This window comes from uncultured Sulfuricurvum sp., assembly GCF_937936435.1.
Classification (GTDB): Bacteria; Campylobacterota; Campylobacteria; order Campylobacterales; family Sulfurimonadaceae; genus Sulfuricurvum.
Genome location: NZ_CALDDG010000034.1, coordinates 1 through 45694, shown reverse-complemented (window position 1 = coordinate 45694; position 45694 = coordinate 1). Strand labels below are relative to the sequence as shown.

At 46.3% G+C, this 45694-nt stretch carries 41 protein-coding genes; 35 read left to right on the top strand and 6 right to left on the bottom strand.

All coding sequences use genetic code 11. The features are described 5' to 3' along the window. Positions 1–961 precede the first annotated feature (961 nt). Complete coding sequence (locus Q0389_RS04300; protein WP_298691972.1) at positions 962–1429, top strand: peroxiredoxin; 468 nt, start codon at positions 962–964, stop codon at positions 1427–1429. A 24-nt stretch (positions 1430–1453) separates the two neighbouring features. Here the strand turns inward: Q0389_RS04300 and Q0389_RS04295 are convergent, their stop codons facing one another. Next, positions 1454–2986 (bottom strand): DUF3373 family protein, encoded by a 1533-nt coding sequence (locus Q0389_RS04295; protein WP_298691970.1) that lies wholly within the window; start codon positions 2984–2986, stop codon positions 1454–1456. 298 nt (positions 2987–3284) lie between these two features. Between Q0389_RS04295 and rpsB the strand changes: the two genes are divergently transcribed. The 4 genes from rpsB (at position 3285) to fliR (ending at position 6627) form a co-directional block, all read left to right on the top strand. After that, positions 3285–4061, top strand: a complete 777-nt coding sequence (gene rpsB, locus Q0389_RS04290; protein WP_298691968.1) for a 30S ribosomal protein S2 — start codon at positions 3285–3287, stop codon at positions 4059–4061. Between the two features lie 2 nt (positions 4062–4063). Next, the gene (gene tsf, locus Q0389_RS04285) at positions 4064–5131 is read left to right on the top strand and encodes a translation elongation factor Ts (protein WP_298691965.1); all 1068 of its coding nucleotides are present in this window, start codon (positions 4064–4066) and stop codon (positions 5129–5131) included. An 87-nt stretch (positions 5132–5218) separates the two neighbouring features. Next, complete coding sequence (locus Q0389_RS04280) at positions 5219–5860, top strand: ABC transporter ATP-binding protein (protein WP_298691963.1); 642 nt, start codon at positions 5219–5221, stop codon at positions 5858–5860. After that, a complete protein-coding gene (gene fliR / locus Q0389_RS04275; protein WP_298691961.1) occupies positions 5860–6627 on the top strand; it encodes a flagellar biosynthetic protein FliR in 768 nt (255 codons plus the stop codon). Before Q0389_RS04280 ends, fliR begins: the two co-directional genes overlap by 1 nt. On the opposite strand, the gene Q0389_RS04270 is transcribed toward fliR, so the two are convergent. Continuing rightward, entirely contained in the window at positions 6619–7101 is a 483-nt protein-coding gene (locus Q0389_RS04270; RefSeq protein ID WP_298691959.1) for a hypothetical protein, read from the bottom strand. The two genes, fliR and Q0389_RS04270, sit on opposite strands and share 9 nt — an antisense overlap. Before the next feature lie 28 nt (positions 7102–7129). On the opposite strand from Q0389_RS04270, the gene Q0389_RS04265 reads away from it, so the two are divergent. The 4 genes from Q0389_RS04265 to argS all read left to right on the top strand — a co-directional run bounded on the left by Q0389_RS04265 (position 7130) and on the right by argS (position 11219). Beyond that, positions 7130–8683: a hypothetical protein gene (locus Q0389_RS04265; protein ID WP_298691957.1), complete on the top strand. Its 1554-nt coding sequence runs from the start codon at positions 7130–7132 to the stop codon at positions 8681–8683. Continuing rightward, positions 8680–9303, top strand: coding sequence for a guanylate kinase (gmk, locus tag Q0389_RS04260; RefSeq protein WP_298691955.1), 624 nt, complete (start codon positions 8680–8682; stop codon positions 9301–9303). Before Q0389_RS04265 ends, gmk begins: the two co-directional genes overlap by 4 nt. A gap of 92 nt (positions 9304–9395) precedes the next feature. Continuing rightward, on the top strand, positions 9396–9635 hold the full coding sequence (locus tag Q0389_RS04255) for a twin-arginine translocase TatA/TatE family subunit (protein ID WP_298691954.1): 240 nt from the start codon (positions 9396–9398) through the stop codon (positions 9633–9635). A 3-nt stretch (positions 9636–9638) separates the two neighbouring features. Next, positions 9639–11219 carry an arginine--tRNA ligase gene (gene argS / locus Q0389_RS04250; RefSeq protein ID WP_298691952.1) on the top strand — a complete coding sequence of 527 codons (1581 nt, stop codon included), beginning with the start codon at positions 9639–9641 and terminating at the stop codon, positions 11217–11219. A gap of 79 nt (positions 11220–11298) precedes the next feature. Here argS and Q0389_RS04245 read toward each other — a convergent pair whose 3' ends face one another. Beyond that, complete coding sequence (locus tag Q0389_RS04245; RefSeq protein ID WP_298691950.1) at positions 11299–12045, bottom strand: flagellin; 747 nt, start codon at positions 12043–12045, stop codon at positions 11299–11301. A 109-nt stretch (positions 12046–12154) separates the two neighbouring features. Here Q0389_RS04245 and aguB point away from each other — a divergent pair, with 109 nt between their 5' ends. Both aguB and Q0389_RS04235 read left to right on the top strand, forming a co-directional pair. Continuing rightward, positions 12155–13003, top strand: coding sequence for an N-carbamoylputrescine amidase (gene aguB, locus Q0389_RS04240; RefSeq protein ID WP_298691949.1), 849 nt, complete (start codon positions 12155–12157; stop codon positions 13001–13003). A gap of 54 nt (positions 13004–13057) precedes the next feature. Next, positions 13058–13846: a J domain-containing protein gene (locus Q0389_RS04235; RefSeq protein WP_298691947.1), complete on the top strand. Its 789-nt coding sequence runs from the start codon at positions 13058–13060 to the stop codon at positions 13844–13846. Here Q0389_RS04235 and Q0389_RS04230 read toward each other — a convergent pair. The 3 genes from Q0389_RS04230 to Q0389_RS04220 form a co-directional block, all read right to left on the bottom strand. Beyond that, positions 13829–14734: a DUF234 domain-containing protein gene (locus tag Q0389_RS04230; protein ID WP_298691945.1), complete on the bottom strand. Its 906-nt coding sequence runs from the start codon at positions 14732–14734 to the stop codon at positions 13829–13831. The genes Q0389_RS04235 and Q0389_RS04230 overlap by 18 nt on opposite strands. A gap of 9 nt (positions 14735–14743) precedes the next feature. Next, on the bottom strand, positions 14744–16009 hold the full coding sequence (locus Q0389_RS04225) for a DNA polymerase IV (protein ID WP_298691943.1): 1266 nt from the start codon (positions 16007–16009) through the stop codon (positions 14744–14746). A 78-nt stretch (positions 16010–16087) separates the two neighbouring features. Further along, positions 16088–16417, bottom strand: coding sequence for a hypothetical protein (locus Q0389_RS04220; protein WP_298691941.1), 330 nt, complete (start codon positions 16415–16417; stop codon positions 16088–16090). Positions 16418–16511: 94 nt separating this feature from the next. On the opposite strand from Q0389_RS04220, the gene Q0389_RS04215 reads away from it, so the two are divergent. From Q0389_RS04215 to Q0389_RS04100, 24 genes are all read left to right on the top strand, one after another. Beyond that, positions 16512–17528 (top strand): aldo/keto reductase, encoded by a 1017-nt coding sequence (locus tag Q0389_RS04215; protein ID WP_298691939.1) that lies wholly within the window; start codon positions 16512–16514, stop codon positions 17526–17528. Next, positions 17500–18003: a hypothetical protein gene (locus Q0389_RS04210; protein ID WP_298691937.1), complete on the top strand. Its 504-nt coding sequence runs from the start codon at positions 17500–17502 to the stop codon at positions 18001–18003. Before Q0389_RS04215 ends, Q0389_RS04210 begins: the two co-directional genes overlap by 29 nt. Then, positions 17990–19138 carry a pyridoxal phosphate-dependent aminotransferase gene (locus tag Q0389_RS04205; RefSeq protein ID WP_298691935.1) on the top strand — a complete coding sequence of 383 codons (1149 nt, stop codon included), beginning with the start codon at positions 17990–17992 and terminating at the stop codon, positions 19136–19138. Before Q0389_RS04210 ends, Q0389_RS04205 begins: the two co-directional genes overlap by 14 nt. 30 nt (positions 19139–19168) lie before the next feature. Next, positions 19169–20014, top strand: a complete 846-nt coding sequence (gene nfo / locus Q0389_RS04200) for a deoxyribonuclease IV (RefSeq protein ID WP_298691933.1) — start codon at positions 19169–19171, stop codon at positions 20012–20014. Continuing rightward, the gene (locus Q0389_RS04195) at positions 20014–21204 is read left to right on the top strand and encodes an outer membrane protein transport protein (protein ID WP_298691931.1); all 1191 of its coding nucleotides are present in this window, start codon (positions 20014–20016) and stop codon (positions 21202–21204) included. The genes nfo and Q0389_RS04195 overlap by 1 nt, the downstream gene beginning before the upstream one ends. Next, the gene (locus tag Q0389_RS04190) at positions 21204–22748 is read left to right on the top strand and encodes a long-chain-fatty-acid--CoA ligase (RefSeq protein ID WP_298691979.1); all 1545 of its coding nucleotides are present in this window, start codon (positions 21204–21206) and stop codon (positions 22746–22748) included. The genes Q0389_RS04195 and Q0389_RS04190 overlap by 1 nt, the downstream gene beginning before the upstream one ends. Before the next feature lie 68 nt (positions 22749–22816). Further along, positions 22817–24553, top strand: coding sequence for an ATP-binding protein (locus Q0389_RS04185; protein WP_298691929.1), 1737 nt, complete (start codon positions 22817–22819; stop codon positions 24551–24553). Between the two features lie 112 nt (positions 24554–24665). Then, complete coding sequence (locus Q0389_RS04180; protein WP_298691927.1) at positions 24666–25760, top strand: methyl-accepting chemotaxis protein; 1095 nt, start codon at positions 24666–24668, stop codon at positions 25758–25760. A 356-nt stretch (positions 25761–26116) separates the two neighbouring features. After that, entirely contained in the window at positions 26117–26506 is a 390-nt protein-coding gene (locus tag Q0389_RS04175; RefSeq protein ID WP_298691977.1) for an NAD(P)H-quinone oxidoreductase subunit 3, read from the top strand. Continuing rightward, entirely contained in the window at positions 26488–26997 is a 510-nt protein-coding gene (locus Q0389_RS04170; RefSeq protein ID WP_298691925.1) for an NADH-quinone oxidoreductase subunit B family protein, read from the top strand. The genes Q0389_RS04175 and Q0389_RS04170 overlap by 19 nt, the downstream gene beginning before the upstream one ends. Then, positions 26997–27803, top strand: coding sequence for an NADH-quinone oxidoreductase subunit C (locus Q0389_RS04165; protein WP_298691923.1), 807 nt, complete (start codon positions 26997–26999; stop codon positions 27801–27803). The genes Q0389_RS04170 and Q0389_RS04165 overlap by 1 nt, the downstream gene beginning before the upstream one ends. A gap of 9 nt (positions 27804–27812) precedes the next feature. Beyond that, positions 27813–29039 (top strand): NADH dehydrogenase (quinone) subunit D, encoded by a 1227-nt coding sequence (gene nuoD, locus Q0389_RS04160; RefSeq protein ID WP_298691921.1) that lies wholly within the window; start codon positions 27813–27815, stop codon positions 29037–29039. A gap of 12 nt (positions 29040–29051) precedes the next feature. Continuing rightward, positions 29052–29276: an NADH-ubiquinone oxidoreductase subunit E family protein gene (locus tag Q0389_RS04155; protein WP_298691920.1), complete on the top strand. Its 225-nt coding sequence runs from the start codon at positions 29052–29054 to the stop codon at positions 29274–29276. 9 nt (positions 29277–29285) lie between these two features. Then, entirely contained in the window at positions 29286–31322 is a 2037-nt protein-coding gene (locus Q0389_RS04150; protein ID WP_298691918.1) for an FAD-dependent oxidoreductase, read from the top strand. 10 nt (positions 31323–31332) lie between these two features. Continuing rightward, on the top strand, positions 31333–33588 hold the full coding sequence (locus tag Q0389_RS04145; protein WP_298691916.1) for a 2Fe-2S iron-sulfur cluster-binding protein: 2256 nt from the start codon (positions 31333–31335) through the stop codon (positions 33586–33588). Beyond that, positions 33585–36071: an NADH-quinone oxidoreductase subunit G gene (locus tag Q0389_RS04140; protein ID WP_298691914.1), complete on the top strand. Its 2487-nt coding sequence runs from the start codon at positions 33585–33587 to the stop codon at positions 36069–36071. The genes Q0389_RS04145 and Q0389_RS04140 overlap by 4 nt, the downstream gene beginning before the upstream one ends. Before the next feature lie 3 nt (positions 36072–36074). Next, positions 36075–37064: an NADH-quinone oxidoreductase subunit NuoH gene (gene nuoH / locus Q0389_RS04135; protein WP_298691912.1), complete on the top strand. Its 990-nt coding sequence runs from the start codon at positions 36075–36077 to the stop codon at positions 37062–37064. Between the two features lie 12 nt (positions 37065–37076). Further along, complete coding sequence (nuoI, locus tag Q0389_RS04130) at positions 37077–37700, top strand: NADH-quinone oxidoreductase subunit NuoI (protein ID WP_298691976.1); 624 nt, start codon at positions 37077–37079, stop codon at positions 37698–37700. Positions 37701–37711: 11 nt separating this feature from the next. Beyond that, complete coding sequence (locus Q0389_RS04125) at positions 37712–38290, top strand: NADH-quinone oxidoreductase subunit J (protein ID WP_298691910.1); 579 nt, start codon at positions 37712–37714, stop codon at positions 38288–38290. Continuing rightward, positions 38290–38595, top strand: coding sequence for an NADH-quinone oxidoreductase subunit NuoK (nuoK, locus tag Q0389_RS04120; RefSeq protein ID WP_298691908.1), 306 nt, complete (start codon positions 38290–38292; stop codon positions 38593–38595). The genes Q0389_RS04125 and nuoK overlap by 1 nt, the downstream gene beginning before the upstream one ends. Before the next feature lie 3 nt (positions 38596–38598). Beyond that, positions 38599–40485 (top strand): NADH-quinone oxidoreductase subunit L, encoded by a 1887-nt coding sequence (gene nuoL / locus Q0389_RS04115; RefSeq protein WP_298691906.1) that lies wholly within the window; start codon positions 38599–38601, stop codon positions 40483–40485. Between the two features lie 9 nt (positions 40486–40494). Then, complete coding sequence (locus tag Q0389_RS04110) at positions 40495–42042, top strand: NADH-quinone oxidoreductase subunit M (RefSeq protein WP_298691904.1); 1548 nt, start codon at positions 40495–40497, stop codon at positions 42040–42042. Then, complete coding sequence (nuoN, locus tag Q0389_RS04105; protein WP_298691903.1) at positions 42042–43547, top strand: NADH-quinone oxidoreductase subunit NuoN; 1506 nt, start codon at positions 42042–42044, stop codon at positions 43545–43547. The genes Q0389_RS04110 and nuoN overlap by 1 nt, the downstream gene beginning before the upstream one ends. Positions 43548–43575: 28 nt before the next feature. Then, positions 43576–45694, top strand: a 2119-nt coding sequence (locus Q0389_RS04100) for a flagellar protein (RefSeq protein WP_298691901.1), incomplete at its 3' end; no start/stop codon positions are given.

Here is a 45694-nt window from a genome sequence, read left to right as displayed (position 1 = left end):
CCGAGATCTACACTCTTTCCCTACACGACGCTCTTCCGATCTTTGGTCGGCAGTGATATCCCCCGAGTAGTCAGTTTTACCGGATCGGTAGGGGTCGGGAATATCATAACCCGCAGCGCCGGAATCAAGAAAGTAAGTTTGGAACTCGGCGGAAATGCGGCCACCTTTATCGATGCGAGTGCCGATCTGGAGTATGCCGCATCGCGGTGTGCTGTCGGTGCGTTTGTAAACTCGGGACAGGTATGTATCTCCTTGCAACGTATTTATGTCGATGCTGCGGTATACGATGAATTTGCCCGTAAAATGGGAGAAGCCACCTCCAAACTCGTCGTCGGTTCTCCGTACGAGGAGGCGACTTTCTTGGGACCGCTTATCAATGACGAGGCGGCTGAACGCGCCATGAACTGGGTAGAGAGTGCTATAAACGAAGGGGCAAGAGCTTTGACCCCGCCGCGGCGGGACGGACGCATTTTTTATCCGTGTGTCATGGCCGATGTCACCGAGTCGATGAAAATCGTTTGCGAAGAGGTGTTTGCCCCGATTGTGAGTCTGGTCCGGGTCGATGGAATCGATGATGCAATAGAGCGGATGAATAATTCGCCGTATGGGTTGCAGTTTTCGGTTTTTACCAACAATCTTGCTCATACGACCAAAGCGATCGATGAACTCGACTGCGGCGGAGTCGTAATCAACGATATGCCGACGTTGCGTTTTGACATTCAGCCTTACGGCGGTGTCAAGTTCAGCGGTGTCGGGCGCGAAGGTCCCCGGTTTGCTATCGAAGAGATGACGGAAATCAAGTCCATAGTCATTCTATAAAATGTCCATGACCCAACACAAAGAGCCGTTTCGAAGGCAGTAGTGCCGAGAGGAACGTAGCATTCTTGGATCATGGTATGTTCTTTTGGTACTTTTCTTACTAAAAAGAAAAGTACATAAAATCAAAAAAAGGAATTAATCAATGTTAGAAGTAGGAAGCACAGCCCCAGATTTTTGTTTGAGTAACCAAGACGACGTAGAAATTTGCTCGCGCGATTTACGCGGCAAATGGATCGTCCTTTATTTTTATCCGAAAGACTCGACGCCGGGGTGTACAACCGAAGCGTGCGAATTCAGCGCATCGATGGATGCATATGACGATATGGGGGCGATTATCCTCGGCGTGAGTGCAGACAGTACTAAATCGCACCGCAATTTCATTGCCAAACAAAATCTCGGCATTACGCTGCTAAGCGATCCGACGACGCAAATGATGCAAGATTACGGCGTATGGGCGATGAAGAAAAATTACGGTAAAGAGTATATGGGTATCGTCCGATCAACCTATATCATTGATCCGAAAGGGATTGTACGCGCGGCATGGACAAATGTAAAAGTGAAAGATCATGTCGCAAAAGTAAAAGAAGAACTGGCAAAGCTGGTAGGGTAAATCTCGCGAAAAGCGAGATTTTGTTTAGAATTTATAGCGGATATATGCGCGGATATCTTGGGCTTTGTCTACAATACTGTCTCCATAACCTGCATTAAGCGCTTCTTCCATACTCATTGGAGTACCGGTTGAACTTCCGAAAAAGCCGTTGCTTCCACTGTATTTATAGTCGATATAGGTATAGCGAAGCTGGAAGGTTAAAATATCATCGACCAGCGGCTCGGTAAAATAGATTTCATACGCGTCTCCGCGGGCGGCCAGTTTGGAACCGATCATCGTATCTTCGCCGTAGGTGATCGGACGCCAGTATTTGGTGCCGTGGTTGTATTCGACTCCCCATCGTCCTTCATCGCTGATCAAAGATGGAAACTGCGTCCCGATCCAATAGCTGTAACCTGTTTTGCTGTCAGAAGAGCCAAGCATCGTCTCGCCATTGTAAGGATTGGTTTTAGTCATTGCACCGCTGACAAAGATCATTGAATCGTCCAAAAATTCGCTCCATCCGTCTCCGATGCCGTTAACCATAGCAAAGGCTGTTGCCGTATGAAGCCCGCCGACGGTTTTCATACTGAAGTCTGTCGGCACCATAGGGTTGGCAAGGTCAATCAGATTATTGGCATAGGTGTATTGCATTCCTGCACTGTACTGTTTGTCGTCATACGGAACAAGGATAATTCCATACATATCGACGTTATTGGTTGCCGTGGATTGACTGCTGTAGGGTGCGGAGCTGAATCGCGGTTCGGCATCGCTCATACCGCGTCCGGCACAGAGTTTGAAGTAAGAGCCGTTAAGCCCCGTCAACTCTTCGGTTCCGAATTTCGCACTGGCACCGTCGAATTCGACATTGACCGTGTGCGCCAACGGCGAAGAGGCTTTGACGTCATCGCGAAAATTGATCAGATGTCCTTCGGTCGAAGGACGGCGGCCGATACTGAAAGTCCATGGGATATCAAGACCTGCCAGTTCGTCGTCGGTGTAAAAAAAGTAAGCGGAACGGACACGCAGAGTATCATCGTATGCCGATTCGCCGCTGATCCAGTCAAATCCTTCCATTCCGGCAGTGGCCGGGTCTGTGAGAGAACGTTGTCCGAAGATTTTATTATAGGCGAGCTGTCCGACGAAACTCAAATTTTTCGTTGCGGCGTAACTCATATTGAGCCATAATCGGTTGCTGAAGACCGCATCGTTTTTCTGAGTAGAACCGTCCGCCATTTTGTAGTTGAGATTGTCTACGCTGGTGCGGAAATCGACATCCCATTTCAAAGCGTTGCCGTTGGTTTTTTTGTTGATACTGGAAATTTGATCTTGGAGATCTTCCAACGTTTCGTTGATTTTAGATGCGGAAGCGACCGGTGCGGAAGAATCACTTGATTTCGGAGTGGAAAGCTGTGTGGCAAGTTTGCTGTTTTCCGCTTTGATTGCGTTGAGTTCAGCCTTCAGTGCCGCCATCTCTTTTTCCATTTTTTCGAACCGTTGCATCAACGTATCATCGGCTACGGCGCCGGTGGTGATGATCGATGCAGCGATTACTGAACCTATAATCCGTTTTTTCATCATTTCTCCTTCTGCGGTAAATGCCAGTGCATTGCTGGAACTGATATTAACAAAAATTATATAAAAGTAATTTGAATAGGGGAAAAAGTGTGTGATAAAAACGTGACATGAGTGCCAATATTAAATACAGCTAAATTTAAGAGCTGTTTCAGTATAATCCGCCCGATTTTCTCTATAAATACGGAAAAAAATCGCAAGCGTCTGTGCCGTTCTCGTGCATCCGATGAATCATCGGCTCTGTCTGCACTCGCCCAAGCTAACGAAGAACACAACTATTTCTCTGATACAGGAGTCCCTTATGGTCACAATGAAAGACCTTCTCGAATGCGGTGTGCATTTCGGTCACCAAACACGTCGTTGGAATCCGAAAATGAAAAAATACATTTTCGGTGTTCGTAAAAACATCTATATTATCGACCTTCAAAAAACATTGCGTTATTTCCGCAATGCGTATCAACAAGTCGTTGATGCTGCGGCTGAAGGTAAAACCGTTCTTTTCGTAGGAACGAAAAAACAAGCACGCGTTGCAATCCGCGATGCGGCTGTTGCATGCGGTATGCCATACGTTGACAACCGATGGTTGGGTGGAATGTTGACAAACTTCCCGACAATCCAAAAATCAATCCGTAAACTCGACATCATCGAAGAGATGCAAGCAAACGGACAAATCAACCTTTTGACTAAAAAAGAAGCGTTGATGATGGACCGTCAAAAAGAAAAATTGATTGCATACCTCGGCGGTATCCGTAACATGAAAACTTTGCCGGACATGATGTTCGTTATCGATGCGGTAAAAGAACACATCGCGGTTCAAGAAGCGCGTAACCTTGGAATCCAAGTTGTTGCTCCGCTCGATACTAACTGTGATCCTGACGTTATCGATATTCCGATCCCTGGAAATGACGATGCGATCCGTTCTATCCAACTTTTCTGTAAAGAAATGGCGGAAGCGATCAACGAAGGTAAAGCACTTCGCAACGGCGGAAACGACGAAGCGGTAGCAGAAGAAGAAGTTGCATCTGAAGCGCCGGCGGTTGAAGCGGCTGCTGAAGAAGTTGTAGCAGAGGAAGCGTAATCATGGCAGAAATCACAGCAGCAATGGTAAAAGACCTTCGTACGGCGACAGATGCGCCTATGATGGATTGTAAAAAAGCCCTCACTGAGTGTGATGGTGACATGGAAAAAGCGAAAGATTGGTTACGTGACCGCGGTATGGCGCAAAGCGCTAAAAAAGCGGATCGCGTAGCGGCTGAAGGACTTTTGGGTCTTAAAGTATCCGATACTTTCACTTCTGCATCTTTGGTAGAGATCAATTCAGAAACCGATTTCGTTGCAAAAAACGACGGATTCATCGCTTTGGTCGGAAACACTGCGGCACACGTATTCAGTACGGGTGTAAGCACGGTTGAAGAACTCAATGAAACATCATACGAAACAGGTACGTTCTCTGAGTATTTTACAGCTCAAGTCGCACGTATCGGTGAAAAAATCGTAACTCGCCGTTTTGTAACCCTCAATGCGGGTGAAAACGGATGCGTAAACGGTTACGTTCACTCAAACGGTCGTGTAGGTGTTCTGGTTGCGGCAAAATGTTCGGATGCAAAAGTAGCCGAAGCTATGGCTGGAATGCTTAAAAACGTTGCAATGCACGCTGCGGCAATGAAACGGACAACTCTTACGTCAAAAGATTTCGATCCTGCGTTTGTAGAAGCGGAAACAATCGGTCGTATCGAAGCGATCAAAACCGAGAACGAAGAGTTGGCGCGTTTGAAAAAACCGTTGAAAAACGTTCCACAATACATCTCTGCGTCACAATTGACTCCGGCTGTTATGGCTGCGGCTGAAGAAGCGATCAAAGCGGAATTGGCTGCAGAAGGCAAACCGGAAAAAATCTGGGCAAACATCATCCCTGGTAAATTGGCTCGTTTCGTAGCGGACAATACAACTTTGGATAAAGAGCTTGCACTTTTGGATCAAAACTACGTTATGGATGACTCTATGACGGTTGCGGAAGCGATCACAAAAGAGGCGGCAAAACACGGCGGAACGGCTGAACTCGTAGAGTTCGTCAAGTACGAAGTGGGTGAAGGTATCGAAAAACAAGTCAACGATTTCGCTGCCGAAGTCGCTGCACAAATGGCGTAAGCCCCAGAATTTCACGATTCCCTCCCGCTTTGGCGGGAAACCTCTTTTTTTCCTCTTTATTAATCTAATTTCCTTTATAATTTCCCTATGACACTTTTAAAAGCTACCTCATTATCGCATGCCTTTGATTATCCCTTATTTGAAGATATTTCGCTGGATCTTAATGCGGGAGAATCGATTGCCATCGTCGGCGTCAGCGGAAGCGGAAAATCAACATTGATGCACATTCTCTCGTCATTGTTATACCCTCTGAAAGGGAACGTAGAACTGTTTGGCGAAGATATCTATCAACTTGATGATAAATCGTTGGTAAAGCTTCGCCGTAATGATTTGGGGATGATTTATCAAAGCCATTATCTTTTTAAAGGGTTCAGCGCCTATGAAAATCTTGAAGTGGCCGCGCTTCTTTCCGGTGAAGTGATTGATCCGTTTTTATTGAAACGATTGGGGATCGACCATGTGATCAACCAAAAAGTAACCGAGCTCTCCGGCGGTCAACAGCAACGTGTGTCGATAGCACGGGTAATGTCGAAAAAACCGCGTCTGATTTTTGCGGATGAGCCGACCGGAAATCTCGATCACGCAACCGCGCTGGAAGTCATGGAGATATTTGAAGATTATATAAAAGAGCATAATGCCGGCATGGTTTTGGTAACGCACGACGAAGCATTAGCTTCACGTTGCACTCATGTGTATCGTATGCAAAACGGTCGCTTAGAATTGATGTAATGATGGAATGGGCCGAAATTTTCAGCGAGGGACGAACGATAGCGTTTATCTTGCTGTTTACGCGCTTTACGGCCTTGTTCATGGCCGTTCCGATCTTTTCGCATGCGAATATACCTATATCGGTAAAAGCGGCGATGTCTTTTTTCTTTACCGTCTTTTTCTTCGGGGCACTTCCTCCTTTAAATATTCCTACGGATGCATTGAGTTTAACGGTAGCCATATTAGGTGAAATGCTTTTTGGCCTTGCGGTAGGAATTGTCTTGCAACTGGCGTATCATGTGATTACGTTTGCGGGTGGACAGATATCGTTTATGATGGGTTTTTCGCTCGCTTCGGCGATCGATCCGCAATCGGGGGTCTCGATGCCGATTGTCAGCCAGTTTTTATCTTTATTGGCGTTGATGATCTTGTTGGTCTTTGACCTTCACCATTGGATATTGCTGTATGCATCCGCATCGATCAGTTCCGTCCCTTTGGGCGGATTTATGATGACTGCGTCATTATTTAAATATATTATGCATGCCATGACCAATATGTTCGTCGTCGGATTTATGATTGCTTTTCCGATTACGGCATTATCGATGCTAGCGGATGTCATTTTCGGGATGTTGATGAAGACGATGCCGCAATTTAACTTGCTTGTTATCGGTATGCCGATCAAAATAGCTATTGCATTTGTTGTGTTAATGGCGACATTAGCCGGAACATTAATGATTGTTACTTCCCAAACTCAAGATGCTTACAATTTTTTAGAGAAATTATTCTAAGTACGAGACCGCATGGGAGAGAGTCGATTGTAAAGTGCGGCGAATCAGATCGATTTCACGGGGATCGTCACTGCACCGTACAAGCGAACGGTGCTCTGAAAAAATCTCTTGATCGATCGCTTCGGGGAATGTGCAAAGAAACGCTTTATCGATGACGAGAGTGCTTCCTTCAAACTTTCGTTCCCGATAATGCATTAGATCGATATTCGCATATTGCACCATATACACAGGATCGTTTTTGGGCTCATTTACGATTAGTTTGACGGTAGTCCCTTTTTTCGCCGCGGCTAAAATGCTTTTTTTGATTGCTGCGTGATGAAAAGCAGGGGTAAGGAGCAAAATATCCGAAGAAGCTGTTTTGACTTTTAGATTGATATCGTGTATCAAACGGCTCTGTTCATCGGGAAGAAGATAAACAACCGATTGAGCATGCAGCAGACTCAACGGTAAAAGTAAGAGAAGAAGTTTTATCATTTAATTTTTTTTTAGTTACAATGATACCATGAAGCTTTTGTCAGAACAAGGGCGGGTTAAAGGGGTCGAACAGATCATGAAAATATTGCTTTTTAACGATAATCCGGTTGTCCGAAAATTGGTGGCTCTCAGTGCGCAAAAAACAAAGGACGACTTGAGCGTTATCTGGTCGGTAGATGAGATTGAAGAGAGCGGATATGATTTGCTGATTGTGGATGATGCTCTATACAGCAACGAGATATTCGAATCCCTGAAAGAGCACATCACCTATAAAAGTACCCTTTTGATGGCAACCCGGGGAAATGCGGTACCGGCAGGCTTTGATAATGTGATTAACAAACCGTTTTTACCGACGGATCTGGTCGATATGTTCATCCAAATCGAGAAAAAAATAGCAGGAGCGGCTTCGCAACCTTCGTTTGAACCGACCGATATCCCCTCTGTCGAACCGATGGAGGAAGAGGAGCCTTTGTATGCAATCAATCTGGAGGAGTCGCTGCCGGATTTAAACACTGAAATAACCGATACGTTTGATGCAATCGATTTAGACGGCTTGGATGAAAACGACTCTTTAGTCGTCGGTGATCTGGATGATGAGATCGATTTAACAGGCGAGTTGAATATGGATGATCTGGACGATTTTGACGATCATCTCCCTGAATCTGCAATTTTAGATAAAGAAGAGTTACAAGAGGTTCAAGGTTTGTTGGAAGAGACGGAAAGTGACGAATGGAGTCCCGAAGAAGAGATATCTATTCCTGAGGTAACTGAAGAAGCCGCACCGGAAAGTTTTGACGAAGAAATCGCTATTCCGGATGATTTTTCCGATCTTCTTGACGTGGAAGAAGAAACGCCGAGGGTTGAAGCAAGCTCTCCGGTAGAAGAGGAAGATGAATTCGGTGATTTGGAATTGCCGGAGATGATCGAGGAAACGGAAAATACGGATGATTCGGAAGAGATGGAGCTGAATGATGCTGATCTGGACGAAGCACTGGCATTAATGGATGAAGACGCACCTCTTGCCGAAGAGGAAGAGAGTTTACCGTCAGTCGAAGAAGAGGAAGAAGAATTACGTATGGATGACGATGCACTCGACAATCTGGAACTTCAAATTCAAGATGCGGTAAACGGGTTGGAACCGGATGTTTTGGAGAGCGAGTTAGACCTTGATGCGGGGATGGAACTCGATGAAGCTATTTTGGATGATATCGCTCTCCCCGATATGTCGACAGACGACGAAACATTGGCAGGGTTTGATGAGTTGGATATGTTAGATGAGCGTGAGTTAAAACTTGCCGTCGGCGAAGAGGTGGAAGAAGAGGAGGAGATTGATATACATGCCGGAATAAGTGATCATACCTCTCTCAGTGTAGAAGCATTAGACGAAGCTATGGACGAGTCGAGCGGAATTGATGATTTTATCGACGAGTTTGGTTCAGATACAGAGGTTAAAACCGGAAATTCGGCGGAAGGAGTAGAGGCGATTCAGGCTTTGTTGAAAGCTTTATCGAACGAAGAAGTTGCCAAATCTCTTAAAGGGCTCAATATCAGTATCAATATCAATTTTGGAAACGGCGCATGAATCACACGAGTGGAGCGATTTTAGTCCTCTCAGGGCCAAGCGGAGCGGGTAAAAGTTCCCTAATCTCTAAAATAGTCGATCATATCGGACCGACCTATTTTTCAATCTCTACGACGACTCGAGCGATGCGTGAAGGGGAAGTCAACGGCATTCATTATCACTTCGTGACTCATGAAGAGTTCAAACGCGAAATCGAAGAAGAGATGTTTTTGGAATACGCTGTAGTGCATGGGAATTATTACGGAACCTCGTTGTACCCTGTGAAAAAGGCATTAAAAGAGGGAAAACTGGTAATTTTCGATATCGATGTACAGGGACATGATGCCGTACAGAATCGTTTGGGAGATATTACTACTTCGGTTTTTATCACGACGCCGACCTTGGAAGAGTTGAAACGGCGTTTGCACAAACGCTCCACCGACAGTGAAGAGGTGATTAGTAAACGTGTCGAGATGGCAAAAAGGGAAGTTCAACGGATCAGCGAATATGATTTTTTAGTGATCAATGACGATTTGAACAGTGCTTCGGAAACCCTTATCTCGATTGCCAAAGCGGCACGGATGAAAATACCGACATTGCAAATCAACGAATTCGTCCAGCAGTGGGAAGCAAACAGCTAAACGCTCTATAAGCCTTCTTAATTTCATAAGGACGATTACAGCAATGAGCAGTTATACTGCCTTACCTAATTTTAACATAAGGAACTCGACCTATGAGTATGCCAAGCGGAACCGAATTATTATTGATTTTCGGGATTGTTATTTTGTTGTTCGGTGCGAAAAAAATTCCTGACCTTGCAAAAGGGATCGGACAGGGGATTCGTAATTTCAAAAAAGAGATGAAAGAAGAAGAACCTACACCGACGACATCTGCAACGCCAGAAGCACCGAAACAAATGGAAACGACAACCACTGCAAACGTCGAAGCTCCAAAAACTACGACACAAGCGTAACCGTTGAAACAGCGAGTCAATGCGCTGTTGCGCGATAAGTTTAATTGTGACGTTATCCTCGAAAAACCGAAAGACCGTTCTTTCGGCCACTTCGCTACCCCTATAGCTTTTTCCCTAGCCAAAGAACTTCGTAAATCACCGATGGCAATCGCCGAAGAGATTGCCGGTTCGTTTGAAAACGAGTCAATGTTCAGTGCGGTAGAATCGGTAAAAGGGTATATCAATTTTCGCCTTTCCGAGTCTTTTTTGGATGAGTATGCTTCATGGGCGTTGAGCCACGGCGATGAATTCGGGTGCAGCGATAAAAAAGGGACGATCCTTTTGGAATTCGTCAGTGCCAATCCTACGGGACCGCTCCATATCGGACATGCGCGCGGTGCGGTTTACGGTGACACGATGCTCCGTCTCGGACGCCATTTGGGCTATGACATTACGGCAGAATATTACGTCAATGATGCAGGGAATCAGATCGATTTACTGGGTGTCTCTTTGCAACTCGAAGGGCGTAGCTCTTTATTGGGCGAGAATGTTGAATGGCCTGAAAAATATTATCGCGGGGAGTATCTCAGCGATCTTGCCAAAGAAGTGGCAGCGCTTTTCGGAGAAGATGCGCTTCGGGATGAAAGCCGTCAAAAAGAGCTTGCCCTGTGGGCAAAAGATAAGATTTTAGCTCTTATTGTTGAGGACTTAAAAGCGATTAACGTTCATTTTGATACCTTCGTCAGCGAAGCATCGCTTTATGATGAATGGGATCGTGTCATGGCTAAGATGAATGGCGGTGTTTATGTGAACGAAGGTAAAACCTTCATCCGTTCTTCCGATCTCGGCGATGACCATGACCGGGTCGTCGTCCGTGAAGATGGCCGCCCGACCTATCTTGCGGGAGATATCATCTATCATAACCAGAAGTTCGAGCGTGGATATGACGATTATATCAATATCTGGGGAGCGGACCATCACGGTTACATTGCCCGTGTCAAAGCGGCTATTACTTTTTTAGGCTACGACTCGTCAAAGCTCGAAGTGCTTCTTTCGCAAATGGTAAGTCTTCTCAAAGACGGTGAACCGTTTAAGATGTCCAAACGTGCCGGTACGGTTATCTTGATGAGCGATGTCGTCGAAGAGATCGGTGCGGAAGCGTTGCGCTTTATGTTCGCATCTAAAAAGTGCGATACGGCACTTGAGTTCGATATCGAAGAGCTAAAAAGACAAGACAGCTCCAACCCGATCTACTATATCCAGTATGCGCATGCCCGTATTCAGACATTGATCTCTAAAAGCGATAAGAGCATGGAAGAGATCATGTCGGCTCATTTGCACGATTTGAGCGCGGATGCCGACGGATTGTTGTTTGAAGCGTTGTTATTGCCGGAGATTATCGAAGATGCGTTTGAATCGCGTCAAGCACAAAAACTGCCGGACTATCTAAAAGTATTGGCGGGGCGATTGCATAAATTTTATTATGATACCCGAATTATCGGGACAGCAGATGAAGCTAAACTGCTTAAATTGCTTCTGGTCGTTGCCCTCTCTATTAAAACGGGGCTTTCTCTTTTGGGAATCGAAGCCAAAGACCGGATGTAAACCCTACTCTTTTAAAAACCAAAAAACTTCTTCCTACGCTATGCCGCCGGGCATAGCATCTTTTCTCTAATCGTTTATTTTATCCCAATAATCGCCCGATAGTTTGCCGTAATGCGTCTTGTTGATGAACCATTGCAATTTGCGCAGTATTCAGCTTCGAATTGCTTTGTTGGAAATCGGTGATCGCTTTGGCCAAATCGGTATCTGCAATCTGACTTTTTGCGGCAGAAGCGGCACTGATCTGGTCAAGCAGTGCGTTTGATGAGCTGACGAGAGCATTGGTTGTCGAGCCGACATCCGAACGGGCTTGAGTCAAAGTATCACTGAAAGACTGAATACTCTCTTGAGAATCGATAGAGAGCGATCCTGTCGAAATTCCGCTTAATGATGTCGATACGGTTGAATTGCCTAGGGAAAATGAGAGATTGCTTCCGAATAGTGCCTGACCGTTAAAAGTTGTACTGTCGATGCTTTGCTGCATTGATTCTGTTGTTCGATTAAATTCGCTTTGCAATGCCTGTTTTTGAGTGTCATTTAACGATGCGCTGTTATAACGGACGCTTAAATCGTTAAGTGTCTGCGTTTGATCGCTGAGACTGTTGAGCGTCCCGCTGCTGATTTGCATCATCGAGATACCGTCATTCGCATTCATAACCCCTTGAGAAATAGTCGAAATCTCATTTTGGAGCATATCTGCAATCGTTCTCGACGCGCTGTCTTGCATGCTAAGTTCGGTAGCGGCAGCAATTTTTTCGAGCGTTTTATCCCGTTTTGAGGATTCGGCGTTCATCTGAGGGAGCGTGTTGTACTGGGTATCAATTTTCATAGTAGACTCCTTACTAGAGACGTTTATTACAATAGGATAACACTGTAATGTTTAAGATTTAATAAGCACTCCGTTATAATTTAGAAAAGTATTTTATGAGGTTGGAATCATGGTAAAAGTCGCGGCGATACAGATGCAGATGAGTGAAGATAAAGCTTCCAATGTTGCAAAAGCGGAATCGATGGTACGTGACGCGGCAGAGTTCGGTGCCAATATTATTTTGATCCCTGAACTGTTTGAGGGGTATTATTTTTGCAAAGATATGGACGAGAAATATTTTGCTTGGGCACAGCCACTTCAAAACAATCCGTTGATTGCTCACTTCAGTGCTTTGGCCAAAGAACTCGGTGTCGTGTTGCCGATCAGCTATTTCGAGCGGGACGGGGAGCGTTATTTCAACTCACTCGTGATGATCGATGCGGACGGCACCGTAATGGAAAATTACCGTAAAACCCATATTCCCGATGGTCCCGGATACGAAGAGAAATTTTATTTTGAGCCGGGTGATACCGGATTCAAAGTATGGGAAACCAAATTCGGGAATGTCGGTGTCGGTATCTGTTGGGATCAGTGGTTCCCGGAGACGGCACGATCTCTTACCCTTTTGGGCGCCGATATGATTTTCTATCCGACGGCTATCGGAAGCGAACCGGAGATCGGTGTCGATTCTGCGTCGCACTGGCAACGGGTACAAATGGGGCACTCTGCAGCGAACATCATCCCTGTTATCGCCGCTAATCGCATCGGCGAAGAGGTGGGAGAGAGTTGTACTCTCACGTTTTACGGCTCATCCTTTATCACCGATCATACGGGTGCGAAAGTCGCCGAAGCTTCTCGGGATAAAGAGGAGATTCTCTACAGCGAATTTGATCCCGCGTTGATTCGTGAACACCGCCATTATTGGGGATTAATACGCGATCGCCGTCCAGAGTGTTACGGAGAGATTGTAAAAAAATAACTTTTGGAACTTCTTTTGCTTTAGTGAAGGTAAGAATCACTAACGGGGGTTGCCGTGAAAGTTGTTTTACGTAATAACGCTATCTTTGTGCAAGGGAGCTCCAATACGCTCGAAGAGGAGTGGATGGAGGAGTTTTTCGATCACCATATCCAAAATACCCTTTTTCTCGATAACGGTGTTTTGGTCTTGAACAACGAAAACTCGCTTGATAAAAAAGAGGAGTTTTTGGAAGAGTTAAGTGGCCGTTTCACTAAAATGCATGAGCTTTCCGACTCGTTTTATCGCCGATCTCTCAAACGATGTAAAACGGCTGCCGTACGGATCGAAGTACCTTATCGTCAAAGTGAAAAAGTGGATGTCGAGCTGTACGCGTACGGTCCTGATCGTGTCGAGTTTACCTTTAGTGCTCAAAATCGATGGGTTATGCGCTACCTTCGTCAGCAGCTTTCCAACCTTGTTTTAAGTTCCACACCGAAGACGCTTTTGATTAATGTCGGTACCCCCTCGGCAAAAATGCGTTTAGAAAAGACGCTGAACCGACGTGAAGTTCTCCATTTTACAATCAACTACCGATATGACGATGAGTTTATGAGCCGATTGTACGGCAATTTCCGCGGGTGGGGATTCGGCAGCGATGCAATCGATAAAATGATCCGCTATCATGCGATTTTTGAGATTCCGGTCGGTACGAAATCCGAAGATTTGAAAAAACGGTATCGTCAGCTGGCTAAACGCTATCATCCCGACCGTGTCCAAAAACAAAGTCCTGAGATTATCAACAAGTACACCGAAAAATTTCAATTAATCCAAGAAGCTTACGGCGCATTACGGGCGGTCAGTTAAGAGAGTGAGCTCTTCTGCTGTAAAACAAAATATCCGTTTATCCCGCAAATCGAGCAGTTCGTTCGAAAATCCCCGCTTGGTAAAGAGAAATATTTTATCGGGGACGATATCGGTTTTCACACATTTGTCTTCAAGCTTACGGAGCTCTTTTTTATTCACTTTGTGATTGGTCCACTTGCATTCTCCGACCCATATTTCCCCTTCCATCGTTTCACTTAGCAAGTCGATCTCAACTTCCCTGTCCCAGTAACTTCCCGAATCGAGGATGTCGGCATGAAATTTTGGGGCTAAAATATCGCGTATATAAAGATCGCAGAGCTCTTCGAATACAAATCCGACAAAAGCGTTGCCGTGAATATGAAAATTATCCATGAACGGGATGAAGTTTCCTTCGCGTATAGAGGAGGTGAAAGGTTCTACGAAGGCAAACCAAAACCGTAAAAACGGGGTTGTAAAACGGAGCTTATGCGAAATCCGGTGATGTTCGATCTCTTTTTTAAACCGTTGTTTCGGATGTGCCCGTACCAGAGGAGTTTCTCGGGAACGTTCTAGAGAAAGAAAACCGTTGTAACGGAGGAAATCGAAAGCTTCTCCCCCTTTTTCTTTGCCGATTCGGGCACGACGATAAGCTGATTGTTGCCGCCGGTCGCCGACTGCTATCGCATGCAGCAGTTTGAGATAGAGAGGGTCGTCATGAAGCGGGGCGAGAAGCTGTTCGCGATGGGACTCGAAAGGGATAAGAATATGGCGGATAATGAGTGCCTCGATCGGCTCGTCGCAGTCGATCGGTTCGGTATATCCTCCGAAGATTGAGAACAGTTCGATACACTGTTCCATGTCTCGCGGCAGGTTGAGGTGAAAAAAATCGCTTAGTAACACTCTATCCATTGAGAGATATTATAGCTCATTTCCCCATCGCAGACTATCCAGACCGTATTTATCCCTGATTTTGCGTGTTGCATCGTCGAATGCATGTGCTTCCGCATCCGTTTCATAATCGAGCAGCGAAAAAGCACGGCGCGTGTGGGCACTAAACGCCGAAGCACTCAGCCCTAAATGGTTAATCGGACTATGGGGATGAAGATCCGCAGAGGCAAACGATTCCAACGACAAAGCTCGGAAGCGCCGTTCGTTAAACAGACGCGTTTCGGTTATAGAGTGGTGCGCACGGGGGTGGTGGAGATAGTGGATACTCAGAGTAAACGTCGTCGGGTAGACTTCGAGACGTTTGATTGCATAGGCCAGATGACGGGCGAGGATAGCAATGCGGCGTCGGGCTTCGTCACGGTTGTCGATAGGATCAAAGGTTCTCGATATGCCGATCGATTTACGCGGCGGATGAAGAATAAGCTCCCCTAAATCATTTCCTCTAACGCGTTCGTAGATCGCCTGTGCATACGGCCCCCATGAATATACCAGCGGTTTTGCACGGAGTAGATCGCCCAGGGTTTTGATGCGATAGGTATTGCACAATCGGGTCATCGTTTTACCGAGTCCCGGGAATTTGGAGACGGAGAGTGTTTGGATAAAGGGGTAGACATCGCTTGGATAGAGGGTGCGGCATCCGAACGGTTTGGCCGTATCGGTAGCGAGTTTAGCGATGTATTTGGAGTGGGCGGCACCGATAGAGACGGGGAGATTGAGATGGCGCTTGATCGCATGGCGGAGAGAATCGATGTATTCGGGGATCTCCTCATCCTCGATCCATCCGTCCAAATCTCCGTAAAACTCATCGATACTGGCTTGTTCGATAAACGGAATTCTCTCCTGTAAAAAAAGGTAAAGCTGATGGGATAATCGGTGGTATAAACCCATGTTCGGCCCTTTGATGATGAGATGCGGGCACCGTATCAGTGCTTCGCGGATACTCATACCGGTATGGATACCGTAGGCACGCCCTTCATAACTGGCGGTTGTCAAAATCCCGCGCACCCGTCCGTCGGGATCGACGAATTGAGCAAGATCATCTCCCTGATAACGGTGAAAAAAACTGCCGACAAAAGCACCGCCGTTATCCAATAAAAGCTCCTGATTGGAACGGTTTCGTGAAAAAATATAAGGATCGCCTCTCCCTCCGATCGCTACGGGTTTGCCGAGTAGGGAAGGGTCGAGAGTACGTTCCGCCGAAACAAAAAAACAATCGAGGTCAATATGTATTTTCATAACGGCAGTATAGAGAAGGTAACGTATAGGAGGCTAAAATATGGCAATACGCTACACTGAGATGGAAAATGGGGATATTTAGGAAGCGAGAACGGCTCCTATATTTTTCAGGATTTTAGCAACCCGTTCGGAATAGTGTGCCAATGTCTTTGCGTGGGCATCGGCAGAAGTGCTATCGGTTTCGAGAATACTTAACACGTCCAATAATGAACGGATGAAATCACGGTGTTCGGCACATTCGCTGCACACGGAAGTATTTGCGCACATCCCTTCGTTCATAAGTACATAAGCCTCTTCGGTAGCAATGCTGAGTTGTGTAAAATAGGCGGCATCCCGGAGCCCGTTTATATTAAGGAGGTTATGAATCTCTTGAAAACGGCTTTGTGCGTCACGAAGAACATTTTCCATAGTTTTATCCTGTGTTAATTTTGTGAAATTAATTGTAGCTCAAATAACGGTAGAATACAATTACAAAATTATTACCTTATAAAAAGAGCATATTATGGAATACCGTTATATCGGGCGCAGCGGTCTGCGCGTATCGCCGATTTGTCTGGGGACAATGACGTTCGGGAGTCAATGTGATGAAAAAAACGCGTTTGCAATTATGGACAAAGCCTACGAAGCGGGAATCAATTTTTTCGACACGGCAGAACTCTATCCCGTCCCGCCCGAAGAAAAGCTGGCAGGTTTGACTGAGGAGATGGTGGGACGATGGCTCAAAACCAAGCCGCGCGAAAGTCTTATCTTGGCGACCAAAGTGGCCGGTGCGGCATCGGGTTGGTTCGTTCCACCGATTCGTCACGGTTATACGGCAATTGACCGGTTTCATATCGAACGGGCGGTAGAAGGATCGCTCAAACGGCTCGGTACCGATTATATCGACCTGTATCAGATGCACTGGCCCGATACGGTCGTCCCGATCGAAGAGTCGATGCGGGCATTTGACGCACTGGTACAAAGCGGAAAAGTACGTTATATCGGAACTTCCAATGATAGCGCTCGGGGAACAATGAAATCACTGATGGTCTCCAAATATGAAAAATTGGCCCGCTTCGAGTCGATCCAAAACAATTTTTCACTGCTCAACCGCCGCGATTTAACCGAGATCGGAGCATTATGCCGTGAAGAGAAGATTTCGCTTCTTCCGTATTCGCCTTTGGCGGGGGGGGTGCTGAGCGGTAAATACAATCAGGACGCGGAGACCTACGGCCGTTTCAGCGATTATGTCAAATCACCGAACAAACGGCAGCGTTTGATGGCGGCACGGTTTCTAAACGATAAAACGCTTGCGTCTACTCAGGAATATCTCCGTATCGCTCATGAAGCCGGATTGCATCCGGTAACGATGGCAATCGCGTGGAGTAAGCAGTTTGATTTTGTCGCTTCGACGATTATCGGTGCGACGACACCCGAACAATTAGATGCGTCGCTATCGGCGATGAATGTGATATTGAGCAATGAAATTTTACAAAAGCTGGACGAAGTACATGCCAAAATTCTTTATCCTATGGGTTAGTGCAGTTGCGGCTTTGTTGCTGGGAGGATGTGCAGCTAAGCATTACAGCGTCAGCGAGCCCAAAATGATTGTAATCAAAAGCCCGAAACTAAAATTTGCGGATACGGGATATATCCGGCATGAAGGGGATGCAGTCGAAGTGGAACTTTTCACGGCAGGGGTAGCAGTCGAGAAAATTACCATCGATAAAGAGGTATGCGTCAGTGCCGGATGCATGAGCGAAGCAAAATTTGTTAAAGAGTACCTCTACCCCGATTATCCGGCGGATACGATGCGCCGTATTCTTCAGGGATCGGATATTTTCGGAGGCGACCACAAAGAAGAACTCTGCAAAGGAGCTGTGTATCAGACGATCCGTAACGACGATATGGATATCATTTATCGCCGCAAAGGGGGTGAAATTTATTTCAAAGACCGGCTCAACGCTTTGATGATAAAAATTACCGATCTAAAGGAGAATAATGCGACTGAGTGAACGTTCCGGTTCGATTGCCCAATCGGAGATCCGATCGATGACCCGTGCTTGCAATGCGGTAGGCGGAATCAATATGGCACAGGGTGTCTGCGATCTGGAGATTCCGAAAGAGGTGATAGACGGTGCCAAACGGGCGATGGATGAGGGGATTAATACTTATACCCCGACGGAAGGGCTGCCCCGTCTGCGCCAGGCGATCACCGATAAGATGAAACGATTTTATGACGTTGCTATCGAGTCGAATCAGGTTTTGGTGAGTGACGGAGCGACGGGGGCATTTTACACGGCGTGCATGGCGCTGCTTAACCCGCTCGATGAGGTGATTTTGTTCGAACCTTATTACGGCTATCACCGTTCGACTCTCCTTTCGATCGGAGCGGTACCGACGTATGTCCGTCTCGAAGCGCCGCAATGGAATCTCGATATCACGGCGCTTGAAGCTGCGGTTACCTCCAAAACCCGCGCGATAGTGATCTGTAACCCTGCCAACCCCAGCGGAAAAGTTTTTACACGAGAAGAATTGGAGCGGATAGGAACTTTTGCCGAGTCACATGATCTGATCGTGTTTGCCAATGAGATGTATGAACATTTTCTCTATGACGGTGCGGTGCATGTAACGGCGCTTAGTGTTCCGAGTCTGAAAAACCGATGTGTGGTACTCTCCGGCTTTTCCAAGGTCTTCAGCATCACGGGCTGGCGGTTGGGATACGCGATAGCTCCCGCGAATGTCATCGAGGCGATGGCACAGCTCAACGATCTGATCTACGTCTGTGCTCCCGCACCGTTGCAGATTGGCGCGGCGGAAGGGCTGGAAAAACTGGGAGACGGCTATTATGCCGAACTCTCCCGCATTCATCAGCATAAACGGGACATTTTTTGTGATGCGCTGCGCGATGCGAGATTGAACCCGAGCGTTCCGAACGGTGCGTATTATGTTATGACTGATGTTAGTAACGTTAGCGGTAATGATGATTTTGAAAAAGCGATGGAAATTTTAGAGAGAACAGGGATTGCATCGGTTCCGGGACGGGCGTTTTACCACGACGATTCGGGGAAAAATATGGTCCGCTTTTGCTACTCTAAACCGCTCGATGTACTCGAAGAGGCGGCGGAGAAGATTCGGAAACTTCGGTAGAATGCCGAGATAAAACTATCAGGAATATTCATGTCAAAATATGTAGGTGCTCACGTCTCGGCGTCAGGCGGTGTCTTTAACGCCCCTCTCAATGCGATGGCGATCGGGGCAAAAGCGTTTGCCCTTTTTACCAAAAACCAAAAACAGTGGGCGGCAAAGCCTCTGGATGAGGAGACGATAGCGCTGTTCAAAGAGAACCTCACCAAAAGCGGAATCCTCCCCAAACATATCCTCCCGCACGATTCGTACCTGATCAATCTCGGTCATCCCGAAGAGGACAAACGGCAAAAATCGCTCGAAGCGTTTATCGACGAGACGCGCCGTTGTATGCAGTTGGGATTGGATCGTTTGAACTTTCATCCGGGGAGCCATCTCAAACAGATCAGTGAGGAAGAGTGCATCGAGCGTATTGCAAGCTCGATGAACGAGACACTAAGTGTTACCGAAGGTGTCACTCTCGTGATTGAAAATACGGCGGGTCAGGGGAGTAATCTGGGCTGGAAATTTGAACATTTAAACGCCATTATAGAGCGTATAGCGGACAAATCCCGCGTCGGTGTCTGTATCGATACGTGTCATATGTTTACCGCTGGTTACGATATACGAACGCGCGAGGCCTATGATGCAACATGGGCAGAGTTTGATAGAATAGTGGGATTCAACTATCTCAGAGGGATGCATATCAACGATTCGAAACCCGATCTTGGGAGTCATGTCGACCGGCACGATTCTCTCGGCAAAGGAAAAATAGGGCTCGATGCATTCGGATTTATCATGAACGATCCTCGGATGGATGATATTCCGTTGGTATTGGAGACCATCGATGAAACGATATGGGCCGAGGAGATTAAACTTCTGTATTCCATGGAGACATAATGAGAGTTGCGACATTATCGATCATCGCTTCGGCAACTTTGGTGGCTGGAGGGTATAAAATACCCGAGAACTCCGTGAATGCGACGGCACTGTGTGCCGCATATGTGGCTAATGCCCACGGAGCCGATGCGGCTTATTATAATCCTGCGGCGATGGTGTATAACGATGATGTCGGATTTTTCGAAGCAGATGCAACCTATATCGGGCTTCCTCCGATCGATTTTTCCGGAGTGAGCGGGGAATACAGTTCAAAAAGAGAAAATTATCTGATTCCGACGCTTCACTATGCGTCCGGAAAGTTGGGAAACAGTAGTGCTCGCGTCGGTTTAAGCGTCGTGATTCCGGCAGGATTGTCGAAACGGTGGGACGATATCGTACCGCGATCGACGGCACAAGAGTTTACGCTGCGCACGATCGAGATCAACCCTAGCGTTGCGTTTGCGTTGAGTGATACCGTGAGCTTCGGAGTGGGATTTCGTGTACTTTCGAGCGAAGGTGTCGTCAAAAGTACGGCAGCCGTTTCGAGGGATATGGAGGGGAGTTCCGTTGATTACGGCTACAATCTCGCGCTCATGTATAAGCCTTCATCTGCATGGAAATTGGCTGCAACCTACCGTTCCAATATCGATCTGACACTGGAAGGAGACGCCAAACTTTATGTCGGCGCTCCGATAGGGACTCCCGTATATAACGGCGATGTCAGCGTAACGATTCCCCTTCCCGCGGCGTTAAATCTTGCGGCAGCGTATACGTTTGGTTCCGGAACGACGGTAGAAGCGGTTTACGAACGGACGTTTTGGTCGAAATACAAACAGCTCGATTTTAATTATCCCGTATCGATTGCCCCTTTAACACCGTATTTTGATGACCCGAAAGCAAAAAACTGGGAAAACTCCAACAGTTATCGTTTCGGTGTGACCCACACGATGGATGCATGGACATGGATGGGCGGGCTTGAGTACGATGAAACGCCGGTTCCTGCCGACACATTGGGATATGAACTTCCCGACTCGGATGCATGGGTAGTATCGTTGGGCGGAAGATATCAAATCGATTCGCAATGGAATGTCGGTTTGTCCGGATTGTTCGATGTCAAAAAGAGCCGCGATGTAGCCAATAGCTCCATTAACGGCGAATTTTCAAATGCGCGTGTCTATCTGGTCACCGCAGGAGTCGAGTACCGATTTTGATCACGTATCCGTACGACAATTTTTATGGGATGTTGTCGGAGGCTGTCGAGACCTATCCGAGAAAAACAGTTATTTTTATCGAAACGAAAAAGTATACCTATCGCGAATTTTTGGAGCGTGTGGATCGTACGGCACGGGCTTTGGAACTATTGGGGGTAACAAAAAACGATACTATCGCCCTGATCTGTCCCAATAGCGTCGAATTCGTCCAAAGTGTTTTTGCGATCAACAAACTGGGTGCGATTTCGGTTCCGATCAATACGATGCTCAAAAATGAAGAGTACCGTTATATCTTGAATGATTGCGGTGCAAAAGTATTGATCACAGGTTCAAAATTGGCAAAAGAGACAGCCGACTTATGCGATAGTGTCGAGTCGCTTCGGCATACGATTTGGATCGATCGGGCACCGAGGGAAGATCATAAGCATACGGTGTTTGATGAAATGGTGAATGCAGCTTTACATACGCATCTCTCTGCATCCTCACATCTGGATGATACTGCGGTTATTTTTTATACCTCGGGAACGACGGGCCATCCTAAAGGGGCGATGATCAGTAACCGAAATCTGATGTCGAATTTGATAGCGGCGCAGGAACGATTCAATCTGACTCCGAGAGACCGTTTTATTGTGTATCTGCCGATGTTTCACTCTTTTACCTTTGCGATCATGGTGATACTCCCTTTTTTTATGCGCGGTTCGTTTGTCATCATCCCCTCGATTCTTCCGTTCAGCACGATTATAAAGCAGACGTTTTTGAAGAGGGTCACGATTTTCATGGGGGTTCCGGATATCTATAATGCACTGATCCGGGCTAAATTGCCGTGGTACTTTTTGTGGTTTAACTCTATTCGTTGTTTTATATCCGGCGGTTCGGCATTAAACCGGGATACACTGGATAAATTCGAATCGACTTTCCGCCGTGCGGTTATGCTGGAAGGGTATGGATTGAGCGAATGTTCCCCTGCCGTTGCGATCAATCCGATCGGAAGACAAAAAACTCTTTCCGTCGGACCGCCGTTGTACGGATATGAAGTTAAAGTCGTCGACGATGAGATGCTCGAGCTTCCTATCGGAGAAGTGGGAGAATTGATCGTGCGGGGAGATTGCGTTATGCAGGGGTATTTGAACAATCTTGCTGCGACCGAGGAAGCGATTCATAACGGGTGGCTTCGAACCGGAGATATGGCGAAAATCGACGAAGACGGTTATATCTATATCGTTGATCGTATCAAAGATTTGATCATTTCCAAAGGGATCAATATTTATCCTCGTCAAATCGAAGAGCAAATGATGCTTTTGCCGTCGGTAAAACTAGCGGCGGTGATCGGTATCAGCGATCCGCACAGCGGCGAGGTTCCGATCGCTTACATCGAGCTGGAAGAGGGGTATGAAAAGACATCCTCTTCACAAATTAAAAGTGAATTAAAAGAACATCTTGCGGCATTTAAAATTCCTAAAACCATTACCGTGGTAGAATCATTACCAAAGACGGCTACCGGCAAAGTACTCAAAAGAATTTTAAAAGATAAATCTGCTTCGTAAACGAGGCAAGCGTAGCCATGCGGAACTTTGTTCCAAAGGCATTTTAAACAGCAGCAACAAGGAAACCATTGAAATATTTGATCGATTTTTTAGAAAATACCGCTATTGAACAGACGCATGTCTTTTCACAGCTCAAATGTACGGTGGAAGAGGCAAAGATATTGCAGCTTTTGACCCGGAAATTTTTACAGTCACAAGAAGACGTGATCGTCGCCGAACTGCTGCAAGAACTCTACGGTGCGGACGATTATTCGTATCTGGAGCATTTCGGAGAGGTCAAGACACTGTTGGAACTGGGATGGATCACCCATCACTCTTTTACCCCGATAAAAATCAGCGATATGTCACACCTCGAATTGTATAACACTCCGGTCGCTCTGACATCGGTTTTTATGAAACTTCTCGAAGACGGTTCGCTGGAGATGACGCTGCCGGATATCAAACCCTATGCCGATCATCTCGAATACCTCCAAGACCAGTTTTTCCGTATCGAGCTGTATCAGAAAATGTCGATTATCCGTCACAACGGCAACGAACATTCGTTAGGGATCAACCGTATCCAAAACAAGCTCGATCTCCTTGAGAAACGGATCGATGAGCGGATCGCGCAAACATCGTTGGATGTCGTTTTGGATCGATTCTTCAAACAAAAGAAACTTGAACCGAAAGAACAGGTCATTTTCTTGGCTTTGCTCAAAGAAGAATACAGCGCGACCGAGGGGAATCTTCGGGAGATGAACACTCTGATCGATTTGATCAGTTTTGACGATTATGAGCGGATCAAAAACCGCGCTCTTCTCGAAGACGGCGCCCGTCTGATTAATGAAGAGGTGATTGACTACGAGGAGATGCTAAACCCGTTCGGCGGAATCAGCCGTGCTTTTTACATTGTCGATGAGGTGCTTCAGTCGATCATGCACCCGCAGAAAAAGAAAAAAGTACGTAAGCTCAAACTTGACATGCTGATCAAAGAGCAGGAGATTTTTGAGTTGATCGAACCGACGACGTCGCTTGAAAACGTAGTTCTCAACCCGACGACGGAACAGACCCTGCAAAATCTCATGCGCCAGCTTGATCGTGAAGTGATCGCACGGCTTCATGAATGGGGGATTAAAGACAAAAAAGCGGGGATCGATGCGCGGATCATCTTCTACGGCCCTCCGGGGACGGGTAAAACGTTGACGGCACATTCACTTGCCCGTTCGCTTAAACGGCAGGTGCTTAGTTTTGATTGTTCGAAAATCTTGTCGATGTATGTCGGAGAATCGGAGAAGAATGTCCGGAAAATTTTTGATACCTATGCCGATCTGACCAAACAAACCAAAACGGAGCCGATACTGTTACTAAATGAAGCAGACCAATTTCTCTCCGCACGTTCGGCCGGTATCGGTTCGTCTGCCGATCAGATGCATAACCAGATGCAGAATATTTTTCTGGAGCAGATCGAGAAATTTCAGGGTATTTTGATTGCGACAACCAATCTTTTAGAAAACATCGATCAGGCATTTTCACGCCGTTTCAACTATAAAATCGAGTTTAAAAAACCGGATCAGAAACAGCGCCTGACACTCTGGAAGATGATGCTTCCTCCCAACGCTCCGTATGAAGAGGGGTTTGATGTCGAAAAACTGGCTTCTTATCCGTTGACCGGAGGACAAATCAATCTGATTGTCAAAAATACGGCCTATCACGTCGCTGCCAGAGCCGAAGGGACATTTAGACTTGAAGATTTTACGGCTGAAATACATAAAGAGCGTTCCGGCAGTTTCGAAGGGGAAAAATCGGTCGGTTTCATCAACCATTAAATCACATAAGTATCACATTATTCGATAAATTAAACTTGCCCGATTGTATATTGTTAAGAGGCAGGGTATAATCGAAAATCGGTAAAAAAAATGTGATAAATAGGGATGGGCTATGGGTTGGTTTAATGATGATTCAGTTTTAAGAGAAGAGTTGGAAACCGCTAAAAAAGAGGTTGAAAATCTTCGGGACGAAAACCGAAGATTAAATGAGCGTCTCCGCGAACAAGAGCAAGTGATTGAAAAACAATCAGATCACAGCAAATGCGACAACGCATCGATAATGATGACGTATCAAAACGAGCAGCTTAAAAAGAATCTCATTGATATTCAGGGGAATATGGCTGCATCGGTCTCCGCTTCCAAAGAAAACATTGCACAGTCCACTTCTTTATTGGAAAATATTGTTGAGCTTGGGCAAAAAGCTTCCGGAATCTCCGCGACTTTGGACGGACTTAACCATCTGGCCGCCGATTCGATGGAAACGGTACATGCCTTATCGGAACGGGCGCAAGACGTGGCGAATATTTTGGTATTGATCAAAGATATCTCCGACCAGACAAATCTTTTGGCGTTGAATGCGGCGATTGAAGCAGCGCGTGCGGGTGAACACGGAAGAGGCTTCGCGGTCGTAGCAGACGAGGTCCGTAAACTGGCTGATCGCACCGATAAAGCAATTAGCGAAATTAATATCTCCTTGCAATCGATGAAACAAGACGTTACGACGATCGGAGAAAAATTTGACGAAGTTCAGGAAAATATCCAAGAATCAAACGAATCGATTTTGACCTTTAATGCCAATATGGAAGAAAACGCACAGTTGATGCGAAAGACATTCATTAATACCGAACATACGGCAGAGCGGGTATTTATGAGTCTGGCGAAACTCGATCATATCGTATGGAAGGTTAATACTTATCTCTCCGCCATAACCGGTAAAGAGCAGTTTGCGTTTGTCGATCATCATAACTGCCGTCTGGGCAAATGGTATTATGAGGGGGAAGGGGCAGAGTTTTTCAAAAAAACTTCCAGTTACACATCGCTTGAAACACCGCACTCTATCGTCCATAATTCGACCCACAAAATTTTTGATCTGATGAAAACCGAAAGTATCGGTTCTGAGCGTCTTGTCAAAGTATTTGAAGAGATGGAGCTTGCGAGCAACGGCGTATTTGCGACGCTGGATCAAATGCTGCAGGAAAAACAATAAGACGTTCCGATATTTCCAGGTCGAAAGAACGCTCTTTTGACCCTGACTTTCCGATAATCCCCACTTTTTGATATTTTTCTCCAGAATTTAGTCAAAATGACTATCACAATGTGTAGGAAATAGTGACATCTGTAAAACTTGAAGTAAAATATGTTACTAAATTGGACACTAATGCATAAAACGTACAATTTATTTGTTTATAATAGTAACACGAATAAAAAAAGATAAACCCTTAAAGGGTTGCTTTAATTCTCTTTTTGTTATAGTGCAATAACTGTTTTTACGTAAAACCGTATCCTATGGGGAAAGTTTCTATCGAACCGGGATATGCCATCAACCACAAAAAGGTCGGAATTATGGAGCATTACCAAGTAGCAAATCCTTATTTTGGGGTATTTGTACTGTTCGTGTTGACGTTTGGTGCATTCTACACTACCACCGTCATCGCACGTTTAGCCAGCCGCGCATTAGCGGCTAAAGACACTGAAAAGCTTAAGCTGACAGTTTACGAATGCGGACCGGAAGTGACAAAACAACCGAACCGTATCTCGACGCAGTTTTATCTGTTCGCATTATTGTTTTTGCTCTTTGACGTAGAGATTGTTTTTATGTTTCCGTGGGCAATTGACTTTAAGCTTTTGGGATGGTTCGGATTCGTTGAGATGATGATGTTCATCTTGCTTTTAGCAATCGGTTTCGTTTATGCGTGGAAGAAAGGGGCACTCGAATGGCACAACATCAAGTAAATTATCTCAAAGACGGCGGACTTCCCGTCGCTTTGACAACGATCGACAAAGTAGTCAACTGGGGTCGGTCAAACTCGATTTGGGCATTGACGTACGGTTTGGCGTGCTGCGGTATCGAAATGATGGCATCCGGGGCATCGCGTTACGACTTCGACCGTTTCGGTACGATTTTCCGTGCTTCTCCGCGTCAAGCGGAACTCATGGTCGTTGCGGGAACTTTGACAAAAAAACATGCGGAGTTTATCCGCCGTTTGTACGATCAGATGACGGAACCTAAATGGGTTATTTCGATGGGATCATGCGCAAATACCGGCGGTATGTTCAATACCTATGCAACGGTTCAAGGGGTAGACCGTGTTATCCCTGTCGATTTGTATTTGCCGGGATGTGCACCGCGTCCTGAAACCTTGCAATATGCAGTATTGCTGTTGCAGCAAAAAATTCGTAAAGAGAGTGCATCACGTGCTCAAAAACCAAAAAGGCTGATGTAATGAGAGCTTACACCCCTAAAGACGATGTACAAAAAAAGCCCTATTATACTGATCGCTATTGGGTTGCTCCGCAAGTAGCGAAAAGTGATGTGAATGAAGATGCCGTTTTTGCTGCGGATCTCGAAGCGATCAGAGCAAAATTCGATGTTTTGGATGCGTATATCCAAGTCGGGCAGATGGTTGTCGTGATCAACGCCGCAGACAATTTCGATGTGATTAAACTGATGAAAGATGAGCTTGATTACAATCAACTCTCTGAAATGTCTGCGATCGATTGGTTGGCTACGGAAGGAAAATTTGAGATTTTCTACCAAATGCTCAGTATGAGCAAACGCAAACGTGTCCGCGTAAAATGCAAAATCGATGAAAAAGAGTCGATTGAAAGCGTTGAAAAACTGTTCCGTTCTGCGGATTGGAGCGAGCGAGAAATGTACGATATGTTCGGTGTGGTTGTCAATAACCATCCGTACATGAAACGTATTTTGATGCCGGATGATTGGGAAGGATTCCCGCTTCGAAAAACCTATCCGCTTCAAGGGGACGAATTCGCCCAATGGTATGAAGTCGATAAGTTGTTCGGTAAAGAAGCCCGCGACATTATCGGACCGGAAAACCGCGATCCTGCACGTGTCGAGCGGTACGACACCGAACGTTTTGCCCGTTTGGGACACGAAGTGCCGCGCGGTGCCGATATCAGCCAAGGCGAACCGGATACTCCGCTATGTTACCAAGAGAGCGACGGTGTGTTCCTCATCGAAAAATTTGACGCAGAGAAGAGTGTCGTGATCTCTGATCGCGACCGTTAAGGATCATGTATGCAACAATCCAATAGATTAAGACCTTTTTTCGAAAACATTACCTTTGATCGGCACGATAATGAGTTAATCCTCAATTTCGGGCCTCAGCATCCATCGGCTCACGGCCAATTGCGTTTGATGCTTCATTTGCAGCAAGAGCAGATCACCAAAGCCCATCCGGATATCGGATATCTTCACCGCGGTATGGAGAAGATGGCGGAGAACATGATCTACAACGAGTTTATGCCGACAACGGATCGTATGGACTATATCGCATCGAGTTCGAACAACTACGGGTTTGCATTGGCGGTAGAACGTCTAATCGGACTTGAAGTACCGCGCCGTGCGAAAGTAATCCGCATGATGCTTTTAGAAACCAACCGTTTGATGTCGCATCTTTTCTGGTTGGCGACAACGGCGCTCGACATCGGAGCGATGACAATTTTCCTTTTTGCATTCCGCGAACGCGAATATCTAATGGATTTGATCGAAGACTACTGCGGTGCCCGTTTGACCCATGCGGCAGTTCGTATCGGCGGTGTTCCTCTTGATTTACCGGATAACTTTATCGCCGATCTTCGCAAGTTCTTAGATAAATTGCCGGAGAATATGAAAGATTACGAAGATTTGTTAGATACTAACCGTATTTGGAAAATGCGTATGGAAAACGTCGGTGTAATCTCTAAAGAGATGGCCCTAAGCTGGGGTTGTTCGGGAGTTATGCTCCGCGCGTCGGGCGTTGAGTGGGATATCCGTAAAGAAGAGCCGTATGAGCTTTATGACGAAGTCGATTTCAACGTTCCGGTTTCCGATAAAGGGGACAACTACGCCCGTTATAAACTTTATATGGCAGAGATGCGCGAATCGGCGAAAATCTTGTACCAAGTACTCGATATGTATGAGGGGACAGGCCCTGAATTGATGGCGCATGCACCGCAATACATCTCGGCTCCGAAAATCGATATCATGACCCAAAACTACTCGTTGATGCAGCATTTTGTCCTTGTGACACAAGGGATGCGCCCTCCGGTAGGAGAAGTGTATGTTGCGACCGAATCTCCGAAGGGAGAACTTGGCTATTTCATTAACAGTCAGGGGGGAGCATATCCGTATCGTCTAAAACTCCGTGCGCCGTCATTCTGGCACACAGGGATTTTGACCGACTTATTGCCGGGTCACTACATTCCGGACGTTGTATCTATCATCGGGACGACCAATATCGTCTTCGGTGAAGTAGACCGCTAAAAGGAGCATGCAGTGAAACGTTACGATTTACGTCATTTGAAAGAAAATTTTACAGGCCGCATGTCCGAGATTATCAAAAATGAAACTGCTAGCGGTGAAGTTGCGATTTTCTTATTTGAGATCGGTGATTTTACGTCGGTACAACAATCAGCTGATTTGGTTAAAGAGCTTGGGTGCTCCCTCATGAACTCGTTGAAATTCAACGAAGCCGACTGGACCATTGTGGTCAAGAAATAAGGAAACGTTGTGAGTAAAGTCTATTTCTCCACGTGGCGGGGTGAGCAAATCAACAACATCGGCAAAGCTGACGATGCTTGGGAAAATTCTGCTTATAACCTTCCGTTGGAATACAATGAACACGCCCATTCCAAAGCGTTTATCGGTTGGGACGGCGTAGCGCTTTTTAATCCTGATGTCGACGTAGTCCGTCTGGCAACAGAATACGCGGCGCAGTATCAGGTCTATTCCGAAGCGTGCGGGCGCTGTGCACCGGGACGATGGGGTGGACGTATCTTATACGACTTACTCGATAAAATCGCCAGAGGAGAAGGGACAGTAGCGGATATGGATCATCTCAAAGAGGTTTCCAAAACGATGCAGGAGACCTCTAAATGTGAAATCGGCAAAACGGTTCCGAATCCGCTTTTGGATTTGATGAGCCATTTTGAGTCAGATTTTATGGCGTGTATCGAGAACCAAAAACCCTCAAAACATTACCATTTGGAAGATACCAGTTACATTGCTAAAATCACCGCACCGTGTATGGATGCCTGTCCGGCGCATGTCGACATTCCGGCCTATATCGAGGGTGTTCGCGATTTACGATTTGATGATTCGTTAATGGCGACCCGCCAAACGATGCCGTTAGCACATACCTGTGGACGTGTTTGCCCGCATCCGTGTGAGACGGAGTGCCGCCGTACGAATCTGGACGAGCCGATTTCGATCATGGAACTCAAACGTTTGGGTGCCGATTACGAAACGGATCACGGTTTCGGTTTCTTTCATCCGAGCGAGAAAAAGCCTTCAATCGGTAAAAAAGTGGCGGTTATCGGTGCGGGTCCTGCGGGGCTTACAGGTGCCTATTATTTGGCACTGGACGGAATCGATGTCGATGTCTACGAAGAGCTCCCGGTTCTCGGCGGTGAGGTAGCGGTCGGGGTTCCGGAATATCGTATGCCGGTTGACAAATATAATCAAGATATTGAAGCGGTACGAAGTCTTGGGGTGAATTTTATCACCAATACGAAAGTAAACGCCGATATGATGCGTCAATTCGAAAACGACTATGATGCGACGTTGGTAGCGACGGGGACCCGTATTTCGAAAAAAGTCTATTGTGATAACGAACGTCCTGAAATTCAGGGATATTGGGGAGCAATCGACTTTTTGGATAAAGTCAATCTCCAAGTCAAATACGACATCATGGTTCCTGAAGCGGATCAAAAACGGCATATGCTTCCGGCAAATTTTGTCGATTTGACCGGAAAAACATTGGTTTGCGTCGGAGGAGGATTTACCTCGATGGACGTTGTCCGCTGCGCTATCCGTGCCAATGCGAAAAAAGTCGTCATGCTCTATCGCCGTGATGAAGCGACGATCATTAAAAACACGACGTACGAAGAGTATCACGAAGCGGTCGAAGAGGGAGTAGAGTTTATTTTTCATTCGGCGGTTGCCAAAATGAACGATGAAAACGATATCCTCAAATCGCTTACGATTGACCGTTTCGAACTTGTGCCGGATCCGAACGGCGGACGTCCGACATTAGAGAAAATCGAAGGGGCGTCGTTTGATATGGAGTGTGATTATCTGATCCCTGCCGTATCCCAAAGTGCCGATTTGAAACTGCTCCCTGAAGAGTGGGAAATCGAACGCACGTCGTGGGCGACGATCAAAACGAACGGGAAAGATTACATGACGTCACGCAAAGGGATCTTTGCAGCGGGAGACTGTGAATACGGTCCGATGACGATCGTGAATGCGGTCGGTCAGGCAAAACGTGCCGCATCGGTGATATCGCGCTATGTCACCAGTGGAGAAATTACTCTGACGAACGATGAGATCATGGAAGATCATTTGCGCCGTCTCAAAGTCTATAACAAAAAAGAGAAAATTCAAGGTTGGCTTCCGGGATTGCCGCGCCAACACAGTGAAGTTCTCACAGTCGATGAACGCAAAGACAACAACCGTGAAGTGAAATACGGATTTACTCAAGAAGAAGCACTCGCAGAAGCAGAACGCTGTATGCGCTGTTATTACATCGCGATGGTAGCACACTAAGGAGGGATGGATGATCAATTTTACGATTAACGGCCAGCCCGTCATAGCAAACAAAGGGGAGACGATTCTCCAAGCGGCACGGAAAGCGGGATTTTATATCCCGACGATGTGTTATTTGGAAAAAACGACTCCGTGTGCGTCATGCCGATTATGCGTGGTAGAGACCGATAAAACGGACGGCTTGATTTTAAGCTGTCAAACTCCGCCGACCGAAGGGCTCTCTGTCGTGATCGATTCGGATCGTCTCAAGACTGAGCGAACGAATATTATGCGTCTTTACGATGTCAATCACCCGTTAGAGTGCGGCGTGTGCGATAAATCGGGTGCATGCGATCTCCAAAACAAGACGTTGGAATTCGGTGTATCGGCTCAGCATTTTACGGCAAAAGACCAACATCGCACAATCGAACACTGGGGATTGATCAATTACGATCCTTCTTTGTGTATTTTGTGTGAAAAATGTGTTCATGTCTGCAATGAAATCATCGGAGATGATGCAATTACATTGCAGTTCGGCGGATACAAATCGGCAGTCATTCCGAAAAACAGCGATAAACTCGATTGTACGTTCTGCGGTGAGTGTATTGCGGTGTGTCCTGTCGGAGCATTGGTAAGTTCCGATTTTCAATATTCGGCCAATGCCTGGGAACTCTCTCAGATACCGGCTGTTTGTGCGCATTGCAGTGCCGGGTGTTCTTTGGTATATGAAGTGAAACATACATCGATTGCCAAAGGGGATGAATCCAAAATTTACCGTGTGACCAATGATTTCGAACACGCAACGCTCTGCGGAGCCGGACGTTTCGGATTTGATTTTAACCGCCAAGGGCAAAAAGAGGAGCAAGAGTTTGCCAAAGCACTCGAATCGATCCGAAATGCCGGCGCAATCCGTTTTAGTTCGATGGTAACCAATGAAGAGGCGATGATCCTCCAAAAAATCAAAGAATGTACGGGACTTAAACTGTACAATGAAGAGGCACGAGCCTATCAATCGTTTATGAATGCGTACGGCTCGATTAGCGGAAAATCAGGATTCGGCGGAACTCTAGATGCGATTGCCCAAAGCGACGGCGTGATCGTTTTCGGCGGGCGGATGACAACGGATAATCCGGCTGTCCGTTACGCAGTAACAACGGCTGCGCGCCACAACGGAGCGAAAGTCGTTTATATGCATCCGTTGGAAGACGAGCTGCTTCAAAACGTAGTTACCCAATATGTCAAATACGAAGTGGGAACGGAAGAAGGGGTAATCGCCATGTTGGCAAAAACCCTTTTGAACGGCACGGATATGAGCGATGAGGATCGTGCGTATTTTGAAGAACTCGACGATGGATATTTGTGTGCCGAGAGCAATGTCGGAGACGAAGAATACACGCGGATCGACAAATCGTTTGGGCGTGCGAAACGAAAAACATTGGTAGTGGGCAGTGATGTGTTGCATCACAACCGCGCACAGAACATTGCAAAATTATGTGCAATGATCGAGATATATACCGATTTCTCTGTCGTTGTGATTGCTCCGAGTGTGAATACCGTCGGGGTATCGTTGATTTGCGATTTGGATGTCGAGTCTGAGAGCGGATCGGTTGTTGGCTATAATGCGTCCGGCGATTATGTGATCGGCTCAGTCCAAGAAGCATCCTTGGTGCTTCCGGCATTGAATCAGCAAGAGGGTACGTTTGTCACTCTCAATTATCAGCTTCTTCCGACGAATGTGGCTGTCGGATTTGATGGATATACGTTGAACGATTTGGCAAATGCGCTGGGGATAGAAGCCCGATATACCATTGACTATACTGCACAGCTGCCGGTTGACAAAGGATTTAAGGCTGTCGCATTCGATGATTTGGGGAATTTTTACGGATCTCTGGGCGAGGATATTCGAGGATACAGACTCGATAATGTCGACGTTGAAACAAACGGCGAACTCGAATCGGTTGAAGATCTTCCTGAGTTCAACGGAACGGTTGTGTACCGCTGTAATCCGGTTAACCAGTTTAATGCGTATACGGCAATGTCGCAACAGCTCGAACACGATCATGCACTGCGGGGATCGGCACAATTCGCTGCTGCCGCTAAAATCGGAGACGGCGATAAAGTACAAATCGAGTTTTTAGGGAAGAGAGAAGAACGAACCTTTAAACTGGATTCGGCTTTAAAAGGGACCATTGCGCTGGTTCCGGCGTATGACAACGCATTCGGTGCGATGAATGATAAATATCGATTTGAAAAGGTGAAAATTATGAGGATGGGGAGTGAATCATGAATGAAGTCACAATTACCATAGACGGCCGCTCTATTCAAACCCAAGAGGGTGAATATATATTAAATGCGGCCCGTGCTAACGGGATTTTCATTCCGGCTATATGTTATCTGACGCGATGTTCGCCGACGCTGGCATGCCGTATTTGTTTAGTCGAAGCAGACGGAAAACAGGTATATGCCTGTAACGCCAAAGCAAAAGAGGGGATGAATATCTCAACGACAACGCCGAATATCGAGTCGGAACGTCGTGCGATTATGGAAGTTTACGATGTGAACCATCCTCTCGAATGCGGTGTCTGCGATCAGTCCGGAGAGTGCGAACTTCAAAACTATACGCTCGAAATGGGAGTCGATTCACAAACCTATTCGATTAAAGATACTCATAAACCGGCACAAAACTGGGGATTGATCCATTACGATCCCGCATTATGTATCATGTGCGAACGATGTATCACCGTATGTAAAGATATGATCGGTGACGCTGCATTGAAAACGACGGCACGCGGCAGCGATGCGATCGAAGCCGAATTTAAAGAGACGATGCCCAAAGATGCCTATTCAATGTGGAATAAGCTCAATAAATCGTTGATCGCTCCTAACGGCGGAGATACGCTCGATTGTACCAACTGCGGAGAGTGCAGCGCTGTTTGCCCGGTCGGTGCATTGGTCAGTACCGACTATCAATATACGTCGAATGCATGGGAACATATACAAATTCCGGCTACCTGTGCCCATTGTTCGGCGGGATGTCAGCTCAGCTACGACATCAAACACACCTCCATCGAAAATCCGGAGAATAAAATCTACCGTGTCAAAAATGAATGGAACTATGTCTCTTTGTGCGGTGCCGGACGCTATGGATACGATTTTGAAAACCGCGATGTAAGCAAAAACCCTGCGGCTTTCGATGCGGCGATCACGGCGTTTAAACAAGCCGATACGATTGCGTTTACGTCGACGATTACCAATGAAGAAGCGTTAATCCTCCAAAAGCTCAAAGAAAAATACGGCTACCGCCTTATCAATGAAGAAGCGCGTGCGTTTAAAAATTTCCTTGGTGCGTACAGCGAGATAAGCGGACAATCGCTTTACGGCGGCGATGTTGGCATCGTGCATGCGTCAGACTTCGTTGTATCTATCGGAAGTGCTCTTAAAACTGACAATCCAAACGCCCGTTTTGCGATGAATAACGCATTGTCAATGAACAAAGGGGCGGGACTTTATTTCCACCCGATCAACGACCCGGTTATCGCCGATATGTCGAAAAGTATCACGCAGTTCAACCATGCCCCGATGATGGAAGAGACGGCTCTTTATCTGATGTTGGATCTTTTCGGCGACAAAGAGGCGATGCCTGCCGCTCTAAAAGAGTATTTGGCAACGTTTCACTCTACAAAAACGGTCACCGTAGAAGAGACCGTTGATGAAAAAGTGACGGAAACAGTTGTCAAAAAAGTGTTGAATGAAGAGACGGGCATTGAAGAAGAGGTGAGTGAAGAGGTCACGAAGACCGTCAAGAAAAAAGTCTCCAAAGAGGTTGAAGTAGATGAAAATGCCCTTTTTGATCTTTTGAACGCTCCGGCAAAATTTGCAGAAACGCTGGAAAAATATCTTGCTAAAAAAGAGACGTTTGCCCTTATGGTCGGGCCGGATCTTTATACCCATCCGAATGCGCGCAATTGTGCACGTCTTGTGGCATTGATCGAAAAATACACACCGTTCAGCGTGACGATGATCCCGAATCTTTCGAATACTCTCGGGGCTGCGATGATCTGTGATCTGGATGACAAAGCGGGAAGCTACACTATCGGCTATAACACTGCGGGGAACTTTACGATCAGTGCATTGGGTAACGGGGATCTCGATATGCCGGCATTGAATCAACAGGAAGGGACGCTTTGCGGTATCGACAAACGGGTTAATCCGACGAATGCGGCACTCGGTTACGGCGGATACGTCCTTAACGACATAGCAAACGCTTTGGGACTGGATGCGCCGTTGACCGTTTCCTACACGAAACAGCTTCCGGTGAGTGCAGGGTTCAAAGCGATCGATTTCGATGCTTTGCCGAATCACTATACCAATGCGGGTGAAGAGGTTCGCGGATACCGGATTGAAAACATCTCTGTCGGTGTAAACGGGGATGAGAGTGTTGCTCCGTTTAATGCTTCCGCCGCTATCAACGATTCGGTCGTGTATCTTGCCAATCCGGTTCTTCAGTTTTCGCCGTTTACGGCTCGGGCACACCAGCTTGCAAGCAATGGAGGGCTTTATCTCTCCAAAACGTACATGGAAGCAAACGGCTTGGACGAAGGGGCGAATGTACGTGTTAAAACTCCGCGCGGCGAGCTTACGCTCAGCGTGATCATGGACGGGAAAATCGAGGGGGATATCGGGTATCTTCCGACGTTCGATACGGCCATTAATTCCGAAGCATTGTTTGACGGCTACCGTTTTGCAAGCGTATCAATTCAAAAGGTGTAAAGCATGGATATAGCATTTATCATCGAAACGATTGTTAAAATCGTCGTTATCTTGTTAATCTTTTCAGCATTAGCGGGTCTGGGTACCTATTTCGAGCGTAAAGTACTGGCATTTATGCAACGCCGTCTCGGGCCGATGCACGTTGGACCGTTTGGATTGCTCCAAGTCGCGGCTGATGGTATCAAACTCTTCACCAAAGAGGACATCATCCCGCAAAACGTTGTCAAACCGATTTTTAAAATCGCTCCGGTCATTACCGCGGCAACGGCGTTTATGGCAGCAGCAGCTATTCCGTTTTGGCCACAGTTTACCGCATTTGGATATACCGTCCATCCGATCGTTGCGGATATCAACGTCGGTATTCTTTATGTACTGGGTGTGATGGCAGTCGGTTTATACGGTCCCCTTTTAGGGGGGATGGCATCGGCGAATAAATGGTCGTTGATCTCTGCGGCGCGTAGTGCGGCTGTTTTTATTTCGTATGAAGTGATTACCGGACTTGCTTTGCTTGCACCGCTGATGATGGTAGGATCCCTTTCACTTATCGATATCAATAATTATCAAGCCGGAGGGATTACCCACTGGATCGTATGGTCTCAACCGGTTGCATTCATCCTTTTCTGGATTGCGGCGTTTGCGGAAACAGGCCGTACTCCGTTTCACCTCGTAGCGAACGACCATGAAATTATCGACGGTTTCGGTACGGAGTATTCAGGGATGAGATGGGGACTCTTTTTCATCGGTGAATATGCCAACATGTTCTTTATTTCGTTCGTTATCGCGATCGTTTTCTTGGGCGGCTTCGGTGACGGTACATTCGCAGGGGCATTTCAGTTGATCCTTAAAGTAGCGTTTTTCTTTTTCTTTTTCCTCTGGACGCGTGCTGCATGGCCGGATGTCCGACCTGACCAGTTGATGTGGTTGTGTTGGAAAGTTTTAATGCCGATCGCGGTGCTCAACGTTGTTGCCACCGGTATCGTGATGATGTTTTAAGGGGGTAGTGTGATGCATCATGAAGAAACATTTACGGATCGTAATGTGAGCGTCGACAGTGCTTATTTTTACGTCGATATCGAAGAGTATCCGACGACGGGATGGGATAAATTCAAACAAGTTGTCAAACGTGCCTTCAAAGGGGAATTGTTTGTCGGTTTATGGGTCGTTATGAGAGAGATGATCAAATTCGACATTCATACCGTTCAATACCCTAAAGAGAAATTGCCGATCGGACCGCGTTACCGTGCGGTTCATAAATTGCTGCGTCTATGGGAATCGGGGTATGAGCGTTGTATCGGCTGCGGATTGTGTGAAAAGATCTGTATTTCCGATTGTATCCGTATGGACACGCGTATCGATGAAAACAGCCGCAAGGAAGTGACCGAGTACAGTATCAACCTCGGTCGTTGTATCTTTTGCGGATATTGTGCGGAAGTGTGTCCGGAACTTGCGATCGTTCACGGGCCGCGCTATGAGAACGCATCGGAACAACGGGCCCATTTCGTAATCAAAGATGACATGCTTACCCCGCTTGATCTATTAAAAGCGGGCGAACAAGCCGAATATCCGGGCTTTGGTGCCATTATCCCAGGAAGCGACGCGTCGGTCAAAAAGACCCCGTTGGCGTATTAAGGAGTTAGAGAATGTTTGAAGCAATCGCTTTTTATTTGTTCGCAGCGTTGACGATCGTGATGTTTACCATCACGGTAATGACGTCGCAAGCGCTTTATGCGATCACCGCTATGGCGGCCGGAATGATTTTTATTTCGGCATTTTTCTTTATTCTCGGAGCCGACTTTCTCGGAGCGATTCAAATCATCGTTTATACGGGAGCCGTAATGGCACTTTATGCGTTTGGGATGATGTTCTTTGATACGACGCGTAATGTGGTCGAAAAAAAGGTTAATCCGCAGATCGTTTTTGTACTCGGTGTGTTGGCGGCTGTAATGGTCGTTGCTATTGTTGTTGCGCCGATTGTATCGAATAACATTCAGGCGCTTTACCCAATTCAGGCCAATGTCGGAAACTCGCAGGCTGTGGGTATGGTATTGTTTACGAAATATCTTGTTCCGTTTGAAGTGGCAGCGGTTATGCTGTTGGTTGCGATGATCGGCGGAATCGTCCTGGCCGGTAAGAAAATGGATAAATCATTAACCTTGATGGCTGAAGAAGAGATCGGAATGGTTCGCGATAGCTACGAAGTACAAGGAGGGGGACACTGATGGAAATTACACTAACCCATTATCTTGTTTTATCAAGCGTATTGTTCGCGATCGGATTGATCGGGGTTATGCGACGTAAAAACTTGTTGATGCTTTTTTTCGCGACAGAGATTTTGTTGAACGCGACCAATATCGCATTTGCGGCGATTTCTCACTATATGGGCGATCTTAGCGGCCAGATGTTCGCATTCTTCATTATTGCGATTGCGGCTTCCGAAGTGGCAATCGGACTGGGCCTATTGATCGTATGGTACAAACGTACCGGTAAGATCGACCTAGATCAAATGACATCGATGCGAGGATAAGCTATGGAACTCTATTTATATATTGCATTATTCGCTCCATTGGTCGGGTCACTGTTCTCATCGCTTTTCAGTGCATCGCCTAAAACATATCTCACGGGGTATGTTGCTTCAGGATTGTTGTTTACGTCGTTTATAAGCAGTGCAATCTTGCTCAGTTACGTCATGGGCGGGCATACTGTACACGTCGAGTTGATGACGTGGATGGCGACAGGGGATTTGTATATCCCTTTCGGATTTGTCGTCGATCAAGTGAGTGTGGTCATGATGATGGTCGTAACGGTTGTTTCCACGGTCGTTCACGTCTATTCAATCGGCTATATGGACCATGATAAAGGCTTTAACCGCTTTTTTGCATGGCTCTCGGCATTCGTTTTCTCGATGCTGGTCTTGGTTATGAGCGATAACTTCGCCGGTCTTTTCATCGGATGGGAAGGGGTCGGTTTATGTTCATGGGGACTCATCGGGTTCTGGTATCACAAAGAATCGGCTACCTGGGCGGCTAACGAAGCGTTCATCATGAACCGTATCGCCGACTTGGGGATGTTGATCGGCTTGTTTATGATCTATTGGAATATCGGGTCATTACAGTACGATGTCGTTTTTGCCGAGATTAAAAACCTTCCGTTGGCAGTTGTTACATGGATCGGTATTTTTCTCTTTATCGGTGCGATGGGTAAATCGGCTCAATTTCCACTTCATACATGGCTAGCCGATGCGATGGAAGGTCCGACTCCGGTTTCGGCGCTGATCCATGCGGCCACCATGGTTACGGCCGGGGTTTATTTGGTCGTACGTTCCAATCCTATTTACGATTTAATCCCGAATGTAGGGTATTTTATCGCTTCGTTGGGAGCATTCGTTGCGATGTTTGCTGCGACGATGGCACTGGTTAACCGGGATATGAAACGGATCATTGCATACTCAACCCTCTCACAGCTGGGATACATGTTCGTAGCAGCCGGTTTGGGTGCGTATTGGGTCGCATTGTTCCATCTTATGGCACACGCATTTTTCAAAGCGCTCCTTTTCCTCGGTGCGGGGAATGTTATGCACGCAATGCACGATGAACTCGATCCGTTCAAGATGGGGGGGCTTCGCAAAGTGATGAAAGGGACCTTTGTCATGATGACACTGGCATCGGTTGCCCTTGCCGGTATCTATCCGTTTGCCGGATTCTTTTCAAAAGACTTGATCTTGGAAGTTGCGTTTGTAGAACATCATTATGTCCTCTATACGGTCTTGCTGCTTACGGCAGGATTGACGGCGTTTTACTCTTTCCGTTTGGTCGCTTTGATTTTCCACGGAGAGGATCGCTATAAATTGTTCGGTATCCATCCGCATGAGGCATATAAATTCATGTTGGTCGCTATGTCACCGCTTCTCGTATTAGCGGTGATCGCGGGATCGTTTAAAATGACCTATTACCAACTGGTGATCAACCTGCTTCCGGCGGGAATGTATCATGTTCACAGCCAAGCGGCATATTGGATCATGACAATCGGGACACAGTTGTTTGTTATTTTGGCGATTGTCTATGCCTATAAAAAGTATTCAAACTGGAACAGTGTTCCGGACGGTTCGTCGGCGATGGAAAAAAGCTTTTTCTACAACCTTCTGTACAATCAGTATTACATCCCGAAAATGTATGATGAAGTATTTGCAAAACCGTATCGGGAATTGTCTAAAATCGCATGGAAAGAGATCGACCTGAAAATCGTAGATGCAACAGTTGACATGATTGCCAACACGATTTACAAAACGGGTGAAAATACACGTGATATTCAAAACGGAAACCTCTCGACAATGCTTCGTTGGATGGTTTTCGGTTTGGTTGTTTTATTGGCGCTTGCCGTTGCCTTTACCGTCGGATACAACGCGGTTGGCGCTTAAGGAGTAATGATGTTGGATCATATTTTAACGATTTTAATTTTCTTCCCGGCATTGGCGGCAATGTTCGGGTTTGTTGTTTCGAAAGGGAGTATCAGAGCATACGGTGTAACCGTTGCACTGATTGAATTCGTCCTCTCGTTGTGGCTGTGGTATGCTTATGATCCGATGGTTTCGGGCATGCAGTTCATGGAGTCGGCACCACTCATTAAAGCGTTCGGGATTAACTACCTTTTAGGGGTTGACGGGATTTCGCTCTTTATCATCATTTTGTCGACGTTTTTTACTTTGATCGGTATCGGTTCATTGACAGAGACGCGAAGAATCAAAGACTTGATCATTACGTTGCTTTTCTTGGAAATGACGATGGTCGGTGTATTCGCGGCATTGGATGCGATTATATTCTATGTGTTTTGGGAGCTTTCTCTTGTACCGATGTTGTATATTATCGGTGCGTGGGGCGGACCGTTGCGGATTTACGCATCGGTTAAGTTTTTCCTTTATACCTTCACCGGTTCATTGATTATGTTGGTCGGTATGCTGTTTATGGCGTACTTTTATTTTCAGGCGACAGGAACATGGAGCTTCTCGATTTTGGAATGGTATCGCCTAATCCTGCCTGAGAATTTCCAAATGTGGCTCTTTATCGCATTCTTTTTCGGCTTTGCCATCAAAGTTCCGATGTTTCCGTTTCATACATGGCTTCCGTATGCCCACGGTCAGGCGCCGACTATCGGTTCGGTCATCCTTGCGGCTATTTTGCTGAAAATGGGTACGTATGCGTTTGTCCGATTCTCATTGCCGCTTTTCCCGGATGCATCGGTGTTATTCATGTTCCCGATAGCAGCCATTGCAATCATTATGATTATTTATACGGCGATGGTCGCATATGCACAAGAAGACGTTAAACAAGTTGTCGCGTACAGTTCGATTTCACACATGGGGGTCATTATCCTCGGTACGTTTGCCCTGAATGTTGAAGGGGTTAGCGGTTCGGTCTTCCTGATGTTGGCGCACGGGGTTGTATCGGGCGCACTGTTCTTGCTTGTCGGAGTCATTTATGATAGACGTCATACGAAATTGATGAGCGAATTCGGCGGATTGGCATCGGTGATGCCGCGATATGCGACCATTTTCGGAATCATGATGATGGCTTCCGTCGGTTTGCCGTTGACAATCAATTTCGTCGGAGAGTTTTTAAGTTTACTAGGGTTTTACAAACAATCGCATATGGTCACGTTAACGGCCGGAACGGCGATCATCGTCGGGGCGATTTACATGCTATCGGCATACAAAAAAGCCTTCTTCGGACCGGTGACGAATGAAGAGAATAAAAATCTTAAAGACGTCAATAAAACAGAACTGTTTGGACTTATCCCATTGGTTATCGTCGCTATCTGGCTTGGGGTATATCCTAAACCGGTATTAGAACCTATTAACAACAGCGTCGAATCTTTGATTCAATTGATGCACGACAAAGCTCAAAGCCCGGAGGCGAAAGAGCGCATCCCTAACCTCGCTGATGCGAACGGGATTATTTCAATGCAGGAGGCGCACTAATGTTGGAGCCGATTAACGTTTCATTAGCGTCGCTTAACTTAGCGACTTTGGCTCCGATGCTCATTGCAGTTATCGGCGCTTTGGCAATTTTAGTGATCGATATGGTCAAAGGGGGACTGCACAAGTCGCTTTACGTCATGATCAGTCTGCTGTTCTTACTTCTTGATTTCGGCGCATTGATCGACTTCGGAGGTGTTTTTCTTAAAAACGGAACCGTACTCGGATTTTTTGATGTTATGTTGATGGATGGGATCGCGATTATTTCTCAGCTTATCATCGTCGGCGCTTCGATGTTATTTATCCCGTTGGCATTGACCTCTAAACGGTTCCATGAGTACAACTATCCGGAGTATTTTGCCCTTTTCTTGTTTATGATCGCAGGCTTTCAATTCATGGTCGCGACTGACAATCTTATCTTGATTTTTGTCGGATTGGAAACGGCGTCGTTGGCTCTGTATACGCTGATCGCTTTGCACAACCGTTCGAAATCGTTTGAAGCAGCGGTCAAATACTTTACAATGGGTGCTTTGGCTGCAGGCTTTTTTGCTTTCGGTTCGATGATTTTGTATGCTATCAGCGGTTCAGTAGAGATTAATCAGATTGCAACGGTATTGGCGGAAGATCACTACAGCAATATCGGGTATGTACTTGCTGCGGTAGCATTTATGATTGCGGCTTTCGGATTCAAACTCTCGATGGTGCCGTTTCATACCTGGACGCCGGACGTTTATGAAGGATCATCTGCCGCATTGGCCGGATATATGTCGATCGTTCCTAAAATCGCCGGCTTTGTCGTAGCGATGCGTTTGTTTGAATTTCTCGTTCACAGCGGCGTCGTATGGTTACAGGTAATCTTGTACATCGGTGTGGTTGTGACAATGACGGCTGCTAATATTTGGGCTTTGGTCCAAAGTGACGTCAAACGTATGTTGGCCTACAGCTCGATCTCGCATGCAGGATTCGTCATGGCGGCGATTTTGATCGGGACGACTCAATCGAATACCGGCTTGTTTTTGTATTGGACGCTTTTTAGCGTAACCAATCTCGGCGCCTTTACGATGTTGTGGGTAAACCGTCAAAAAAATCTTCTCCCGGGACAAAGTTCGGATCACCCGTACGAAAAATTTTCCGGGATGATCAAGACAATGCCGATGGGTGCTGTGATGATGGGATTATTCATGCTTTCATTGGCCGGTATCCCGCCTTTCGGTCTCTTCTGGGGTAAACTCTATATGATCGGTTCGGCTGTCAGCGGCGGCTATACCGTATTGGCATTGGTTATGGCGCTCAACTCCGCAATTGCAGGATACTATTATCTTAAATTGATCGTCTTTATGTTTATGAAAGAGCCTATGGTCGGATATGACAAGTTTTATTTTATGAATGCTTCTACGGCTCTCAAAACGATTATCGGGATCGCCGTCATCGGAACGATTTTCTCGGTTTTCGCCGTTAACCCGCTCTTGGAAGTTATTACTGTATTCGTGTATAATAGCGGCTACTAAGCCAAAAGGACAATAAAAGGGGGAAGCATTGAGACTTTGGATCGCTCTGTGCCTCTGCTTGCCTCTATATGCATTAGAACTGTCGATTCAGAGCGGTAAAGAAGAAGGAGAAAAATTTTCGATTCTTCATTTACGGGATATTTCCCCCTTTAGCTGCAAAGCGACGAACGACGAATTCGGCGAAGCACGCCGGATCGAATGCTATCTTCCGGCATCTCTCAAACAAACCTTTTCTCCGATTGATAACACCTATTTGAAAGTTTCCGCCGTCTCTTCCTCCAATGGATATATCATTACGGTCCTGCCCAAGGCTAAAATGAAATTGATCCCGATACCGTTTAATCTCTCAAAAGACGTTCAGACTTATCAAGCGGATGTTACGACGACCGACCATTGGACGGTAGTGGGCTATAAGAAAACGTTTCCGCTTCTAAAACCTTCCGTACCTCCTGAGAGCGCGATCAATTTTCCGGTGAAATTAAGCAAAGATTCCGTCCCCTACGTCGGCGGGCTCGACCTGAAAGGCAACCCTATCAAGATAACTCGGGTTCAGGATGTGACCGATTATATGGAGATGAAAAAAGCGTATGTGGCAAAAGATTACGATAAAGTTTTGGATTTAGCCGATAATACCCTCAAAAGCTACCCGAAAACCGTCTTTAAAAATGAATTGATGCTGTATCAGATTCGTGCTTTACACGAAAAAGAAGAACCGGAAAAACTATTGGAAATCGCAAAACGTTTTTTACGGGATTATTCAGCCGATCCGAATGTGGCGGAGGTACTGGCGTATACCGCTCGTGCATACGGAAAAATAGGTCAATCGATCGATGCGGATTACTTTTTTGACCGTTTGTTTGACGAACAAAGCGATTCGGTCTTTGCTTCACTGGGGATGGTGTACAAAGCAGAACAGCTTGAAGCCTCCGGAGAACCTAAAAAAGCGCTTTCCTTTTATCAAAAAGCACTCGCCAGCAGCAGCGATGTCGCTATTGCGTCAAAGGCGGCATTTCGACTTGCACAGATGGAGTTAGACGGAGGGAACGCACAAAAAGCGGCTCAATACATTGACAAAATAGCTTCTGCAAATCCGAACTATTTTGACGAAGTACGTGAAAACGCAACACAAATGGCCGATACGTTTGTTAATAGAAACGATCCGAAAACGGCGACCAAGATTACAGAAGGATTGTTAAACAAAACGGATAAAAAATCGCCGGATCATCAAGTCTTGTTAAAAAATTTAGGATTGCAGCTTGCCAAAGCGGGGAAACGTTCTGAAGCTCTTAAACGGTTTAATGAGTATCTTTCGACGTATAAATACGGTGATTATGTCGAAGAGGTCCGCCGTGCCAAAGACGGGCTGTTTTTTGATGAAGGGGATCAAAAGAGTACGAGCGAAATCAAAAAGTACAATGACCTTATCGAGCGATACGGAGATGATAGCGTAGGGCAAAAAGCACTCTATAAAAAAGCGCAGCTTCTGGTGAAAGAGAAAAAGTACAAAGAAGTCTTAGATATGGAAAGTGATTTGTACCGTTTAGAGAGCACGGAATATCCCGAAACGGACGGAATGATTACGAAAAGTGCCATAGGTTTGGAAAAAGAGTATCTGAAGGCCGGGAAATGTACGGAAGCAATGAAGCTGCAAACTATGTACAGAATCAAGCTGTTGCCTCAATGGGATTCATTGATTTTTGACTGTGCGATTAAGACGACTCAATACGATGTCGCTAAAAAGATAGTGCAGCCGCATTTAAAATCCAAATCGGTTTCAGAACGCCAAAACTGGCTCTACCGGATGGTTAAAACGGAATTCGAACTCGGTGAATACAAGCAGGCAGTGAAAGGAGGAGAGGAACTTATAACGCTTTTAGGAGTAGAAAAAAATCCTCCCCTCAATGACATCTATCGGATAATGTTTGATTCGGCACAGCGCACTGGGGACGCAAATGCAATGATCCGCCAGGCCAAAGCGATTGAAACGGCATTCGGCACGGATTTTAAAGACATCGAACGTTATACGCAAATGGTTAGCTTAGGTTTAACCCGCAAAGACGAGGCAATGGTGCAAACATATGGACGTAAAGTAGTTGCTTTGCAGGAGCGGACGAAAACCTTTACTCAAAGTCCTTATATCGAGTTTA

Bases quoted from the DNA above. Each gene is read 5' to 3' on its own strand.
- Q0389_RS04300 (WP_298691972.1), top strand. From the start codon at position 962: ATGTTAGAAGTAGGAAGCACAGCCCCAGATTTTTGTTTGAGTAACCAA.
- Q0389_RS04295 (WP_298691970.1), bottom strand. From the start codon at position 2,986: ATGAAAAAACGGATTATAGGTTCAGTAATCGCTGCATCGATCATCACC.
- rpsB (WP_298691968.1), top strand. From the start codon at position 3,285: ATGGTCACAATGAAAGACCTTCTCGAATGCGGTGTGCATTTCGGTCAC.
- tsf (WP_298691965.1), top strand. From the start codon at position 4,064: ATGGCAGAAATCACAGCAGCAATGGTAAAAGACCTTCGTACGGCGACA.
- Q0389_RS04280 (WP_298691963.1), top strand. From the start codon at position 5,219: ATGACACTTTTAAAAGCTACCTCATTATCGCATGCCTTTGATTATCCC.
- fliR (WP_298691961.1), top strand. From the start codon at position 5,860: ATGATGGAATGGGCCGAAATTTTCAGCGAGGGACGAACGATAGCGTTT.
- Q0389_RS04270 (WP_298691959.1), bottom strand. From the start codon at position 7,101: ATGATAAAACTTCTTCTCTTACTTTTACCGTTGAGTCTGCTGCATGCT.
- Q0389_RS04265 (WP_298691957.1), top strand. From the start codon at position 7,130: ATGAAGCTTTTGTCAGAACAAGGGCGGGTTAAAGGGGTCGAACAGATC.
- gmk (WP_298691955.1), top strand. From the start codon at position 8,680: ATGAATCACACGAGTGGAGCGATTTTAGTCCTCTCAGGGCCAAGCGGA.
- Q0389_RS04255 (WP_298691954.1), top strand. From the start codon at position 9,396: ATGAGTATGCCAAGCGGAACCGAATTATTATTGATTTTCGGGATTGTT.
- Q0389_RS04245 (WP_298691950.1), bottom strand. From the start codon at position 12,045: ATGAAAATTGATACCCAGTACAACACGCTCCCTCAGATGAACGCCGAA.
- aguB (WP_298691949.1), top strand. From the start codon at position 12,155: ATGGTAAAAGTCGCGGCGATACAGATGCAGATGAGTGAAGATAAAGCT.
- Q0389_RS04230 (WP_298691945.1), bottom strand. From the start codon at position 14,734: ATGGATAGAGTGTTACTAAGCGATTTTTTTCACCTCAACCTGCCGCGA.
- Q0389_RS04225 (WP_298691943.1), bottom strand. From the start codon at position 16,009: ATGAAAATACATATTGACCTCGATTGTTTTTTTGTTTCGGCGGAACGT.
- Q0389_RS04220 (WP_298691941.1), bottom strand. From the start codon at position 16,417: ATGGAAAATGTTCTTCGTGACGCACAAAGCCGTTTTCAAGAGATTCAT.
- Q0389_RS04215 (WP_298691939.1), top strand. From the start codon at position 16,512: ATGGAATACCGTTATATCGGGCGCAGCGGTCTGCGCGTATCGCCGATT.
- Q0389_RS04210 (WP_298691937.1), top strand. From the start codon at position 17,500: ATGCCAAAATTCTTTATCCTATGGGTTAGTGCAGTTGCGGCTTTGTTG.
- Q0389_RS04205 (WP_298691935.1), top strand. From the start codon at position 17,990: ATGCGACTGAGTGAACGTTCCGGTTCGATTGCCCAATCGGAGATCCGA.
- nfo (WP_298691933.1), top strand. From the start codon at position 19,169: ATGTCAAAATATGTAGGTGCTCACGTCTCGGCGTCAGGCGGTGTCTTT.
- Q0389_RS04195 (WP_298691931.1), top strand. From the start codon at position 20,014: ATGAGAGTTGCGACATTATCGATCATCGCTTCGGCAACTTTGGTGGCT.
- Q0389_RS04180 (WP_298691927.1), top strand. From the start codon at position 24,666: ATGGGTTGGTTTAATGATGATTCAGTTTTAAGAGAAGAGTTGGAAACC.
- Q0389_RS04175 (WP_298691977.1), top strand. From the start codon at position 26,117: ATGGAGCATTACCAAGTAGCAAATCCTTATTTTGGGGTATTTGTACTG.
- Q0389_RS04170 (WP_298691925.1), top strand. From the start codon at position 26,488: ATGGCACAACATCAAGTAAATTATCTCAAAGACGGCGGACTTCCCGTC.
- Q0389_RS04165 (WP_298691923.1), top strand. From the start codon at position 26,997: ATGAGAGCTTACACCCCTAAAGACGATGTACAAAAAAAGCCCTATTAT.
- nuoD (WP_298691921.1), top strand. From the start codon at position 27,813: ATGCAACAATCCAATAGATTAAGACCTTTTTTCGAAAACATTACCTTT.
- Q0389_RS04145 (WP_298691916.1), top strand. From the start codon at position 31,333: ATGATCAATTTTACGATTAACGGCCAGCCCGTCATAGCAAACAAAGGG.
- Q0389_RS04140 (WP_298691914.1), top strand. From the start codon at position 33,585: ATGAATGAAGTCACAATTACCATAGACGGCCGCTCTATTCAAACCCAA.
- nuoH (WP_298691912.1), top strand. From the start codon at position 36,075: ATGGATATAGCATTTATCATCGAAACGATTGTTAAAATCGTCGTTATC.
- nuoI (WP_298691976.1), top strand. From the start codon at position 37,077: ATGCATCATGAAGAAACATTTACGGATCGTAATGTGAGCGTCGACAGT.
- Q0389_RS04125 (WP_298691910.1), top strand. From the start codon at position 37,712: ATGTTTGAAGCAATCGCTTTTTATTTGTTCGCAGCGTTGACGATCGTG.
- nuoK (WP_298691908.1), top strand. From the start codon at position 38,290: ATGGAAATTACACTAACCCATTATCTTGTTTTATCAAGCGTATTGTTC.
- nuoL (WP_298691906.1), top strand. From the start codon at position 38,599: ATGGAACTCTATTTATATATTGCATTATTCGCTCCATTGGTCGGGTCA.
- Q0389_RS04110 (WP_298691904.1), top strand. From the start codon at position 40,495: ATGTTGGATCATATTTTAACGATTTTAATTTTCTTCCCGGCATTGGCG.
- nuoN (WP_298691903.1), top strand. From the start codon at position 42,042: ATGTTGGAGCCGATTAACGTTTCATTAGCGTCGCTTAACTTAGCGACT.